The sequence below is a fragment of the Pseudarthrobacter sp. LMD1-1-1.1 genome (assembly GCF_040676255.1).
Lineage (GTDB): Bacteria > Actinomycetota > Actinomycetes > Actinomycetales > Micrococcaceae > Arthrobacter.
On sequence record NZ_JBEGHP010000022.1, the window covers coordinates 112002 to 169440 of the forward strand.

51 protein-coding genes (2 of these 51 only partly in view) are annotated in these 57439 nt (G+C 67.2%); 11 read left to right on the forward strand and 40 right to left on the reverse strand.

The window, feature by feature from the left end; translation table 11 throughout:
* Together MRBLMD1_RS11120 and pgl are read left to right on the forward strand one after the other, a co-directional pair.
* A protein-coding gene (locus tag MRBLMD1_RS11120; protein ID WP_159632055.1) for a glucose-6-phosphate dehydrogenase assembly protein OpcA crosses the window boundary here: on the forward strand, positions 1-412 show its 3' portion. It extends 530 nt beyond the left edge of the window; the window shows 412 of its 942 coding nt (coding positions 531-942); the start codon falls outside the window, past its left edge; the stop codon is at positions 410-412.
* Positions 402-1220 carry a 6-phosphogluconolactonase gene (pgl, locus tag MRBLMD1_RS11125; protein ID WP_307490148.1) on the forward strand — a complete coding sequence of 273 codons (819 nt, stop codon included), beginning with the start codon at positions 402-404 and terminating at the stop codon, positions 1218-1220. Before MRBLMD1_RS11120 ends, pgl begins: the two co-directional genes overlap by 11 nt.
* Here the strand turns inward: pgl and MRBLMD1_RS11130 are convergent.
* From MRBLMD1_RS11130 to MRBLMD1_RS11210, 17 genes are all read right to left on the reverse strand, one after another.
* On the reverse strand, positions 1173-1568 hold the full coding sequence (locus tag MRBLMD1_RS11130) for an RNA polymerase-binding protein RbpA (RefSeq protein WP_364399482.1): 396 nt from the start codon (positions 1566-1568) through the stop codon (positions 1173-1175). The two genes, pgl and MRBLMD1_RS11130, sit on opposite strands and share 48 nt — an antisense overlap.
* 138 nt (positions 1569-1706) lie before the next feature.
* Positions 1707-1964, reverse strand: a complete 258-nt coding sequence (secG, locus tag MRBLMD1_RS11135) for a preprotein translocase subunit SecG (RefSeq protein WP_159632058.1) — start codon at positions 1962-1964, stop codon at positions 1707-1709.
* A 48-nt stretch (positions 1965-2012) separates the two neighbouring features.
* On the reverse strand, positions 2013-2828 hold the full coding sequence (tpiA, locus tag MRBLMD1_RS11140) for a triose-phosphate isomerase (protein WP_275180079.1): 816 nt from the start codon (positions 2826-2828) through the stop codon (positions 2013-2015).
* Positions 2829-2962: 134 nt separating this feature from the next.
* On the reverse strand, positions 2963-4189 hold the full coding sequence (locus MRBLMD1_RS11145) for a phosphoglycerate kinase (protein WP_159632060.1): 1227 nt from the start codon (positions 4187-4189) through the stop codon (positions 2963-2965).
* A 10-nt stretch (positions 4190-4199) separates the two neighbouring features.
* Positions 4200-5210 (reverse strand): type I glyceraldehyde-3-phosphate dehydrogenase, encoded by a 1011-nt coding sequence (gap, locus tag MRBLMD1_RS11150; protein WP_159632061.1) that lies wholly within the window; start codon positions 5208-5210, stop codon positions 4200-4202.
* Positions 5211-5469: 259 nt separating this feature from the next.
* On the reverse strand, positions 5470-6096 hold the full coding sequence (locus MRBLMD1_RS11155; protein WP_159632062.1) for a superoxide dismutase: 627 nt from the start codon (positions 6094-6096) through the stop codon (positions 5470-5472).
* 102 nt (positions 6097-6198) lie between these two features.
* Positions 6199-7179, reverse strand: a complete 981-nt coding sequence (whiA, locus tag MRBLMD1_RS11160; RefSeq protein ID WP_015937022.1) for a DNA-binding protein WhiA — start codon at positions 7177-7179, stop codon at positions 6199-6201.
* Between the two features lie 9 nt (positions 7180-7188).
* Positions 7189-8208, reverse strand: a complete 1020-nt coding sequence (locus MRBLMD1_RS11165) for a gluconeogenesis factor YvcK family protein (protein ID WP_324645201.1) — start codon at positions 8206-8208, stop codon at positions 7189-7191.
* Positions 8208-9131: an RNase adapter RapZ gene (rapZ, locus tag MRBLMD1_RS11170; protein WP_159632064.1), complete on the reverse strand. Its 924-nt coding sequence runs from the start codon at positions 9129-9131 to the stop codon at positions 8208-8210. The genes MRBLMD1_RS11165 and rapZ overlap by 1 nt, the downstream gene beginning before the upstream one ends.
* 68 nt (positions 9132-9199) lie before the next feature.
* Entirely contained in the window at positions 9200-11200 is a 2001-nt protein-coding gene (uvrC, locus tag MRBLMD1_RS11175; protein ID WP_364399486.1) for an excinuclease ABC subunit UvrC, read from the reverse strand.
* An 85-nt stretch (positions 11201-11285) separates the two neighbouring features.
* The gene (locus tag MRBLMD1_RS11180; RefSeq protein WP_159632066.1) at positions 11286-11954 is read right to left on the reverse strand and encodes a lysophospholipid acyltransferase family protein; all 669 of its coding nucleotides are present in this window, start codon (positions 11952-11954) and stop codon (positions 11286-11288) included.
* The gene (locus MRBLMD1_RS11185; protein ID WP_364399488.1) at positions 11941-12657 is read right to left on the reverse strand and encodes an HAD hydrolase-like protein; all 717 of its coding nucleotides are present in this window, start codon (positions 12655-12657) and stop codon (positions 11941-11943) included. Before MRBLMD1_RS11185 ends, MRBLMD1_RS11180 begins: the two co-directional genes overlap by 14 nt.
* 79 nt (positions 12658-12736) lie before the next feature.
* Positions 12737-15661, reverse strand: a complete 2925-nt coding sequence (uvrA, locus tag MRBLMD1_RS11190) for an excinuclease ABC subunit UvrA (RefSeq protein ID WP_364399490.1) — start codon at positions 15659-15661, stop codon at positions 12737-12739.
* 47 nt (positions 15662-15708) lie between these two features.
* Positions 15709-16089 (reverse strand): GntR family transcriptional regulator, encoded by a 381-nt coding sequence (locus MRBLMD1_RS11195; RefSeq protein ID WP_159632068.1) that lies wholly within the window; start codon positions 16087-16089, stop codon positions 15709-15711.
* A complete protein-coding gene (locus MRBLMD1_RS11200; protein ID WP_364399493.1) occupies positions 16086-17897 on the reverse strand; it encodes an ABC transporter ATP-binding protein in 1812 nt (603 codons plus the stop codon). The genes MRBLMD1_RS11195 and MRBLMD1_RS11200 overlap by 4 nt, the downstream gene beginning before the upstream one ends.
* Positions 17894-19636 carry an ABC transporter ATP-binding protein gene (locus MRBLMD1_RS11205; RefSeq protein WP_275180073.1) on the reverse strand — a complete coding sequence of 581 codons (1743 nt, stop codon included), beginning with the start codon at positions 19634-19636 and terminating at the stop codon, positions 17894-17896. Before MRBLMD1_RS11205 ends, MRBLMD1_RS11200 begins: the two co-directional genes overlap by 4 nt.
* A 137-nt stretch (positions 19637-19773) precedes the next feature.
* The gene (locus tag MRBLMD1_RS11210) at positions 19774-20553 is read right to left on the reverse strand and encodes a trans-aconitate 2-methyltransferase (protein ID WP_364399495.1); all 780 of its coding nucleotides are present in this window, start codon (positions 20551-20553) and stop codon (positions 19774-19776) included.
* Between the two features lie 97 nt (positions 20554-20650).
* Between MRBLMD1_RS11210 and MRBLMD1_RS11215 the strand changes: the two genes are divergently transcribed.
* From MRBLMD1_RS11215 to MRBLMD1_RS11225, 3 genes are all read left to right on the forward strand, one after another.
* Positions 20651-23191, forward strand: coding sequence for a DEAD/DEAH box helicase (locus MRBLMD1_RS11215; RefSeq protein ID WP_364399497.1), 2541 nt, complete (start codon positions 20651-20653; stop codon positions 23189-23191).
* Positions 23192-23254: 63 nt separating this feature from the next.
* Positions 23255-23770 carry a GNAT family N-acetyltransferase gene (locus MRBLMD1_RS11220; protein WP_364399499.1) on the forward strand — a complete coding sequence of 172 codons (516 nt, stop codon included), beginning with the start codon at positions 23255-23257 and terminating at the stop codon, positions 23768-23770.
* A complete protein-coding gene (locus MRBLMD1_RS11225) occupies positions 23757-25109 on the forward strand; it encodes an alpha/beta fold hydrolase (protein WP_364399501.1) in 1353 nt (450 codons plus the stop codon). Before MRBLMD1_RS11220 ends, MRBLMD1_RS11225 begins: the two co-directional genes overlap by 14 nt.
* On the opposite strand, the gene MRBLMD1_RS11230 is transcribed toward MRBLMD1_RS11225, so the two are convergent.
* From MRBLMD1_RS11230 to coaE, 4 genes are all read right to left on the reverse strand, one after another.
* Positions 25095-26492 carry an MFS transporter gene (locus MRBLMD1_RS11230; protein ID WP_364399503.1) on the reverse strand — a complete coding sequence of 466 codons (1398 nt, stop codon included), beginning with the start codon at positions 26490-26492 and terminating at the stop codon, positions 25095-25097. The genes MRBLMD1_RS11225 and MRBLMD1_RS11230 overlap by 15 nt on opposite strands.
* A gap of 131 nt (positions 26493-26623) precedes the next feature.
* On the reverse strand, positions 26624-27652 hold the full coding sequence (locus MRBLMD1_RS11235) for a TerC family protein (RefSeq protein WP_364399505.1): 1029 nt from the start codon (positions 27650-27652) through the stop codon (positions 26624-26626).
* Between the two features lie 187 nt (positions 27653-27839).
* Positions 27840-29954, reverse strand: a complete 2115-nt coding sequence (gene uvrB, locus MRBLMD1_RS11240) for an excinuclease ABC subunit UvrB (protein ID WP_275180067.1) — start codon at positions 29952-29954, stop codon at positions 27840-27842.
* Between the two features lie 80 nt (positions 29955-30034).
* Entirely contained in the window at positions 30035-31249 is a 1215-nt protein-coding gene (coaE, locus tag MRBLMD1_RS11245; protein ID WP_364399507.1) for a dephospho-CoA kinase, read from the reverse strand.
* Positions 31250-31326: 77 nt separating this feature from the next.
* On the opposite strand from coaE, the gene MRBLMD1_RS11250 reads away from it, so the two are divergent.
* Both MRBLMD1_RS11250 and MRBLMD1_RS11255 read left to right on the forward strand, forming a co-directional pair.
* The gene (locus MRBLMD1_RS11250) at positions 31327-32016 is read left to right on the forward strand and encodes an IMPACT family protein (protein WP_364399509.1); all 690 of its coding nucleotides are present in this window, start codon (positions 31327-31329) and stop codon (positions 32014-32016) included.
* Positions 32000-32500: a GNAT family N-acetyltransferase gene (locus MRBLMD1_RS11255; RefSeq protein WP_364399511.1), complete on the forward strand. Its 501-nt coding sequence runs from the start codon at positions 32000-32002 to the stop codon at positions 32498-32500. Before MRBLMD1_RS11250 ends, MRBLMD1_RS11255 begins: the two co-directional genes overlap by 17 nt.
* 143 nt (positions 32501-32643) lie before the next feature.
* Here the strand turns inward: MRBLMD1_RS11255 and rpsA are convergent, their stop codons facing one another.
* The 3 genes from rpsA to polA form a co-directional block, all read right to left on the reverse strand.
* Positions 32644-34119, reverse strand: coding sequence for a 30S ribosomal protein S1 (gene rpsA / locus MRBLMD1_RS11260; protein ID WP_159632080.1), 1476 nt, complete (start codon positions 34117-34119; stop codon positions 32644-32646).
* A 250-nt stretch (positions 34120-34369) separates the two neighbouring features.
* The gene (locus MRBLMD1_RS11265) at positions 34370-35668 is read right to left on the reverse strand and encodes a GNAT family N-acetyltransferase (protein ID WP_364399514.1); all 1299 of its coding nucleotides are present in this window, start codon (positions 35666-35668) and stop codon (positions 34370-34372) included.
* 72 nt (positions 35669-35740) lie between these two features.
* The gene (gene polA / locus MRBLMD1_RS11270) at positions 35741-38383 is read right to left on the reverse strand and encodes a DNA polymerase I (protein ID WP_414703691.1); all 2643 of its coding nucleotides are present in this window, start codon (positions 38381-38383) and stop codon (positions 35741-35743) included.
* Between the two features lie 217 nt (positions 38384-38600).
* On the opposite strand from polA, the gene MRBLMD1_RS11275 reads away from it, so the two are divergent.
* On the forward strand, positions 38601-39065 hold the full coding sequence (locus MRBLMD1_RS11275) for a hotdog fold thioesterase (RefSeq protein WP_159632082.1): 465 nt from the start codon (positions 38601-38603) through the stop codon (positions 39063-39065).
* A gap of 10 nt (positions 39066-39075) precedes the next feature.
* Here MRBLMD1_RS11275 and MRBLMD1_RS11280 read toward each other — a convergent pair whose 3' ends face one another.
* The 8 genes from MRBLMD1_RS11280 to MRBLMD1_RS11315 all read right to left on the reverse strand — a co-directional run bounded on the left by MRBLMD1_RS11280 (position 39076) and on the right by MRBLMD1_RS11315 (position 45393).
* On the reverse strand, positions 39076-39636 hold the full coding sequence (locus tag MRBLMD1_RS11280; protein WP_159632083.1) for a dihydrofolate reductase family protein: 561 nt from the start codon (positions 39634-39636) through the stop codon (positions 39076-39078).
* A gap of 26 nt (positions 39637-39662) precedes the next feature.
* Positions 39663-39884 carry a hypothetical protein gene (locus MRBLMD1_RS11285; RefSeq protein ID WP_159632084.1) on the reverse strand — a complete coding sequence of 74 codons (222 nt, stop codon included), beginning with the start codon at positions 39882-39884 and terminating at the stop codon, positions 39663-39665.
* Positions 39881-41128: an inorganic phosphate transporter gene (locus MRBLMD1_RS11290; RefSeq protein WP_159632085.1), complete on the reverse strand. Its 1248-nt coding sequence runs from the start codon at positions 41126-41128 to the stop codon at positions 39881-39883. The genes MRBLMD1_RS11285 and MRBLMD1_RS11290 overlap by 4 nt, the downstream gene beginning before the upstream one ends.
* Before the next feature lie 152 nt (positions 41129-41280).
* Complete coding sequence (locus MRBLMD1_RS11295; RefSeq protein WP_159632086.1) at positions 41281-41787, reverse strand: HAD domain-containing protein; 507 nt, start codon at positions 41785-41787, stop codon at positions 41281-41283.
* 20 nt (positions 41788-41807) lie between these two features.
* Positions 41808-42044 (reverse strand): hypothetical protein, encoded by a 237-nt coding sequence (locus tag MRBLMD1_RS11300; RefSeq protein ID WP_224026020.1) that lies wholly within the window; start codon positions 42042-42044, stop codon positions 41808-41810.
* Positions 42045-42144: 100 nt separating this feature from the next.
* Positions 42145-42576 (reverse strand): VOC family protein, encoded by a 432-nt coding sequence (locus MRBLMD1_RS11305; protein ID WP_159632087.1) that lies wholly within the window; start codon positions 42574-42576, stop codon positions 42145-42147.
* Positions 42577-42691: 115 nt separating this feature from the next.
* Positions 42692-43411 carry a response regulator gene (locus MRBLMD1_RS11310; protein WP_159632088.1) on the reverse strand — a complete coding sequence of 240 codons (720 nt, stop codon included), beginning with the start codon at positions 43409-43411 and terminating at the stop codon, positions 42692-42694.
* On the reverse strand, positions 43408-45393 hold the full coding sequence (locus tag MRBLMD1_RS11315) for a DUF4118 domain-containing protein (RefSeq protein ID WP_236560793.1): 1986 nt from the start codon (positions 45391-45393) through the stop codon (positions 43408-43410). Before MRBLMD1_RS11315 ends, MRBLMD1_RS11310 begins: the two co-directional genes overlap by 4 nt.
* A 91-nt stretch (positions 45394-45484) precedes the next feature.
* Here MRBLMD1_RS11315 and MRBLMD1_RS11320 point away from each other — a divergent pair, with 91 nt between their 5' ends.
* Complete coding sequence (locus MRBLMD1_RS11320) at positions 45485-46105, forward strand: L-threonylcarbamoyladenylate synthase (protein WP_141160539.1); 621 nt, start codon at positions 45485-45487, stop codon at positions 46103-46105.
* Positions 46106-46129: 24 nt separating this feature from the next.
* Here MRBLMD1_RS11320 and ligD read toward each other — a convergent pair whose 3' ends face one another.
* Positions 46130-47152: a non-homologous end-joining DNA ligase gene (gene ligD, locus MRBLMD1_RS11325; protein WP_364399521.1), complete on the reverse strand. Its 1023-nt coding sequence runs from the start codon at positions 47150-47152 to the stop codon at positions 46130-46132.
* A gap of 67 nt (positions 47153-47219) precedes the next feature.
* Here ligD and MRBLMD1_RS11330 point away from each other — a divergent pair, with 67 nt between their 5' ends.
* On the forward strand, positions 47220-47897 hold the full coding sequence (locus tag MRBLMD1_RS11330; RefSeq protein WP_159632090.1) for an alpha/beta family hydrolase: 678 nt from the start codon (positions 47220-47222) through the stop codon (positions 47895-47897).
* Positions 47898-47955: 58 nt separating this feature from the next.
* Here the strand turns inward: MRBLMD1_RS11330 and hrpB are convergent, their stop codons facing one another.
* From hrpB to MRBLMD1_RS11360, 6 genes are all read right to left on the reverse strand, one after another.
* A complete protein-coding gene (gene hrpB / locus MRBLMD1_RS11335; RefSeq protein ID WP_364399523.1) occupies positions 47956-50565 on the reverse strand; it encodes an ATP-dependent helicase HrpB in 2610 nt (869 codons plus the stop codon).
* 42 nt (positions 50566-50607) lie between these two features.
* The gene (locus tag MRBLMD1_RS11340) at positions 50608-51189 is read right to left on the reverse strand and encodes a hypothetical protein (RefSeq protein WP_364399525.1); all 582 of its coding nucleotides are present in this window, start codon (positions 51187-51189) and stop codon (positions 50608-50610) included.
* Positions 51179-51481, reverse strand: coding sequence for a hypothetical protein (locus tag MRBLMD1_RS11345; RefSeq protein WP_364399527.1), 303 nt, complete (start codon positions 51479-51481; stop codon positions 51179-51181). Before MRBLMD1_RS11345 ends, MRBLMD1_RS11340 begins: the two co-directional genes overlap by 11 nt.
* 112 nt (positions 51482-51593) lie before the next feature.
* Positions 51594-52109 carry a flavin reductase family protein gene (locus MRBLMD1_RS11350; RefSeq protein ID WP_364399529.1) on the reverse strand — a complete coding sequence of 172 codons (516 nt, stop codon included), beginning with the start codon at positions 52107-52109 and terminating at the stop codon, positions 51594-51596.
* 136 nt (positions 52110-52245) lie between these two features.
* Positions 52246-53193 carry a 5'-3' exonuclease gene (locus MRBLMD1_RS11355; protein WP_364399531.1) on the reverse strand — a complete coding sequence of 316 codons (948 nt, stop codon included), beginning with the start codon at positions 53191-53193 and terminating at the stop codon, positions 52246-52248.
* Positions 53194-53362: 169 nt separating this feature from the next.
* A complete protein-coding gene (locus MRBLMD1_RS11360; protein ID WP_364399533.1) occupies positions 53363-53998 on the reverse strand; it encodes a dihydrofolate reductase family protein in 636 nt (211 codons plus the stop codon).
* A 148-nt stretch (positions 53999-54146) separates the two neighbouring features.
* Here MRBLMD1_RS11360 and MRBLMD1_RS11365 point away from each other — a divergent pair, with 148 nt between their 5' ends.
* Positions 54147-56288 carry a glycogen debranching N-terminal domain-containing protein gene (locus MRBLMD1_RS11365; protein ID WP_364399535.1) on the forward strand — a complete coding sequence of 714 codons (2142 nt, stop codon included), beginning with the start codon at positions 54147-54149 and terminating at the stop codon, positions 56286-56288.
* Here MRBLMD1_RS11365 and MRBLMD1_RS11370 read toward each other — a convergent pair.
* Positions 56285-57439, reverse strand: the 3' portion of a protein-coding gene (locus MRBLMD1_RS11370; RefSeq protein ID WP_364399537.1) for a vWA domain-containing protein. 849 nt of this gene lie beyond the right edge of the window; only the last 1155 of its 2004 coding nucleotides appear in the window; its start codon lies beyond the right edge, outside the window; its stop codon occupies positions 56285-56287. The two genes, MRBLMD1_RS11365 and MRBLMD1_RS11370, sit on opposite strands and share 4 nt — an antisense overlap.

A 57439-nucleotide genomic window follows, 5' to 3' on the forward strand; every position in this document is an offset into this window, starting at 1 on the left:
CTGGCGCATCCAGCTCGCGGCCGCCCTGGACGAGGTGGACTCCTCGCCCGTGACGGCGGTAGCGGTCGAAGGTGCCTCGGACTCCCCCTCCACCATCCTGCTCGCAGCCTGGCTGACCCTGACCCTGGACGCCCCGGTGACCATCGTCGCGGACCCCGCCGGGACCGGCATCCGCCGCGTGCGGCTGACCCGCCCAGGCGGGGACGTCCAACTCTTCCGGCCCGGACTGTCCATCGCCGAGCTCACCCAGCCGGGCCAGCCCGCCCAGCGGATCTCCCTCCCGCGCCGCAGCCTCCGCGACTGCCTCGCCGAAGAACTGCGCCGCCTGGACCCCGACGAAGTATTTGGCGAAGTGATTACTATTGGACTGCCACGTACCAATCTAAGGAGCGTCCGACCCAGTGAGCGTTGACCCACGAGTAAGCATCCATCCTGATTCGTCCGTCCTCATGGCCGCCATAGCGGCACGCCTGATCACCAAGCTCGTTGATGTCCAGGACAAGTACGGCGAAGCCACGGTGGTGCTCACCGGGGGAACCGTCGGGATCGGCACGCTGAAGGCTGTTGCGGACTCCCCGGCGGCGCCCGCCGTCGACTGGTCCAAGGTCAACTTCTGGTGGGGTGACGAACGCTTCGTCGGTGCTGCAGATCCGGACCGGAATACCAAGCAGGCGTTTGACGCGCTGCTGTCCCACATTCCGGTGGACCCGGAACGGATCCACTCTCCGGGTTCTGCCGATGAGTTCGGCACACCCGAAGAAGCGGCTGAGGACTATGCACGCCAGTTGCGGGATGCCGCGGCAGCCGAGCACGCGGCGGACATGTCCGACGACAGGCCCGAGGAACCGTCCGCACTCCCCCGCCTGGACGTGGTGCTGCTGGGGGTTGGTCCTGACGCCCACATTGCTTCGCTGTTCCCGGAGCAGGCCGGAGTCCGCGAGAAGGAGCGCACAGTGGTTGGCGTGCGGAACTCCCCCAAGCCGCCACCGCTGCGGATTTCCCTGACCCTGCCGGCCATCAATACGGCGGCGGAGGTCTGGATGGTTGTGGCAGGCGAGGACAAGGCCGGAGCCGTCGGACTCGCCCTGGCCGGGGCAAACCCGGTGCAGGTGCCTGCGTCGGGCCCCCGGGGAACATCCCGGACCCTGTGGCTTATCGACGAGAACGCAGCGTCACGTGTCCCCGAGCAGCTGGTCCGGAAGGACGCCGCGGGCGCGTAGCTTTTCCAGTGCTCCGGCCAGGACGTCCTCGGCGTCCTGGCCGGAGCGCCGTTCTTTAACGTATTCCAGGTGGCTCTTGTAGCCGTCGTCGAACGGGTCATCCGGCGCCGCCGCCTGGCCGTCCCGGGAAGCGGTCGCGCCGCACCGCCGGCAGTCCCACGTCTGCGGAATCTGGTCGTCAGGCATTTTCAGGAACACCGGCTGGGTCTCATGGCCCTTCGCGCACCAGTAGGACACCCGGATGCGCGGGAGGGGCCGGGAGGACGAGTCATTGTTCTGCAGGCTCGATCCGGAGCCTGCGACAACACCGGCACGGGTGCCTCGGAAGCCTGATGCTGGATGGACCATGGAAACTCCTGCCTCGAAGCGGACGCCGGAGCCCTGCAGCTTAAACAAAAACTGTGGCTGCCGGGTAAACCGACAGCCACAGTTTAGATGCCAGGGCGGGGCGGCGGGAGTGCCGCAGGACCCTATCCAGCGGACCCTTTAGGAGTCGCCGGCGCCGCTGAAGCGCATGATCAGGCCAAGCCCGATGATCACCACACCCCAGGTGACGCCCAGGATGATGGTGAAGCGGTTGAGGTTGCGTTCTGCCACGCCCGAGGAGCTGAGGCCTGAGCTCATGCCGCCGCCGAACATATCTGACAGTCCGCCGCCGCGTCCCTTGTGCAGGAGGATCAGCAGCGTCAGCAGGAGGCTGGTGATACCCAGGAGGATCTGCAGAATGACATGAAGAACGTCCACGACGGCCTTTCGGAAGTTGGAATTGCGGGAGTATGCGCTGGCTACGGACTAGTCCGTGACCAGGTGGCTCTCGAACCTGACAATATTAGCAAACTCAGCCGGGTCAAGGCTGGCGCCACCCACCAGGAGGCCGTCCACATCGCGCTCCTGCAGGATGGCGGCAGCGTTGTTGGCCTTGACTGAGCCGCCGTACAGCAGCCGGGTCTTGGCTGCCACGTCGGCACCGAAAAGGCTCTCGAGTTCTGCACGGATGGCGGCACACATTTCCTGTGCGTCCTCCGGTCCGGCCACTTCACCGGTGCCGATGGCCCAGACGGGCTCATACGCAACCACCAGTTCGGCTGCCTGCTCGTTGGTCAGGCCCGCCACTCCGGCACGGAGCTGCTGGAGCGTGTGCTCGACGTGGGTCCCGGCCTGGCGGATTTCCAGTCCTTCCCCCACGCAAAGGACGGGGGTGACGCCGTGCTTGAACGCTGCCTTGACCTTGGCGTTGAGGACGTCGTCGGACTCGTTGTGGATGGTCCGGCGTTCGCTGTGGCCCACCAGCACGTACTTGCAGCCGAGCTTGTTCAGGAACTGCCCGGAGATGTCGCCGGTGTAGGCGCCTGAGTCGAACTGCGACAGGTCCTGGCCACCATACGCGACCTGCAGGTCGTCGCCCTGCACCAGGGTCTGGACCCCGCGGAGGTCGGTGAACGGCGGGAAGACGGCAACCTCGACGCGGCTGTAGTCATGCTTTGCGTCGGACAGCGTCCAGGCGAGTTTCTGCAGGAGGGTGATGCCCTGCACGTGGTCCATGTTCATTTTCCAGTTGCCCGCGATGAAGGGCTTGCGGTCGAAAGCGCCGTTCGTTGACGTAGTCACGTAATCTCCAAAAAGTTCTTGATATGTAATCGGCCGGCAGGCTGCCATGGGCAACCTGCCGGCCGGAGGACTGCGAGGTCCATTACTGGCGGACAGCAGCGGTGATTCTGCCGTCCCGCTTTACCGGTCCGGTTCTAGCGGTCCAGGACGCTGAGGCCGGGGAGTTCCTTGCCTTCGAGGTACTCCAGGCTGGCGCCGCCGCCGGTGGAAATGTGGCCGAACTGGTCATCGCTGAATCCCAGGGTGCGTACTGCCGCGGCCGAATCTCCGCCGCCCACCACTGTGAACCCATCGGTGCCGGTCAGGGCCTGGGCGATGGCGCGGGTGCCTGCAGAGAAGGCTTCGAATTCGAAGACGCCCATGGGGCCGTTCCAGAAGACCGTACGGGCTCCCTTGATCCGCTCAGCGAAGGCGGCAGCGGTATCAGGACCAATGTCCAGGCCGATGCCCTGGGCACCAAAGCTGCTGCCCTCAATCGCGTCGGCTGCAACCGTTTCGTGCGCAGCGTCGGCAGCGAACTTCTCTGCCACCACCACGTCCGTGGGAACCACGAACTCAGTGCCGGCGTCCGCGGCGCGCTTCAGGTAGTCCTGGACCACCGGGATCTGGTCCTCTTCAAGGAGGCTTGAGGCAACCTTGTGGCCCTGTGCCGCCAGGAAGGTGAAGAGCATGCCTCCGCCCACCAGGATGGTGTCAGCCTTGCCGATCAGGTTGTTGATCACCGCGAGCTTGTCCGAGACCTTGGAACCGCCCAGAACCACCACGTAGGGGCGCTGGGTGTCGGCGGTCAGCTTCCGCAGGACCTCAACCTCGGTGTGCACCAGGTCGCCCTGGTACGACGGCAGCCGGGTGGCGACGTCGTAGACGCTGGCGTGCTTGCGGTGGACGGCACCGAAGGCATCGTCCACGTAGGCGCCGTTGCTGCCGGTGAGTGCCACCAGCTCGTCGGCGAAGGCGCCGCGTTCGGCGTCGTCCTTGCTGGTCTCCCGGGCGTCGAAGCGGACGTTCTCCAGAACGAGTGCTTCACCGTCCTGCAGGGATGCGGCGGCAGCCTTGGCGGCGTCGCCGACGGTATCGGCCGCCAGGGTTACCTTGAAGCCCGCCAGCTCGGCGAGGCGGTCCACTGCGGGGCGAAGGGAGTATTTGTCCTCCGGGGCGCCCTTGGGGCGTCCGAGGTGGGCTGTTACCAGCACGCGGGCACCGGCGTCCGTGAGCTTTGCCAGCACTGGGAGTGAGGCCTTGATGCGGCCGTCGTCAGTGACTGTAGAGCCGTCGAGCGGCACATTCAGGTCACTTCGAACCAGAATGTACCGCCCGCGGACACCTTCAGCGATCAGTTCGTTGAGGGTGTGTGATGTCATGTGTCTAACCCTAGCCCAGCTTGGCTGCTACAAGCTCCGTGAGGTCGACGAGGCGGTTGGAGTAGCCCCATTCGTTGTCATACCAGGAAACAACCTTGACCTGGTTGCCAATGACCTTCGTCAGGCCGGCGTCGAAGATCGACGACGCGGGGTCACCAACGATGTCGGAGGACACGATCGGCTCTTCCGTATAGGTCAGGAAGCCCTGCAGCTCGTCGGACTCGGAAGCACGCTTGAGGGCTGCGTTGACTTCCTCGACGGTGGTTTCGCGGGAGACGGTGACGGTGAGGTCGGTGGCGGAGCCGGTGGGCACGGGAACGCGGATGGCGTAGCCGTCCAGCTTGCCCTTGAGCTCAGGCAGGACCAGGCCAATGGCCTTGGCGGCACCGGTGGAGGTGGGAACCATGTTGATGGCTGCGGCACGTGCACGGCGCAGGTCCTTGTGCGGGCCGTCCTGGAGGTTCTGGTCGGCGGTGTAGGCGTGCACGGTGGTCATGAGCCCGCGCTCGATGCCGAACTCGTCGTTGACGACCTTTGCCAGCGGGCCGAGGCAGTTGGTGGTGCAGGACGCGTTGGAAATGATGTTGTGCTTGGCGTTGTCGTAGAGGTTGTGGTTAACACCCATGACGATGGTGATGTCCTCGTCCGAAGCCGGAGCGGAGATCAGGACCTTCTTGGCGCCGGCATCGATGTGCTTCCTGGCGTCGGCAGCCTTGGTGAAGAACCCGGTGGATTCGATCACGATGTCAACGCCCAGCTCACCCCAGGGGAGGTTGGCGGGATCGCGCTCGGCCAGGACCTTGACCACGTTGCCGTTGACGACGATGTTGCCGTCCTTGACCTCGATGGTTTCCTTCAGCCGGCCGCCGACAGAGTCGTACTTGAACAGGTGGGCCAGGGCTTCGGGGCTGGTGAGGTCGTTGACGGCAACGATCTCGAGGTCTGCGCCTTGGGCAAGCGCTGCGCGGAAGTAGTTGCGGCCAATGCGGCCAAAGCCGTTGATACCAATACGGGTCGTCACTTTTACAGTCTCCTTGGTGCTTTGAAAAGCACTACTAGTTGAGCGGGCGTTGAAGCCAACTAACAGATCCCGCACGCCATTGGGCAGAGATGATTTACACGGAGGGCGACCAGCCTCATTGCTGAAGGCTAACCGCCTTCCGTGACCTATCTTACGTTTAACTGGGTCCGCCCCCGCAAGTGCGGGGGCGGACGGTCCACATCCCGGCCTGTTTAAGTCAGAATGTGAAGTTTGTTACAGCGATGTATATCGCACGTCACTACGGAAGGGTGATGAGTCCCGTGGCGTTGGTGCGTGCTGCCTCGAAGCGCTGGGCGACGTCGGCCCAGTTGACGATGTTCCAGAACGCCTTAACGTAGTCGGCCTTGACGTTGACGTAGTCCAGGTAGAAGGCGTGCTCCCACATGTCCAGCATCAGCAGCGGGGTGGTGCCCAGCGCAACGTTGCCCTGCTGGTCGTAGAGCTGCTCGATGACCAGGTTCCCGCCGATGGGCTCGTAGGCCAGGAAGCCCCAGCCCGAACCCTGCAGGCCCAGGGCCGCGGCGGAGAACTGGGCACGGAACGCGTCGAAGGAGCCGAAGGCGTCATCGATCGCTGCAGCCAGTTCGCCCTCGGGCTTGTCGCCGCCGTCCGGGGAGAGGTTCTTCCAGAACACGGAGTGGTTGATGTGGCCGCCGGTGTGGAACGCGAGGTCCTTGGAGAGCCGGTTGATGTTGGCGAAGTCGCCCTTTTCGCGGGCCTCGGCCAGCTGGGCCAGGGCGTTGTTGGCGCCTGCCACGTAGGTGGCGTGGTGCTTGCTGTGGTGCAGCTCCATGATCCGCGCAGAGATGTGCGGTTCGAGGGCGGCGTAATCGTAGCTGAGTTCCGGCAATACGTACTCGGTCACAAAATCCTCCAATATCGTGGACCAGGAAGGCCCGGTTGGTAACTCTTGGATTGTGCATCCGGGCATCTGGTGCCCGGAATTATTTCTGATTCTATGGGGCGCCTACTCGTCCAGCATTTCAGGCGTCACATTGGCGTCCGTTCCGGGAATGCCCAGGTCAAGCGCACGCTTGTCCGCCATGGCCAGCAGGCGGCGGATGCGGCCGGCGATCGCGTCCTTGGTCATCACGGGGTCGGCCAGCCGGCCCAGCTCGTCAAGGCTGGCCTGTTTGTGCGCCACCCGCAGCTCGCCGGCGTACTTCAGGTGGTCCGGGACGTCGTCGCCCAGGATTTCCAGGGCCCGGTCCACGCGTGCGCCGGCAGCCACGGCTGCCTGGGCGGAGCGGCGCAGGTTGGCGTCATCGAAGTTCGCGAGCCGGTTGGCTGTGGCCCTGACTTCCTTGCGCATCCGGCGTTCCTCCCACACCATCAGTGCGTCGTGGGCGCCCATGCGGGTCAGGAGCGCGGCGATGGTGTCGCCGTCGCGGATGACGACGCGGTCCACTCCCCTGACCTCACGGGCCTTGGCCTGGATGTCCAGGCGGCGGGCGGCGCCCACCAGGGCCAGGGCCGATTCCGGACCCGGGCAGGTGACTTCCAGCGATGACGACCGGCCGGGTTCGGTGAGCGAACCATGCGCCAGGAACGCCCCGCGCCACACGGCTTCGGCGTCTGCGGCCGAGCCGTTGACGACGGCGGACGGCAGGCCGCGCACGGGGCGGCCGCGGCCATCCAGCAGGCCCGTCTGGCGGGCCAGCGCCTCGCCGTCGCGGACCACGCGGACCACGTAGCGGCTGGCGCGGCGGAGTCCGCCGGCGGAGACCACGATGATTTCGCTCTGGTGTCCGTAGACCTCGGCGATGGCGGCGCGGAGCCGGCGTGCAGTGGACGCGAGGTCAACTTCCGCCTCGATGACGATCCTGCCCGAAATGATGTGCAGTCCCCCGGCGAACCGGAGCATTGCGGAGACTTCAGCCTTGCGCACTGATGACTTCTTGATGTCCAGACGGGACAGTTCTTCCTTGACCGATGCTGTCAGTGCCATGGCACCTTCCTAACTGTTCCCAAAAATGTCCTGGTACGCCGTGGCCAGCCGGAGCGGCTCATGGACGGGGCGGCGTCCCGACGCCCCTACTTTACCCAAGACCACCTCCGCGCCGATCATGCCGGCGGCCTTCTCGAACTCCTGCCGGTCCGGTACCGACGCGGGATCCGCCAGGACCACGTCCACACTGAACTCGGGGGCGTAGCGCCGGAGGACGTGGAGGTGGTCGGCCGCCGTCATGCCGCTGGTTTCCTTGGTGTCCGTGGCGAGGTTCATGGTGAGGCAGCGTTTGGCAGGGGTGCTGCACAGTGCCTGCCGCATCTCCGGCAGGAGCAGGTGCGGAAGGACTGACGTGTACCAGGAGCCGGGACCCAGGACCACCCAGTCTGCCAGTTCGATGGCCGTCAGTGCGTCGGTGCAGGCAGGCGCGGCCTCGGGCAGGAGCCGGACCTCCTCCAGCGAGCCGGCCACGGCACAGCGTGCCTGTCCGTGGATGGTGTGGAGGGCAGTTCCGCCGTCGGGTGCGGTGACGCGGACGTCGCCTTCGATGGTGAGCGGGACCGTGGACATGGGCAGCACCTGGCCGCGGGCGCCCAGCAGCGCACCGGCCCATTTGAGTCCTGCGACGGCGTCGCCCAGCAACTCCCACAGGGTGACGATCAGGAGGTTGCCCATGGCGTGCTCATCCAGCGAACCCCCGGGGCCTTTCCCGGCCCGGAACCGGTGCTGCATGACGTCACGCCAGGTGCGTCCCCAGTCGGTGTCGTCGCACAGCGCGGACAGCGCCATGCGGAGGTCTCCCGGCGGGAGGACGCCGTACTCTTCGCGCAGGCGCCCGGACGAGCCGCCGTCGTCCGCCACCGTCACCACTGCGGTGAGCTCGGAGGTGAGCAGGCGCAAAGCCGACAGCGAGGCCGCCAGGCCGTGCCCGCCACCCAGGGCCACGACGTTGGGGCCCTTGTCCTGCTGGCCCGAGCCCTTACCAGCGGCCGGCGGCACCAGGGGCAGGGCTCCGGTGAACAGCGCCATTACTCGCGGCCCAGATCCCGGTGCGCGGTGGTCACCGTGACCCGCGGATACTGGGCGAGTTTCTTGGAGAGTTCAACCGCGACTGCGACGGAGCGGTGCTTGCCGCCCGTGCAGCCGACGGCGATGGTGGCGTAGTGCTTGTTCTCCCTGCGGTATCCCTCCAGGACCGGTTCCAGGGCCAGGACGTAGCGGTCCACGAAGTTCTTCACGCCCTCGGCCTCCAGGACGTAGTCGCTGACGTCCTTGTCCAGGCCGGTCTGCGGGCGCAGCTGGGGCACCCAGTGGGGATTGGGGATGAACCGGACGTCGGCCACATAGTTGGCATCGACCGGGAGGCCGTACTTGAAGCCGAAGCTCATGACGTTGAGCCGCAGGGCCACCGGGCCGGTTTCACTGAACAGTTCGGTGATGGCCGTGGCCAGCCCGTGGACGTTGTAGTTGGAGGTGTCGAGGACGACGTCGGAGCTGTCGCGCAGTTCCTGCAGCAGCTCACGTTCGGCGGCGATGCCGTCAAGGATGCGTCCGCCTCCCTGCAGCGGGTGCGGGCGCCGGCCCTGTTCGAACCTCCGGACCAGGACGTTGTCGCTGGCGTCGAGGAACAGGACGCGGAAGGTCACACCGCTGGCCGCCAGGGCCCCCAGGGCTGCACGGATATCCGCAAAGAGTCCCTTGCTGCGGACATCGATCACCACGGCCAGCCGTGGAATCGACTGCGGGGCGTGGGAGACCAGCTCCGCGAGCGTGCCCAGCATCTGCGGCGGCAGGTTCTCCACGACGTACCAGCCGTGGTCCTCCAGCGCGTCCGCGGCGGTGCTCCGTCCGGCGCCGGACATCCCGGTGACCACCAGCAGTTCCGCTTCGAGCGGCTTGACGGGCTCCAGCCCGTCGTGGCCCGCTCCGGATCCCGCGGTCGTGTCTGCCATGAAGCCTGCCCCGTTTCCTCGTTGTTCCCGGGGCCGCCGCTGTGGCACTGCCCCGTCCTTTACCCTAGCTAAGTTTCAATGATTTCGCCGGTGGTCATGTTGATCGCGGGCACGGTCACGGCCTCGGCCCCCTCCGCCGCGAAGTGGTTGACGATGGCCCCGGCCAGGGCAGGGCCAATGCCCTTCGCCTCTGCGAGCTCCTCCACCGTGGCGGCCTTCACGCCCTTGACGGATCCAAAGTGCGCCAGCAGGGCTTTCCGCTTGGAGGCGCCCAGGCCCGGGACGGCGTCCAGTGCCGACACCGTCATGGCCTTGCCGCGCTTCTGCCGGTGGAAGGTGATGGCAAAGCGGTGGGCCTCGTCGCGGATCCGCTGGAGCAGGTAGAGTCCCTGCGAGGTCCGGGGAAGGATCACCGGGAAGTCGCTGTCCGGAAGCCAGACTTCCTCCAGGCGTTTGGCGAGCCCCACGACGTAGACGTCGTCGATCCCGAGGTCCTTGAGTGCACGGGCGGCCGCGTTCACCTGCGGCTGGCCGCCGTCCACCACCACCAGGTTGGGCGGGTAGGCGAACTTGGCCTTTGGCGCCGGCGTGGTGCTGTCCAGCACCTCCGCGCCCGGTGCCGCCTCCGGGCCGTCAGCTTCCAGCACGGATTCGTCCACCTGCGCCGACTTGTCCTGGAGGTAGTGGCGGAACCTGCGCGTCAGGACGTCGTGCATCGCGGCGGTGTCATCAGCGGCCGCGGGGCCGGTGATGGAGAACTTGCGGTAGTCGGACTTCTTGGGCAGCCCGTCCTCCACCACCACCATGGAAGCCACGACGTTGGTGCCCTGGACGTGGGAGACGTCGAAGCATTCGATCCGGAGCAGGGGAACCGGAAGGTCCAGGGCTTCCTGCAGCTCCTGGAGGGCCTGCGACCTGACAGTGATGTCACCTGCCCGCCGTGTCTTGTGAAGCTTCAGAGCGTGTTCGGCATTCTCGCGCACAGTGGACATCAGTGCCGCCTTGTCACCGCGCTGCGGCACCCGGATGTCCACTTTGGCGCCGCGGATCCCGCCCAGCCAATTGGCCAGGTCTTCCTGGTTGCTGGGGGCCACCGGCACCAGGACTTCACGGGGCAGCCGGCCGTGCGTGTCGCCGTCCTCCCCGTAGACCTGCTGCAGCAGGTGCTCCACCAGGTCCGGGGTGGTGAAGTCCTCCACTTTTTCGACTACCCAGCCGCGCTGGCCTCGGATCCTGCCGCCGCGGACGTGGAACACCTGGACGGCGGCTTCGAGCTCGTCTTCGTGCAGGGCGAAGACGTCGGCATCGGTGTCCTCGGAGAGCACCACGGCGTTGCGTTCGAATACCTTCCGCAGCGCGGTGATGTCGTCACGCAGCCGGGCTGCGTGCTCGTAGTCGAGCTTCGCCACGGCGTCGCCCATCTGCTTTTCCAGCTTGTTGATGAAGCGTTTGGCTTCGCCGCCCATGAAGGCACAGAAATCGTCGGCCAGTGCCCGGTGGTCCTCCGGCGAAATCCGTCCGACGCACGGCGCGGAGCACTTGTCGATGTAGCCCAGCAGGCAGGGCCGGCCGCTTGCCTCGGCCCGCTTGAAGACGCCGGCGCTGCAGCTCCGGACGGGGAAGACCCGGAGCAGGGTGTCCATGGTCTCCCGGATGGCGCCGGCGGTGTAGGGGCCGAAATAGCGGGTCCCTTTCCGTTTGTCGCCCCGCATGACCTGCACCCGCGGGTACTTTTCGCCCATGGTCACGGCCAGGTAGGGATACGTCTTGTCATCCCGGAACACCACGTTGAAGCGCGGCTTGAATTCCTTGATCCAGGTGTATTCCAACTGCAGCGATTCGAGTTCGCTGCCCACCACGGTCCACTCGACGCTGCTGGCCGCGTGGACCATCGCATAGGTCTTGGGCAGCAGCCCCGCCGGGTTGGCGAAGTAGGAGTTCAGCCGGGACCGGAGGCTTTTGGCTTTGCCCACGTAGATGACCCGGCCGTGCGGATCACGGAACCGGTAGACGCCCGGGTTGGTGGGGATTTCACCGGTTTTGGGCCGGTAACTTGCTGGATTTGCCACCTATCAAGTCTACTGAGTCGCGCCGGCTCTCCATGCCAACCGGAGCATCCAGACCCGGTCCGGGCCTGCGTGCGGCGGTTTCCGGTTACTCGGCGGACTTGCTCTGGTTGTAACTGGCGGAGCGCTCCTGGCCGCTGAGGCCGGCGATTGCGTCCATGATCCTGTCCGTGACCTCGCGGCGGGCCGGCAGTGAGTGGTCCGGTCCCGTCTTGTCGAAGTACAGCGGCTCCCCCACCTTCATGGTGAAGTGCTGCGGCTTGACCCCTTTTTCGCCGGCACGCTGAAGCTTTTCGGTCCCGATCAGCCCGACGGGGATCACGGGCGCCCCGGTGGTGAGGGCCAGCCAGCCGACGCCGGTGCGTCCCCGGTAGAGGATGCCGTCGCGGGAGCGCGTGCCCTCGGGGTAGATGCCGATGCCGCGGCCGGACTCCAGGATGTCCAGCAGCGTTTTCAGTGCCTGGACACTGGCTGCCTGCTCACCCCGCTCCACCGGGATGGAGCCAACGGATTCGAAAAAGGCTTTCATGACCTTGCCCTTGACGCCGCCCGTGGTGAAGTACTCGGCCTTGGCAAAGAAGGCAACCGGCCGCGGCATCAGGGCCTGGACGATCACGCTGTCGAAGAAGGACAGGTGGTTGGGTGCCACGATAAAGGGGCCATCGGAAGGGACGTTTTCGAGTCCGACGACGGTGGGCCGGCAGGTGCCGGCGATCAGGTTGCGCGTGGTCCAGCGGACGGCATCAAACATTTCCATCGTTGACCACCCCGCTCATGGCCGCGGTGTGGACCGCCTGCAGCCGCTCGATGACCGCTACCAGTTCCTCGCCCGTGCTGACGACCGCCACGGATCCGGCTTCCTCCAGCTCCCCGTCGGGCGCGAATCCCCAGACAACTCCAATGCAGTCCAGCCCGTTGGCGATGGCACCGGACACGTCCTGGGCGCGGTCGCCCACCATGATGGCGTGCCGGGTGTCCAGGTCCCTCAGGGCGGCGGCGATGATCTGGGTCTTGCCCAGGGGGACGCCTTCCACCAGCGTTTCGTCGTCGGCAGAGCCGTGGATGCCGTGGAAGAGGCCGTCGATGCCGTGGTGTGCCAGGACTTTATGCGCCAGCCGCTGGGGTTTTTGCGTTGCCACAGCAACGGGGCGTCCCGCCGCCGCGAACGATTCCAGGATTTCCCGGATACCGGGGTAGAGCCGGCTCTGGGCAATTCCCCTGGCGACGTAGTGTTCGCGGTACCGGTGGACCACCTCTTCCAGGCGTTCCGCGGGCACATTTGCCACGTTGAGCAGGGAATCGCTCAGCTTGGGGCCAATCATCGAATCGAGCAGGTCCTGGCCGGGAACCGGGAGCCCCAGCCCGCGGAGGGCTGAGGCAATCCCTTCAGTTATTCCACCGGCCGGATCGACAAGAGTGCCGTCCAGGTCAAAGATCACGGGCACTGTTGTTGAAGTCACCGGGTTAGTTTCTCACGACAGCAGGAATGCCTGAAACTCGCATTCCCGTCCAGGAATACTTCCGTGCGGTTTCCGTCGGTCAGCCGAGTATTTCGGCCAGGAACTTTCCGGTGTGGCTGGTGGAGGACTTGGCCACCTGCTCCGGCGTTCCCGCCGCGACGATCTGGCCGCCGCCGGAGCCGCCGTCCGGCCCGAGGTCCACCAGCCAGTCGGCGCTCTTGATGACGTCCAGGTTGTGTTCGATGGTGATCACCGTGTTGCCCTTGTCCACCAGGCCCTGCAGGACCATGAGCAGCTTCCGGATGTCCTCGAAGTGCAGGCCTGTGGTGGGCTCGTCCAGGACGTAGATGCTGCGGCCGTTGGACCGCTTCTGCAGTTCTGCCGCAAGCTTGACCCGTTGCGCCTCACCGCCGGAGAGGGTGGTGGCCGGCTGGCCCAGGCGGACGTAGCCCAGTCCCACGTCCACCAGGGTGTTCAGGTGGCGTGCGATGGGTGAGAACGCCGCAAAGAACTCCGCGCCCTCCTCGATGGGCATGTTGAGGACGTCGGCGATGGTCTTGCCCTTGTAATGCACCTCCAGGGTTTCCCGGTTGTAGCGGGCACCGTGGCACACCTCGCACGGCACGTAGACGTCCGGCAGGAAGTTCATCTCGATCTTCAGCGTGCCGTCACCGGAGCATGCCTCGCAGCGGCCGCCCTTGACGTTGAAGGAGAACCGCCCGGGAAGGTAGCCGCGCACCTTGGCCTCGGTGGTCTCGGCGAAGAGCTTGCGGATGTTGTCGAACACGCCCGTGTACGTGGCCGGGTTGGACCGCGGGGTACGGCCGATGGGGCTTTGGTCCACGTGGACCACCTTGTCCAGGTGCTCCAGGCCCTGGACGGTCTTGTGCCGGCCCGCCACCTGCTTGGCCCCGTTGAGTTTGTTCGCCAGCACCTTGTAGAGGATCTCGTTGACGAGCGTGGACTTGCCCGAACCACTGACGCCGGTGACCGCGGTGAAGAGTCCCAGCGGGAAAGCGGCGTCGACGTTCACGAGGTTGTTCTCCCGCGCGCCCACCACTTTGATCTCACGCTTTTTGTCGTATTTACGGCGCTTCTTCGGTACCTCGATGGTCTTGCGGCCGGACAGGTAGTCGCCGGTCAGCGATTCCTTGTTGTCCAGCAGCTCCTTGTAGGTCCCGGAGTGGACAACCTGGCCGCCGTGCTCGCCGGCGCCCGGTCCGATGTCAACGATCCAGTCGGCAACGTGGATGGTGTCTTCGTCATGCTCAACGACGATGAGGGTGTTCCCCATGTCGCGGAGCCGGGTGAGGGTTTCGATCAGCCGGCGGTTGTCCCGCTGGTGCAGGCCGATGGAGGGTTCGTCCAGGACGTAGAGGACACCCACCAGGCCGGAGCCGATCTGGGTGGCGAGCCTGATGCGCTGCGCTTCGCCGCCGGAGAGGGTGGCGGACGGACGCTCGAGGTTGAGGTACTCCAGGCCAACGTCCAGGAGGAACGTCAGCCGGGCCTGGATCTCCTTGAGGACCTGGTGGGCGATCTGGGCTTCGCGCCCGGTCAACACCAGGTTGTTCAGGAACTCCGCGCAGTCCCGCATGGGCAACGCGGCTACCTCGGCGATGGACTTGCCGTTGATCAGCACCGACAAGGATGCGGGGTTGAGGCGTGCGCCGTTGCAGGCGGGGCAGGGAACCTGCCGCATGTATTCCTCGTAGCGGTCGCGGGCCCAGTCCGAATCGGTTTCGCCATGCTTGCGGTGGACGTACTGGATGGCGCCTTCGAACCCGGTGCTGTACTTGCGTTCGCGGCCAAAGCGGTTGCGGTACTGCACCACCACCTTGTGGTCCTTGCCGTGCAGGATGGTCTGGCGTACATCCTTGCCCAGCTTCTCCCACGGCGTGGCCATGGAGAAGCCCACTTCCTTGGCCAGGCCTTCCAGGAGCCGGTTCCAGTACTCGGTGGTGGCGGTGCCCAGCGACCATGGTGCGATGGCGCCCTCCGACAGGGACAGCTCCGGGTTGGGCACGATGAGTTCCTCATCAACCTCAAGCCGGGTGCCGATTCCGCTGCAGGCGGCGCAGGCGCCGAACGGGTTGTTGAACGAGAACGAGCGGGGCTCGATCTCATCGATGGCAAGCGGGTGCTCGTTGGGGCATGCAAGGTTTTCGGAGAACGCCCGGATCCGTCCGGGCGCATCGGCTTCGAGGTCCACGAATTCAGCCAGGACCCGGCCCTCGGACAGCCCAAGGGCCGTTTCGATGGAGTCCGTGAGCCGCTGGCTGATGCCTTCCTTGACCACCAGGCGGTCCACCACTACTTCGATGGTGTGCTTGAACTGCTTGCCCAGCTTGGGGGGATCGCTCAGCTGGACCAGGTTGCCGTCCACCCGTGCCCGCGAGTATCCCTTGGCCGTCAGTTCCTTGAAGAGGTCCACGAACTCGCCCTTGCGTCCGCGCACCACCGGTGCCAGGACCTGGAAGCGTGTGCCCTCGTCGAGTTCAAGGAGCTGGTCCACGATCTGCTGCGGGGTCTGCTTGGACACCGGCTCGCCGCACACCGGGCAATGCGGCCTGCCGACACGGGCCCACAACAGGCGCATGTAGTCGTAGATTTCGGTGATGGTGCCCACCGTTGACCGCGGGTTCTTGCTGGTGGATTTCTGGTCGATGGAGACCGCCGGAGAGAGGCCTTCGATGAAATCGACGTCGGGCTTATCCACCTGGCCCAGGAACTGGCGTGCGTAAGCGGAGAGCGATTCAACGTAGCGCCGCTGGCCTTCGGCGAAGATGGTGTCGAATGCCAGCGAGGACTTCCCGGAGCCCGAGAGGCCGGTGAAGACGATCATGGCATCACGCGGCAGGTCGAGGTCCACGTTGCGCAGGTTGTGCTCCCGCGCGCCCTTCACCACGAGGCGGGAGAGGTCCGGACGCTGCGGGGAAGCAGCAGGGGGGACTGCGAGGGAAGTGGCGGGGGCAGGGGTTTCTTCAGCTAAGGCTTTAGGCACCCCATAATGCTAATCGAAAACTTTTTCGAACACCGACGGTTCCGCCCTCAGGGAACATCGTAGGCGGCAGCGAGGATCTTCACGGCCTCGGCGAAGCTGGCGCCCTGGGATTTGGCGACCGCGGCATAGGCGGCAGCGGCCTCGGACAGGCCTCCCAGCCTTTCGTCGCGTGCCGAGACCACGGTCCCGTTGCGTCCCCGGGTGGCAACGATACCCGCCGCCTCCAGTTCCTTGTACGCCCTTGCCACGGTGTGCGGGGCGACGTCGAGTTTCTCTGCAAGTGCCCGCACCGCAGGGAGCCGGGTGCCTGGCGCCAGTGCGCCGTTGTCCGCCAGATGGATGACCTGGAGCCGCAGCTGTTCGAACAGCGCCACACTGCTGGCAGGATTGGGCCGCCAGGAACCGGGAAACTCTCCTGCGGCGCTCACAGGCCGCCCTCCAGGACCTCTGCCCTGCCGTCCCGTTCGGCGAACTGGGCGTTGTACAGCTTGGCGTAGTAACTGTTGGCGGCCAGCAGGCTTGCGTGCGTACCCTGCTCGACGATGCGTCCGTGGTCCATGACGAGAATTAGATCAGCGTTGCGGATAGTGGACAAACGGTGGGCGATCATGAAGCTCGTCCGTCCGTGGCGGAGCCTCTGCATCGCCTGGCGGATGAGCAGTTCTGTCCTGGAGTCCACGGAACTGGTTGCTTCATCCAGGACCAGGACGGCCCGCCCGGCAAGCTGCGCCCTGGCGATGGTGAGCAGTTGCCGCTGGCCCTGGCTGAGCGGCTCCCCGCCGTTTTCCAGCACCGTGCCGTATCCGTGCGGCAGCGACCTGATGAAGCGGTCCGCGTGGGTGGCCTCCGCGGCGGCGACGATGGCAGCATCCGACGCGCCCGGCAGGCCGTAGGCGATGTTTTCGCGGATGCTGCCGTCGAAGAGCCAGGAATCCTGGAGGACCACACCGAACTGCGCCCGCAACTGGTCCCGGGGAATTGCCGCAATGTCCTGCCCGCCCATGGTGATCAGGCCGGATGAGGGTTCCAGGAACCGCATGAGGAGATTCACCACGGTGCTCTTGCCTGCGCCCGTGTGTCCCACGATGGCGACAGCCTGTCCCGGCTCCACGGTGAAGGTGAGGTTGCGGACGGCGGGCACGGATCCTGGGTAGCCGAAGGTGACGTCATGGAAGGTGATGCGGCCGTCTGCCGGCGCGGCGGCATCCTGCCCGCCCGGCTCCGGCGGGTCTTCGCCGGCGTCCAGGAGGGCGAAGACCCTGGCGGCCGACGCCGCGCAGGACTGCATGACGTTCAACAGGCCGCCGATCTGGCCCACCGGCTGGGTGAACAGCCGGCTGAACTGGATGAAGGCCTGGACTCCCCCGATGGTCATGGCGCCCGCGATGACCTGCAGGGCCCCCACCACGGCAACCGCGATGTAGTTGAGGTTGGACATCAGCACCATCAGTGGCTGGACCACCCCGGCTGAGTACTGGGCCTTGGCTGCCGCCCGCGCCAGGCGTCCGTTGCTGCGGGTAAAGACGTCCGCCGCCTGTTCCTGCCGGCCAAAAGCCTTGATGACTTCGTGGCCACTGATGAATTCCTCCACGTGGCTGTTCAGTTCCCCGGTCTCTTTCCACTGCCGGGCGAAATGCTCCTGGGACCGCCTGGCCACCAGGACGGTGATTAATGTGGAGACGGGGACGGTGGCAATGGCGATGGCCGCGAGCAGCGGTGAGATCCACAGCATCATGGCCAGCGAGCCGCACAGCATCAGGACCGACACGATGAGCTGGGTCAGGACCTGGTTCAGGGCCTGGGCGATGTTGTCGATGTCGTTGGTGGCACGGCTCAGCACGTCACCGCGGGAGCGTTCGCGGAAGTAGGTGGAGGGCAGCCGGTGCAGCTTGTCCTCCACGGATGCGCGCAGGCCGTACATGAGTCCCTGCACGGCCCGGGCGGTCAATGCGCCCTGGACCCAGTTGAACAGGGAAGCGAAGACGTACATCATGGCCACCGCTGCCAGGAGGACTCCGAGGCGTTGGTCCAGGCTGCCCTGGACGACGCCCTCCACCACCTCGTCGGTGGCATCACCGAGGTACTTGGGTGCCGCGACGTTGAGGACGGCAAAGGCACAGGTGGATCCCACGGCTCCGAGCATCTGGAGCCGGAAGGGGCGCAGGAGGCCCAGGAGCCTGCCGGCCGTCGGCCAGAACCTGTACGCCGTTTCCCCGGCTTCTTTCCCTGCGGTCACAGCGTGCCGTCCAGCGCCAGCTGGGATTCGGCAATCTCGCGGTAGGTGGCGGACGTTTCCAGCAACTCCCGGTGCGTTCCCTGCGCAACGAGGCGGCCGTCGTCGAGCACCAGGATCAGGTCCGCGTCCTCCACGGCTGAAATGCGCTCGGCCACGATGACCACCGTCGCGGCGGCGAGCGCCTGCCCCAGGGCCTGCCGCAGCCTGGTGTCCGTGTCGTAGTCGAGGGCGGAGAAGCTGTCGTCAAAAAGGTAGAGGGGTGCCTTGCGCAACAGCGCCCTGGCGATGCACAGCCTTTGCCGCTGCCCGCCTGAAAGGCTGGCGCCTCCCTGGCCTACGGGGGTGGCAAGCCCCAGCGGGAGGTCACCCATGAACCGCATGGTCTGCGCCGTTTCCAGGGCCGCCCAAAGTTCCCCGTCCGTGGCCCCGGGCGCGGCCATCCGCAGGTTGTCGGCGATGGTGCCGGTGAACAGGTGGGAATGCTGGGGCACGATGGCCATCGCTGCACGCAGCTGGTCCAGGGGCACGTCCCTGATGTCATGGCCGGCCAGGGAGATGCGGCCTTTTGTGGGGTCGAGGAACCGTGGAATCAGGTTCAGCAGCGTGGTCTTGCCGCTCCCGGTCGCGCCCACGATTGCGGTGGTGGTACCGGGAGCGGCGGTAAAGCTGATGTCCGCAAGCACGGGAGCCTCTGCTCCCGGGTAGGAGAAGCCAACGCCGTGGAAGGCCAGGGTTGCCGGCTGCGAAAGGTCCGGCTGGAACTGCTGCGGGCCGGCCGGGCTGCTGACGGAGGGCTCGGTGTCCAGCACGGCCTGGATACGTTCGGCGCAGACGGCGGCCCGCGGCGCCGTCATCAGCACATACATGGACATCATGATTGCCAACAGGATCTGCATGATGTAGGCGATGAAGGCCGTGAGCGCTCCAAGGTTCATGAGTCCCGACTGGATGCGGTGGCCGCCGAACCACACCACGGCAACCGAACTGGTGTTGACCACCAGCATGATCATTGGCAGCATCCCGGCGACCAGGAGCGCCGACCGGAGATTGTTGGCGGTCAGCCGGGCGTTGACCGCCGCGAAACGCCGCCCTTCATGGCCCTGGCGGACAAAGGCACGGATCACATCCACACCGATGATCTGTTCGCGCAGGATTCCCCCGGACCGGTCCAGCAGTTCCTGGCCCTCCCGGTAGAGCGGAATGAGCCGGCGGACGATCAGGTACATGATCAGCAGCAGCAGGGGCACGATGACGATGACGACGACGGACAGCACCACGTCCTGCTGGACAGCCAGCACTATCCCGCCGATGCCCATGGCCGGGCCTGCGAAGAGCATGGTGAAAACCAGCAGGGCGAACGCCTGGATCTGCTGGACATCGTTCGTGGCGCGGGTGGTCAGGCTTTGGGTTCCGAACAGGGCCACGTCCTGGGAGGACAGCGTCTGGATCCGGCTGAACACCTCCGCCCGCAGGCGGTGCCCGATACTCATGGCAACGACGGCGCCGAGGTAGCCCGCCGCGATGGCGGACGCTGCCTGGACCACGGCAATGGCGGCCATGAGCATGCCGAGCCGTGAGATCACGCCGGGCTCGCCCGCCACGATCCCGTCATCGATAATGGCCGCGTTCACGGTGGGCAGCAACAGGTTCGCCCCCGCCTGGACCAGCTGGAGCACAACGATCGCCCACAACTGCGCGTGCTTGCCGGCAAGCTGCCGCTTTAAGAGTCCGACCAGCAAAATACCCCCTGCAGATGCCTACGGCCGAAGAGGGGGCCAGCGGCTTGACCCCTGAAGCACAGTGGCCATTGTAAGCCAGATCACTTTCGGGCGCTGTCACGCCGTGTGACGCGCTGGAAAACATGGCGTCCCGGCCCCTATTCCTCCTTGCGGCCGACGGCAAAGATCCGCCGGAACGGATAAACGGTGCCGTGCGCCCCCTGGGGGTAGGCCGCCCGCAGGGCGGCTGCGTACTCCTCCTCGAAATGCCTGGCGTCGTCCTCGCCGAGGACCGCCATAACCGGACGCAGTGCCGTGCCGCGGACCCACTCGAGCACGGGGTCCGGCCCCTGCAGGACCTGCAGGTAGCTCGTTTCCCACGCATCCGCCGCGCAGCCGGCGTCGAGCAGGATGCCCAGGTAGTCCGCGGGCTCCCCCACCGACTCCCCGCCGCGGAGCACGCCGCCAAGCCTGGCCGCCCAACGGCCGGACGCCGCGAGTTCCCGCATCAGGGAATGCGAGGGGGCGTTGAAGTTGCCCGGCACCTGCATGGCGAACCAGGATCCCGGGCGGAGGGCCTTCAGCCACCTGCGCATCAGGTCCTGGTGGCCGGGGACCCACTGCAGGGCCGCGTTGCTCACCACGACGTCCGTCTCCCCAGTGGGCATCCATTCGGCGATGTCGGCATGTTCGAACCTCAGGATGGGGACGGCCTGCGCCAGCGGCGCGGCCTTTGCCAACATCTCCGCGGAGGAATCAAGGCCAACCACCTGGGCGCCGGGCCAGCGTTCGGCCAGGGCAGCTGTCAGGTTCCCCGGCCCGCAGCCAAGGTCGACCACCCGCGCGGGGCGGTCAGCATGGATCCGGCCAGTCAGGTCGAAGAACGGCCTGTTCCGGTGGTCATCGAATTTGACGTACTTTGCGGGGTCCCATTTCATGATCTTCTCCAGGTTCTGGCATGCACGGCGGCCAGGCGTAGCCTAACCCGGCCCGACCGCCTGATCCGCACGCAACGTGGCACTAAGGTTTAAGTCAATGAAACTCGTTGACCAGCTGAACAATCTGTCCGTCCCCAACGCCGCCGCCGTCGACCCCGACGCCCTTTACACCCGGTTCGTGGAGTGGACGGAAACCCGTGGCCTGTCGCTGTACCCGGCCCAGGACGAGGCCATCATGGAGCTGGCGACGGGCGCGAACGTCATCCTGGCCACGCCAACGGGGTCCGGAAAGTCGCTGGTGGCTATCGCCGCGCACTTCCAGGCCATGGCCCAGGGACGGCGGAGCTACTACACCGCCCCGATCAAGGCGCTGGTGTCCGAAAAGTTCTTTGCGCTCTGCGACATCTTCGGCGCCGAGAACGTGGGCATGATCACCGGTGACTCCGGGGTCAACCAGGATGCACCCATCATCTGCTGCACCGCGGAGATCCTGGCCAACATCGCATTGCGGGAGGGCGCTGCAGCCGAACTCGGCGCAGTGATCATGGACGAGTTCCATTTCTACTCCGACCCGCAGCGCGGCTGGGCATGGCAGGTCCCGCTCCTGGAGCTTCCGCAGGCACAGTTCCTGCTGATGTCCGCCACCCTGGGCGACGTCACCCGGTTCGAGGAGGGGCTGACGGCGCTGACGGGCCGGCCCACCACCACGGTGAGTTCTGCCGAGCGGCCCATTCCGCTGCACTACTACTACCACCAGACCCCGGTCCACGAGACGCTGGAGGAACTGCTCTCCACCAGGCAGGTGCCGGTCTACGTAGTGCATTTCAGCCAGCTTGAGGCGATCGACCGAGCCCAGAACCTGATGAGCATCAACATATGCACCCGGGAGGAAAAGGACAGGGTCGCAGAGCTCATTGCCAATTTCCGGTTCGCCGCCGGGTTCGGCAAGACGCTGAACCGGCTGGTGCGCCACGGCATCGGGGTACACCACGCCGGCATGCTGCCCAAGTACCGCCGGCTGGTGGAGCAGCTGGCCCAGGCGGGACTTTTGAAGGTGATCTGCGGGACGGACACGTTGGGCGTGGGTATCAACGTCCCCATCCGCACCGTGCTGCTCACCGCCCTGAGCAAGTACGACGGCGTCCGCACCCGCCTGCTTAACCCACGTGAGTTCCACCAGATTGCGGGCCGGGCCGGCAGGGCGGGCTATGACACCGCCGGGACGGTGGTGGTGCAGGCGCCCGAGCACGTGGTCGAGAACGTCAAGGCCATGGCGAAGGCCACGGCCAAGTTCGGCGACGACCAGAAGAAACTCCGCCAGGTGGTCAAGAAGAAGCCGCCCGAGGGTTTTGTTTCCTGGGGTGAGCCCACGTTCAAGCGGCTGGTGGAATCTGTCCCCGACCCCCTGACGTCAAGCTTCACGGTGACGCACGCCATGCTGATGAACCTGATGGAACGGCCCGGCGACCCTTTCGCCGCGGCCAGGCGGCTGCTCACCGAAAACCACGAGCCGCGCTCCTCCCAGCTGCGGCTCATGAAGAAGGCGCTGGGCATCTACCGCGAACTCCTCGCCGCCGAAGTCATCGAGCGGATCCCGCCGGAGGAGCAGGGGCCGGATGGCCGCACGGTCCGCCTGACCGTGCACCTGCAGGCCAACTTCGCGCTGAACCAGCCGCTCTCCCCCTTCGCACTTGCCGCACTGGACCTCCTTGACCCGGAGTCGCCGTCGTACGCCCTGGACGTGGTGTCCGTCATCGAGGCGACCCTGGAGAAACCGCGGCAGATCCTGTCGGCGCAGCAAAAGAAGGCCCGCGGCGAGGCAGTGGCGGCCATGAAGGCCGACGGCATCGAGTATGACCAGCGGATGGCCCTGCTGGACGAGGTCACCTACCCCCAGCCGCTCGGCGACATCCTGGGCGAAGCGTTCGAGGTGTACCGCAAGGCCGCACCGTGGGTGGGCGACTTTGAGCTCGCGCCCAAGTCCGTGGTCCGCGACATGTACGAGCGCGCCATGAACTTTGGCGAATTCGTACAGTTCTACGGCCTGGCCAGGTCCGAAGGCATTGTGCTGCGGTACCTCGCGGATGCCTTCAAAGCGCTGCGCCAAACCGTTCCCCAGGACATGCTCCGTGAGGACCTCGAAGACCTTGTTGCATGGCTGGGTGAGCTGGTCCGGCAGGTGGACTCCAGCCTGCTGGACGAGTGGGAGGAGCTGACGTCCGGTGCGGCGCCGACCCCCCACGACGCGCCGCCGCCCCCGCCGCCGTCGCTCACCTCGAACATCCGCGCGTTCCGGGTGATGGTGCGCAACGAGATGTTCCGCCGCGTGGAACTTTTCGCCGACGAGGACGCCACCGCGCTGGGAGAGCTCGACGCCGGCTCCGGCTGGGGTGCCGAGCGCTGGGAAGATGCGCTGGACGACTACTTCGACGAACACGACGACATCGGGACGGGACCGGATGCGCGGGGTCCGGGCCTGCTCATCATCACCGAAGAACCGGGGACCTGGAAGGTCCGCCAGATCTTCGACGACCCGGCGGGCAACCACGACTGGGGCATCTCGGCGGAGGTCGACCTGGCGGACTCCGACGCGACCGGAACGGCCGTGGTGAGGGTGACGGATGTGAACCGGCTCTAGCCCCGGACCGGCCCTTCGCTTGCCCTGCGGCGGTACCGCCGGACCCGGCGGTAAGCTCGAACAATGAGTGTAATCCGCCCCGCAACCCGGCACGACGTTCCCGCCATCCTCCGCATGATCCACGAGCTGGCGCATTACGAGAAGGAACCCGACGCCGTCCGGAACACACCGGAATTGCTGGAGCAGGCCCTCTTCGGCGACAACCCGCGGATCTTCGCTGCCATGGCTGAGGACGCGGCGGGCAGCGTGCAGGGCTTTGCGCTGTGGTTCCTGAACTACTCCACTTGGGAAGGCGTCCACGGGATCTACCTGGAAGACCTTTACGTCAGCCCGGAAGCACGGGGCGAGGGGCATGGCAAGGCCCTGCTGCAGCACCTTGCCACCATCGCCGTGGAGAACGGCTACGCGCGCGTGGAATGGAGCGTGCTGGACTGGAACGAGCCCTCCATCAATTTCTACCGCCGCCTTGGTGCCCGCCCCATGGACGGGTGGTCCACCTTCCGGCTCACCGGCGAGGCGCTGGACCAGTTTGGAAGTGCAGCCTCCCGCGGCTCCCTTTCCGCCCATGCCCAGGGCTGACGCGCGCCGGGCAGCAGTCCCCGCTGCCGGCCATGAGGTCAGGGCGACGCACGAATTCCGTGGCATGCGCACCGTGGAGCACTACTTCACCGTCCCCCTGGACCATTCCGCACCGTCCGACGGCTCCGCAGAGACCATCACGGTATTCGCCCGCGAGTATGTCTCGGCGGCGCACAGCGCGGAAGCGGCCGCACAGCTGCCCTGGCTCCTCTTCCTGCAGGGCGGCCCGGGCGGCCGCGGCAACAGGTGGGGCTCCCTGGGCGGCTGGAGCAAAGCCGCCGCCCAGGACTTCCGCATCCTGATGCTGGACCAGCGCGGCACGGGGCTCTCAACGCCCATCGACCGCAGGACCTTGCCCGCCCGCGGGTCCGCTGCCGAACAGGCGGCCTACCTGGAGCACTTCAGGGCCGACTCGATCGTGGCGGACGCGGAGCTGATCCGCCGTGCCCTGGAATCACCTGCCTGGACCATCTACGGCCAAAGCTATGGCGGCTTCTGCGCCCTGACGTACCTGTCCTTCGCCCCCGAAGGACTGCGCGAAGCCCTCATCACCGGCGGCCTGGCACCTCTCACGGGCAGCGCGGACGACGTCTACCGGGCCACCTTCCAGCGCTTAGCGGCACGGAACGACGAATACTTCGGCTGGTATCCGGAGGACCGGGACGCGGTGGAGCGGATAGCGCGTCACCTGCGCTGCACACCGGAACTCCTGCCCGACGGCAGTCCCCTCACCGTGGAGCGGTTCCAGATGGCCGGCGCATTCCTGGGCGGCAACACCCGGGTGGACAGCCTGCATTACCTGCTGGAGGACGCGTTCGTGGACACCCCCGGTGGTCCCAGGCTGTCCGACACTTTCCTGGAGCAGTTTACCGGTGTGGTGTCCCGCCGCTCCAACCCGCTGTACGCCCTGATGCATGAATCCATTTACGGCAAGGAGCAGGCCACCAACTGGTCAGCCTGGCGGATGCTCGGCGAGAATCCCTGGTTCAGGCCCGACGCCGAACCACTGCTGCTGACCGGCGAAATGGTGTACCCGTGGTACTTCGAGCAGGACCCCGCACTCCAGCCGCTCCGGGAGGTGGCTGACCTGCTGGCCGCAAAGCAGGATTGGAAGCCGCTGTACGACCCGGAGGTGCTGGCCGCCAACACCGTTCCCGTGGCAGCGGCGGTCTACTCGGACGACATCTACGTTGACCGGGACCTTTCCCTGCGCACGGCAGCTGCGGTGCGCGGGCTGCAGGTCTGGGAGACGGCCGACTTCCACCATGACGGGATCGCCGACGACGGCGAGAGGATCTTCGCCCGCCTCCTGGGCATGACCCGCTCAGGCGGCCGCTGACCGCCGGTGTGACGTGCGGGTGACGACGGCGGCGGCGAGGACGGCCGCCCCGATGGTACCGCCCAGCAGGTTGAGGCCGAGGTAGCCGGCAAAGCCCAGGACCAGTCCGGACACGGCGCCTCCCAGGGCACCTGCGGCGCCCATCAGCATGTCGGAGACGCCTTGGACAGCCACCCGGGCGTCCTGGCCAACGCTCTCGGCGAGCAGGGTGGAGCCGGAGATCGTGGCCGCGGACCAGCCCATGCCCAGCAGGACCAGTCCTGCGGCCACTGCGCCGGTCGAGGCCTGGCCGAACCCGGCAACGGCGACGGCGGCGATCAGCAGCGCGAAGCCGATCATGATGGTCTCTATCCGGCCCGCCCTGTCGGTCAGCCACCCCATGACCGGGGAGAGCGCGAACATGCCTGCGATGTGCAGCGAGATGGTGAAGCCGATGATGACCAGCACGTCCCCCTCGGCGATGTGGCCGGCATGCGGGCCCGGTCCTTCCACCAGGTGCTGCAGGTGCAGTGGGGTCATGGACATGACACCCACCATGACTGCGTGCGCTGCCACAACGCCGGCGACGGCCAGCAGTGCCATCCGGGAGCTGCGGATAGCCCGCAGTCCACGGTCCAGCGAGCCCCGCGCGGCCGCTGCGGCGGGCTGGGTCCTTGCCGGTGGGGCGCCTTCCGGGGTGGTGCCGGCGGCAGGGGTGGTGGAAGGCGCGCCACTTCCCCGTTCCGCGGTGGCGGCGTTGTTGGCCGCGGCAAGGCGGCGTGCCAGCAGCAGCGGGTCCGGGCGAAGGCCGGCGAACAGCAGCACGGAGGCGATGAGGAGCCCGGCCCCGGAGATCACGAACGGTCCTGCGATGGGCGGCAGCCCCAGCGCAGTTCCCACCGCCGTTCCGGGCTGGATCAGGTTGGGGCCTGCCACGGCACCGACTGTTACCGCCCAGACCACGGTGGACAAGGCCCGCCCGCGGTGCTCGGGGGCAGCGAGATCCACCGCGGCAAACCGTGCCTGCAGCGTCGCTGCCGTGCCGATGCCGATGCCTGCCGAGCCCACGACCAGCAGGACGAAGAGCCCGGTGACGACGGCCAGGACCATGAGGACCGCCCCTGCCAGCGCCGCCGAAAGGCCGGCCACCTGGCCCGCCCGGCGCCCACGCCGTTCCGCCAGCGATGCCAACGGCAGGGCTGCGGCCGCCGCCCCGAGGGTCATCACCGTGGCCACGGAGCCCGCCCAGGCACTGGAGCCGGACAGCTCGACGGCCAGGATGGAACCAATGGACACGGTCGATCCCGTCCCGAGTCCACCGAACACCTGGGCCACGCTCAAGAGCAAAACGGTACGTCGCTGCACCTGGCGCGCGCCCTGATCCATCACAAGCGTGCGGGCCATGATCTGAGCATAGTCCTGCGCCGGCTAGACCCACAGGGGTGCGGAACCCGTCCGTGCTGCGGAGGCTTAAAGGGGTAATCCCGGCCGCTCAGGCGGCCGGGATTACCGGAGGGGAATGCGCCGGGGCGCGCCTACTCGGCGTCGCTGTGGCTCTTCCGGGCGTCCTCTTCAAGCCGCGGATCCACCTTGGCAGCCTGGGCCTTGGAGCTGAGCAGGCTGGCGACGACGGCCACGATGATGGTGCCCACAATCACGGCGAGGGAGACGAAGGTGGGGATCTCAGGTGCCCACTCGATGTGCTCTCCGCCGTTGATGAAGGGAAGCTCGTTGACGTGCATGGCGTGCAGGACAAGCTTGACGCCGATGAACGCAAGGATGAAGGACAGGGCGTGCTTGAGGTAGATGAGCCGGTTCATCAGGCCACCCAGCAGGAAGTACAGCTGCCGCAGGCCCATCAGGGCGAACAGGTTGGCGGTGAAGACAATGAAGGGGCTTTGGGTCAGGCCGAAGATCGCGGGGATGGAGTCAACTGCGAACAGCAGGTCCGTGAGGCCGATGGTGACGAAGACGATCACCATGGGGGTGAAGACCTTCTTGCCGTTGACCACGGTACGGAGCTTGCCGCCGTCGAACTTCTCCGACATCGGGATGACCTTGCGGATCTTCGCAATCAGCGGGTTCTCGCGGTCCTCTTCCTCTTCACCCTCGTCCTGGGCCTGCTTCCAGGCCGTCCACAGCAGGAACGCGCCGAAGATGTAGAACACCCAGCTGAACTGTTCGATGACGATGGCGCCCAGCAGGATGAAGATGCCGCGCAGGATGAGCGCGATGATGATGCCCACCATCAACACTTCCTGCTGGTACTTCCGGGGCACGGAGAACCTGGCCATGATGATGATGAAGACGAACAGGTTGTCGATGCTGAGGCTGTACTCGGTCACCCAGCCGGCGACGAACTGGCTGCCGAATTCGGGCCCGGTAAAAGCGAACATGGCACCGGCGAAGGCCAGGGCAAGGGTGACGTAGAAGGCCACCCACAGACCGGCCTCCTTCATGGACGGCTCATGCGGGCGCCGCACCACCAGAAGGAGATCGATCAGGAGAATTAGGCCGAGGACGGCAAATGAGCCAACCTCGAACCATACGGGCAAGTCGAGCACAGGGCAGCCTTTCGCAGGGTACACAAAATGGTGTAAGTCTCTCCGGCCTGCCTGTGCACTTGGTGCTGATGTGGCGGCCCGCTACGCCCGGCGGGGCAGCTGTGCCCTGCGTGTTGACGATCGTAGCGCTTGGGATACTCCCCTACGTGCTTTAACTGTACCCCAGCCGGATGCCCGGCCGCGGACGTCAGGCGTGGCCTGCCGCCTGCATCTGCCTCAGCTCCTTCTTCAGCTCGCTGACCTCGTCCCGGATCCGCGCCGCCACCTCGAACTGGAGGTCTGCCGCCGCGCCATGCATCTGTTCCGTGAGCTGTGCGATCAGGCCCACCAGGTCCTCGGCCGGAGCCGCCGCCAGGCCGTCCGCACGGACCTGGGCCGCGCCCTTCTTGGCGCCGGCCTTATTGGATCCGGTGATGCCGCGCTTGCCCTTGCCGTAATCGAAGCTGCCCAGCAGCGCATCGGTATCGGCATCTTCCTTGGCCAACTGGTCCGTGATGTCGGCGATCTTCTTCCGCAGCGGCTGCGGATCGACGCCGTGTTCCTTGTTGTACGCCACCTGGATGGCGCGGCGACGGTTGGTTTCGTCAATGGCGTTGGCCATGGAGTCGGTGATCCGGTCCGCGTACATGTGCACCTGGCCGGAGACGTTGCGGGCGGCACGTCCGATGGTCTGGATCAGCGAGGTGGACGAGCGCAGGAACCCCTCCTTGTCCGCGTCCAGGATGCTGACCAGGGACACCTCGGGGAGGTCCAGGCCCTCACGGAGAAGGTTGATGCCCACCAAGACGTCGAAGGATCCCAACCGCAGTTCACGCAGGAGCTCCACCCGGCGCAGCGTGTCCACGTCCGAGTGCAGGTATTCCACCTTGACGCCGTGGCCCAGCAGGTAGTCGGTGAGGTCCTCTGCCATCCGCTTGGTCAGCGTGGTCACCAGGACGCGCTCGTTCTTTTCCACCCGGGTCTTGATCTCGCCGAGGAGGTCGTCGATCTGTCCCTTGGTGGGCTTGACCACCACCTCGGGATCCACCAGGCCGGTGGGACGGATGATCTGCTGGACGTAGCCGTCTGCCTTGCCCAGCTCATACTTGCCGGGGGTAGCCGAGAGGTAGACGGTCTGGCCCACGCGTTCGAGGAACTCGTCCCACTTCAGCGGCCGGTTGTCCATGGCGGACGGCAGCCGGAAGCCGAAGTCCACCAGGTTCCGTTTGCGGGACATGTCACCTTCGTACATGGCCCCGATCTGGGGAATGGTCACGTGGGACTCGTCCACCACCAGCAGGAAGTCGTCCGGGAAGTAGTCCAGGAGGCAGTGGGGTGCAGTACCCGGCTCCCGCCCGTCAATGTGCGCCGAGTAGTTCTCGATGCCGTTGCAGAAACCCATCTGCTGCATCATCTCGAGGTCGTAGGTGGTGCGCATCCGCAGCCGTTGGGCTTCGACGAGCTTGTTCTGGCCCTCCAGCACCTTCAGCCTGTCCGCCAGCTCATCCTCGATCCGTTTGATGGCCCGCGCCATCCGTTCCGGACCGGCCACGTAGTGCGAGGCCGGGAAGACGTACATCTCTTCCTCGTCGCGGATGACTTCGCCGGTAAGCGGGTGAAGGGTTTGGATGCTCTCAATCTCATCACCGAAGAACTCGATCCTGATGGCCAGTTCCTCGTACATGGGAATGATTTCCACGGTGTCGCCGCGCACCCGGAAGGTGCCGCGGTGAAAGTCCATGTCGTTGCGGGCGTACTGCATGAAGACGAACTTGCGGAGGAGGTCGTCCCGGTTCATCTCGGCGCCGCGGCGGAGGGTCACCATGCCGGAAATGTATTCCTCAGGGGTTCCCAGGCCGTAGATGCAGGACACCGTGGCCACCACAATCACATCGCGGCGGGTCAGCAGCGCGTTGGTGGCGGAGTGGCGGAGCCGTTCCACTTCCTCGTTGATGGAGGAATCCTTCTCGATGAAGGTGTCCGTCTGGGCCACGTACGCTTCGGGCTGGTAGTAGTCGTAGTAGGAAACGAAGTATTCCACCGCGTTGTTGGGCAGCAGTTCGCGGAACTCGTTGGCCAGCTGGGCGGCAAGGGTCTTGTTCTGCACCATCACCAGGGTGGGGCGCTGCACCTGTTCAATAAGCCAGGCGGTGGTGGCACTTTTACCGGTACCTGTGGCGCCAAGCAGCACCACATCCTTCTCGCCGTTGTTGATGCGCTCCGTCAGCTCAGCGATGGCGGCCGGCTGGTCTCCGGCAGGTTTGAACTCGCTGATGACTTCGAAGGGCGCTACAACACGGTTGATTTCCTGCGCAAGGCTCATGAATCTAATTTACAGCCGGGCACCGACACTGGACGGCCCCGTCCGTTACCGGCGAACATCCAGCACGGCACGGGCCGGTGTCAGGAAGCGCACGACGGCGGTTCCCACCCGGTTGCGTCCGCCCACGCGGCCATGAGGGGCCACGCGACGTCCGTGAACCACGGTTCCTTCGCCTCCGCGTAGGAGCCGGTGGTGCCCGAATCGGCGTGCCGGGCGGCGAGGTCAGCCTTGTGCGCCGCGTACAGCCGGAGCGCGGAGGGATCGTTCCGCAGCCAGTCGCGGAACATCAACGCGAAGCGCCATCCGGCCGAACCGGCCGGCCGGACATGGACGTTGACGGCACGGCACGGGTCCGCGTTGGCGTGGAACCGCTTCAACCATGCTGCCGGGTCCGGAGCATTGGGCTTTGGAGTGTCGGATTCGACGTCCCGTACCGCCGGAAAGCCTGCTGCGGCCAGGAGAGGTGCGATGGTGGCCGCAACCGCGAGGTCAGGCACCGCCACCTGCAGGTCGATCACGTCCTTCGCGGGCAGGCCGGGAACAGCTGTGGAGCCAATGTGGTCCACGGCCAGGATGAGGTCGGGTGCTGCCGCCACCAGCCGGGCCGCTATCCTGGCCGCCTCCTGCGCCCACTCCGTCCGGTGCGGTTCCAGGACCGGACCGCCGTTCCGCGGTGCGCGTTTCCCCGCCACCAGGTTGCGGGCGAAGGGAACCAGGCGCTCATCCCACAGCCGGTCCACCTGGCCCAGCAGGTGCTGCACGGTACCGGAGTTGTCCAGGACTGCGTCGGCCGCGGCCAGCCGGTCCTGTCGCGAGGCCTGGGCGTCCATCCGGGCACGCGCCGCTTCCGCGGTCATTCCCCGGTGCTCGAGCATGCGCTGCAGCCGCACGTCGTCCGGCGCATCCACCACCACCACCAAGTGGAAAGCGGACCCCTGGCCGCTCTCCACCAGGAGGGGAATGTCCTGGACCACCACGGCGTCAGCCGGGGCTGCTGCCGTGATGGCGGCGGCGCGGGCGCGCACCAGGGGATGGACGATGGCGTTCAAAGCGGCGAGGCGCTCAGGATTGCCGAACACGGCCGCCCCGAGACGCGCGCGGTCAAGCCGTCCGCCGTCGTCGAGCATTCCTTCGCCAAACTCCCCCACGATGCGTTCCAGGCCTTCGGTCCCGGGCTCCACCACCTCCCTGGCCAGCGCATCCGCATCCACCAGCACGGCGCCGCGTTCCTGCAGCCGCGCGGCAACCACCGACTTCCCTGAGGCGATCCCGCCCGTCAACCCGATCTTCAGCACACCCCCACCCTACTGAACCGGCCTGGCCAGCTGAACCAGCCGGGCCACGCCCCCATGGCGGCACTAGACTGGGCCGGATGCAAGAGCATGAAAGCCGGGCCACCACCTACACCACGCTGGCAGCGGGCGGGGACTTCCGGCATGAACTTGAGGTCAAGCGCTCCAGGTTCATCACGGTTCTCCGGAGGGCGGGCACGGAAGACGCTGCCCGCGACCTGGTGGCCGGCCTCCGCCGCGAATTCCACGACGCCCGCCACCACTGCTCCGCGTTCGTCATCGGGCCGGACCGGACCGTCCAGCGCTCCAGCGACGACGGCGAACCCGCCGGGACCGCCGGCATCCCCATGCTCGAAGCCCTGCTGAAAAGGGAAACCGCGCCGGGGGTGACCGACCTCAGCGACGTCAGCGCCGTCGTCGTCCGCTATTTCGGCGGCGTCCTGCTCGGCGCGGGTGGCCTGGTCCGTGCCTATTCCGAATCAGTCTCGGCCGCCCTTGACCGGGCACCCCTTGCCCGGCGCAGCAGGCGGCGGATCTGTTCCACGGCGGTGCCGCACGCGGCAGCTGGACGGCTGGAGAACGATCTGCGCGCCGCAGGCATGGTCATGGCGGACACCAGCTACCAGGACCGGCACACGGTGCTCCGGATTGCGGTGGCTGACAACGCTGCCGCCATCGCCGCTGCGTCCGATCGCCTGCTGCAGCTGACGGCAGGGTCCGCCGAGCTCAATCCCGACGGAACGGAATGGATTGATGAGCGGCTCGACTGATGTGACCCTGGCGGACGTGGACGAGGCCGTGGCGGACCGGCTGCTCCAATTGGCCAAGCGCGACGCCTCCCCCGATGAAGTGGCGCCCCCGCTGGGTGGACCGGGCTGGAACCTCGAGCGCACCGCCTGGTTCTACGGCTACCACCGCGCTGCGGCCGCAGGGCTGGACGGCCCTGCGGCGGAAAAGTCCTGGGCTGTCTTCAAGGGCTCCCACATTGCCGGCTCCGTGCGGCTTAAGCGCGACCCCGCGGCTGGAGTCCCCTCTGCGGAAACCGGCATCTGGCTTGGCCGGAGCTTCCGATCCCGGGGAATCGGCGGTGCCGCCCTGGACCTCGTCCTGGCGGAGGCCCGCCGGGCGGGCCTGAAACGCGTCACCGCGCGGACCCTGTCCGGGAACCTCAGCGCCCAGCGGCTGCTCACGGCGGCAGGCGCGGCACTGACGCACGACGACGACGGGACGGTCCTCGCCGTCGTCGACCTTTAGTGCGGCGGCGGGACCCGTCCAGACGGGGGCCAGGGCGTTAGGCGCCTGTTGCTTCTAAAGTACAGCGGGCGCTTTAAAGCACAGTGGGCCCCCGCTTTCGCGGGGGCCCACTGTGTCAGCCCGGAAGTCCGGGCCGGCGGCAATTAGTTGCCGGTCAGCTTCTCGCGCAGGGCAGCAAGTGCCTCGTCCGAAGCCAGGGTGCCAGCACCGGAATCGGTGGCAGCAGGCTCGGAGGAGTAGCTGGTGGTGCCGGAGTCGCTGTCGCCGGACGTTGCAGCTGCAGCGTCGTCGGCAGCGTGCTGGGCAACCTGCTTCTTGTGGGCTTCCCAACGGGTCTGGGCGTCAGCGTACTGCTGCTCCCAGGCTGCGCGCTGGTTCTCGTAGCCCTCGAGCCATTCGTTGGACTCGGGGTCGAAGCCCTCGGGGTACTTGTAGTTGCCCTCTTCGTCGTACTCTGCGGCCATGCCGTACAGAGCGGGATCGAATTCGGTGCTGTCGGCGTCGACGCCCTCGTTGGCCTGCTTGAGGGACAGCGAGATGCGGCGGCGCTCGAGGTCGATGTCGATGACCTTGACGAACAGTTCGTCGCCAACGGAGACAACCTGCTCGGCCAGCTCCACGTGGCGGACAGCCAGCTCGGAGATGTGGACCAGGCCTTCGATGCCGTCTTCGACGCGGACGAACGCACCGAACGGAACCAGCTTGGTGACCTTACCCGGAACAACCTGGCCCAGGGCGTGGGTGCGGGCGAAGGTCTGCCACGGATCTTCCTGCGTAGCCTTGAGCGACAGGGAAACGCGCTCGCGGTCCAGGTCGACCTCGAGAACCTCGACGGTGACTTCCTGGCCAACTTCGACAACCTCGGACGGGTGGTCGATGTGCTTCCAGGAGAGCTCGGAAACGTGGACGAGGCCGTCTACGCCGCCCAGGTCCACGAATGCACCGAAGTTGACGATGGAGGAAACGACGCCGGGACGGACCTGGCCCTTTTCCAGCTTGTTGAGGAACGTGGAGCGGACCTCGGACTGGGTCTGCTCGAGCCATGCACGGCGGGACAGCACAACGTTGTTGCGGTTCTTGTCCAGCTCGATGATCTTGGCTTCGATCTGCTGGCCGATGTACGGAGCAAGGTCGCGCACACGGCGCATCTCGACGAGGGATGCGGGCAGGAAGCCGCGCAGGCCGATGTCGAGGATAAGACCACCCTTGACAACCTCGATGACGGTACCGGTGACGACACCGTCTTCTTCCTTGACCTTCTCGATGTCGCCCCAGGCACGCTCGTACTGAGCACGCTTCTTGGAGAGGATCAGACGGCCTTCTTTGTCTTCCTTGGTGAGCACCAGGGCTTCGACCTGATCGCCAACGGAGACAACGTCCCCGGGGTCAACGTCGTGCTTGATGGACAGCTCGCGGGAGGGGATGACACCTTCGGTCTTGTAACCGATGTCGAGCAGGACTTCATCGCGGTCGACCTTGACGACGGTACCTTCGACGAGATCTCCGTCGTTGAAGTACTTGATGGTGGCGTCGACAGCTGCGAGGAAGTCCTCAGCGGTACCGATGTCGTTAATCGCGACTACGGGGGTACCGGGCTTCTCGGTGGAGGTGATGGTCATGTAGTAGGGGCTCCGTTGTGGATAGTTAGTCGGTCAGGCAAACCGGCGCGCCCGCCTTATGGAACGCAGGCGCGATTCTCGGTGAATCCGTTGGATTCCCCGGGTCATCCTGATTTGTGGATTGCTTTTCAATGCAGTCCTCAGAGGACCGCAAGCGCGTGCACGTGGTACACGCCCGTTTATTCTAGTCGCTGCCGGCAATTGGGGTCAAAGCGGCAGCGGAGAGGGAACGTGCAGCCGGGACGCGGTATCAGAAGTGGGTCAGGCAGTGCGTGGCCCGTTCCACAGCGAACATCTGCCGTGCCCTGAAGGCGGCGCCTTTGGCGTGTTCGGAAATCTTCCCCGCAGCCGCCAGCGTCACCGGGCAGACGCCGCCGAGGTAGATCGAGGACAGCGCGGAGACATCCATGGCCAGGTCCGGCTGCTCCCCTGCATCGACACGTTCGACGGCGGCCTGGCCGCCGTCGACTTCGAGCGCGAACGTTCCTGCCGTGAAGCCCAACGGGTCCCCCACCTCCAGGACGAGCCTTCCATCCGAGGGGTAGTGCCGGGCCGCCAGGGCCCCGCGGACGTCCAGGATCCGGAGCCAGAGCATGTCCCGGGGCTCGGACGCTTCAACGCAGCGGGAGTCCTCGAGCGCCCATGGCAGCGGATCATCGACCATTGCTTCTTCCCACGTGACGTTCTCGACCAGGTCGATGGCGCCAAGGTACTGCCAGAGCTCCAGGTAGGCGTGGTCGGTTGCTGCCACCAGGTCCACCACTTCCATGGTGTACGGCCGGGCGTCCCACCCGGCGAACTTGTAGGAGACGTAGCCGTCGACCGCGCCGTCGGGTCCGTAGTGCAGCGCAACTTTGACCTTGGGGTCCTCGTCCTCGGCCCGGCTGATGGATCCGGACGCGAGCTGGCGGTAGAACTCGTGCCGCCCGATCGAACCGGGAGTGAGGTTGTGCAGCTGCTCGAAGACCTTCGGCGCCAGGTCGAGGAGGACCTTGGGATCGGCCACCTCCACCCGGCCCGTGGCATGGTGGTTGAGGACAAAGCGGCGGCTGGTGTCGACCTTGATGGACTGTTCCCGGGTGGCCACCCCGAACCCGAACCTGCTGTAAATCGAGGCCTCCGACGCGGTTAATGCCGCCATCGCCAGCCCCTCCCGGCGGGCCAGGTCCAGCTCCTCTGCCATCATCCGGCGCAGCAGTCCCCTCCGCCGGTGTGACGTCCGGACCGTCACGGCGGTGACCAGGCGGGTGTCGAGCATCCGGCCGAAGCCGATGTTCAGTGTCTTCGTGAAAGTACCGAAGGTTGCCACCGGGACGTTGGCTCCCAGGGCGTGGTCGGCCACCGGCCCTGCCTGGTAGGCGCCGGTCATCACCCGCCCGTCGGCGCGCTGCATCCCGATGCCCCGGTCCACCCGTTCGTCGCTGCGGCGTGCGTCATGGAACCCGAAGGCAACGGCCCGCATCCAGTCGACGGTCTGCGGGTAGGCAGGATCTTCCTTGGCAGCCGGCTTGAAGCGCCGGATTTCATAGTTTCCGCTCAGATCACCCATTTACCCGAGCCTAATTATGAATCCGGCGCCTGACCAGCACAAACATTACTGCTGGTGACGTGGCCCGGACGCCTAGTGTCCGGCGTCGTACCAGCTGGGCCCGACGCCGATCTGGACTTCCAGCGGCACGCTGAGGTCTGCGGCGGCACCCATCTGCTCGGTGACCAGCTTCTCAACGGCGGCGCGTTCGCCCGCGGCGACCTCGAGGACCAGTTCGTCATGGACCTGGAGCAGCATCCGGGATTTCAGGCCCTGGGCCTGGAGTTCAGCGTGGACACCCAGCATGGCGCGCTTGATGATGTCCGCTGCGGAGCCCTGGATGGGGCTGTTGAGCGCGATGCGCTCGGCATTCTCGCGCAACTGGCGGTCCGTGCTGGTGAGGTCCGGCAGGTAGCGGCGGCGGCCCTCGATGGTGGCCGTGTAGCCATCCACCCGGGCCTGGTCCACCACGCCCCGGAGGTAGTCGCGGACAGCGCCGAAGCGGTCGAAGTAGTCCTTCATGAGGGTGCGGGCTTCATCGACGGAAATCTCGAGCTGCTTGGACAGGCCGAAGGACGTCAGGCCGTAGGCAAGGCCGTAGGACATGGCCTTGACCTTGGAGCGCATGGCGCTGGTGACCTGGTCCGTGGGGACGTGGAAGATGTTGGAGCCGACGAACCGGTGCAGGTCCTCGCCGTCCCTGTACGCCTGGATCAGGCCTTCGTCGCCGGAGAGGTGCGCCATGATGCGCATCTCGATTTGCGAGTAGTCCGCGGAGAGCAAGCACTCGTAACCGTCGCTGACCACGAAGATGCCGCGCACGCGCCGGCCCTCCTCGCTGCGGATGGGGATGTTCTGCAGGTTGGGGTTGTTGGACGAGATCCGGCCGGTTGCCGCGACGTTCTGGGCGTAGGTGGTGTGGATCCGGCCGTCTTCCGCCACGGACTTCTTCAGCGACTCGATCATCTGCCGCAGCTTGGCGGCCTCCCGGTGCGCCATGAGCTGCACCAGGAACTCGTGCCCGGTCTTCTCCAGCAGGTTCTTCAGGGACGCGGCGTCGGTGGTGTAGCCGGACTTGATCTTCTTGGTTTTGGGGAGCTGCAGTTCCTCGAACAGGACAGTCTGCAGCTGCTTGGGCGAGCCCAGGTTGACCTCGTGGCCGATCGCGGCGAACGCCTGTTCCTGGGCCTGGTCGATGACCCGCGCAAGGTCGGCAAGCTGGTCGTCCATCTTGTCCATGTCAATCGCAATGCCGGCGAGTTCCATGTCCGCCAGCACGCGGCTGACAGGCAGCTCGAGGGTGGACAGCAGTTCCTCGGCCCGGCGGTCCCTGAGTTCGTCCTCGAAGTAGCGGCTCAGGGCCAGCACCACGGCGCCGGCCTGGACCAGGGCGTCGGCGGCGGCGGTGTCATCGCCGTCGAAGGACAGCTCCAGCTGCCCCGCCTTGGCCGTGGCTGCGGGGATGCCCACGTTGAGGTGGTGCTGGGCGAGTTCGGCGAGTTCGTAGGTGCGCCGGTCCGGCTGGATGAGGTAACCGGAGATGGAGGTGTCATCCACCACGCCCTCCAGTTCAAGGCCACGGGCCGTGAGCGCCTTGAGCGCGGCCTTGAAGCCGTGCATCACCTTGGGTGCTTCAGGATCGCGCAGCCACGCGGCCAGCACGTTCTCGGTCTCCGCGTCCTGGCCGGCGAGCTCCACATAGACTGCGGCGTCGCCGCGGACGATGGCCAGTGCGTCGGCGTCCTCACCGATCCGGCCGGGGACGAGGTCGACGGCGAGGGCGGACCGCTGCCCGGCGCCGGCAGCCAGGAAGGCGGCCAGCCCGGCGGCGTTGGCGGGGGTGCTGTACTCCGGGGTTTCGATGCTTTCCCGTTCAGCGGCCGGGGTGTCGGCGTCACCATACAGGGCGAACAGCCGGCCCCGGATGGCCTTGAACTCAAGCTCGTCGAAGAGGTCCTCGATGGCAGCCTGGTCCGGGCGCGGCTGGTAGAGGTCATCCAGCGTGACGGGGAGCTCGAGGTCGGTGTGGAGCTGGTTCAGCCGGCGGTTGCGCTTGACGGCGTCCACGTTCTCCCGCAGGGCGTCGCCCACCTTGCCGCCGATGGAATCCAGGTGATCCAGGACGCCCTCGAGGCCGCCGTAAAGGTTGATCCATTTGGCCGCCGTCTTGGGTCCGACGCCGGGTACGCCGGGAAGGTTGTCCGCCGTCTCCCCCACCAGTGCGGCGAGGTCGGAGTAGCGGGACGGGCTGACGAAGTACTTTGCCTCGATGGCGGCGGCATCCATCCGCGGGATGTCGCTGACACCCTTGCGCGGATACAGCACGAAGACGTTGTCCGTGATCAGCTGGAAGGCGTCCCGGTCTCCGGAGACAAGCAAAACCTCGAAGCCGGCCTTCTCGCCCATCGCGGCGAGGGTGGCAAGGATGTCATCGGCCTCGTAGCCGGGCATCTTGATGGTCTTGATGCCCCAGGCCTCCATAACCTTGCCGATAAGGTCGATCTGGCCGCTCATTTCGCGGGGGGTTTCGTTCCGGCCGCCCTTGTACTCGCTGTACTCGGTCTTGCGGTGGGTGGATTCGTCAGAGACGTCGAACGCCACAGCGATGTGGGTGGGCTGCTGTTCCTTGATGAGGTTGATCAGCATGGAGGTGAAGCCATGGATGGCGTTGGTGTGCTGGCCGTTGGAGGTGGAGAACTTGTCCGCCGGCAGGGCGAAGAACGCCCGGAAGGCCATCGAGTGGCCGTCCAGGACCAGCAGCCGGGGCTGGTCGGTGATGGGAATGACCGGTGCTTCAGTAGCTGAAACAGACCCACCGGCGGCGGGGGCGGCGGCCTTTGCGGCAGGCCTGCGGGCGGGGGACGAAGGCTGCGCGGCAGCACCCTCGTCGATGGCCTGGGACGGGAAAGGGGCCGGTTTGGTTGTTTCACTCACAGGTGCCAGCCTAGTTGCCATGACAGACAATTTCACGCCGGGCGCTTTCGCCGAAGAGCTGGCAGCCGCCGGGATTCCCGGCCATATGCATGACTGGCTGGGCGCGTTCGGTGTCGGCGCACTGGTGGTCAAGATGGGAATCCATTTCCTGGAAATGAGCCCGGAACGCACCGTCGCCACCATGCCGGTTGAGGGCAATACGCAGGTGGCGGGGATCCTCCATGGCGGCGCGCACGTGGTGCTGGCGGAAACCCTTGGCTCGTTCGCCGCAGGCATGCATGCAGGACCGGGACGCCACGCCGTCGGCATTGAGGTCAACGCCACACATCACCGGTCCATCGCCGAGGGCCTGGTGACGGGGACCTGCACGGCGATCCACCTGGGCAGGACCCTGGCCACCCACGAGATCGTCATGACGGATGCCCTGGGGCGGCGCCTTTCGACCGCCCGGATCACCAACATGCTCCGCGACAACGCCGGCTGAGGCGGGCGCGTCAGGACTGCGGATCCGCCCCGGGTCGCAGCAGGTAGCGCAGTTCGACGATGCCCCGGCCCAGCGTGCGGGAAGCAGCCAGCTCCAGTGGCGGGGTGGGGCCCTTCATCGGCAGCAGCCGTTTCCCCTCACCCAGCACCACGGGGATGACCGAGAGGATGATCTCGTCCAAAAGGCCTGCATCGGCGAACTGGGCCGCAAGGTTGCCGCCGCCCACCACCCAGATGTTCAGGTCTCCCGCGGCCTGGCGGAAGTCTGCGATGAACTCCCGCACGTCGCCGCGGACAAAAGTGATGTCAGCGCCGTCCGGCGCACGGTGCTCGTGGTGCGTGAAGACGTAACAGGCCGTGCCGGAATACGGCCACGCGCCGGTCTCGTGCTCCATCAGCCAGGCGTAGGTTTCCCCGCCCATGACGATGCAGCCCACCGCGGCCATGAAGTCGTTGTAGCTGTCAGCTCCGCCCTCGAAGCCGTCGAACTGCAGCAGCCAGCCGAGGTCGTCCGTGGGCGTGGCGATGAAGCCGTCAAGGGATGCGGCCACAAAGTACTGGATGCGCTGCATGGCCCCAGCCTAGCCGGTGGGCGCGGCTACTTGGAGAAGTACGGGATGATCAGGTACAGCCCGACGAGGACGGCCACGCCGCACAGCCCAAAGCATACGTACGCAACAGAGCGCTTTACTCCGGGGGACGCCTGCTGGGCGTCAGCGGCGATGGCGGTGAACCGGACCCCCAGCGAATAGAGCGTCACCACAATCGCCGCGGATACGAGGGTGGCGCCTGCAACGGTCAGGAGTTCCAACCACTTCATCGCTGATTCTCCTTGGGGTTGTTGGCCTTGGCGTCGGCCTGCGCTTTGGCTTTTGCTTCAGCCCGGGCGCGCGCCAAGGCCTTCTTCTTGGCGAACCGGACAGCCTGGCCGGCCTCCTCGACCTCCACGGCGTTCTGGTGGCTGACGGAGGACTTGCGTGAGTAGAAGAACATGAACAGCACCGCCCCGGTGCCGGCGATGGCGGCGATAAGGACACCCACGACGCCGGTCTGCACCACCAGGGCGGTCAGGGCGCCGACGATGCCGGCGGCCGGAAGGGTGAACAGCCATCCCAGCGCGATCTTCCCCACCATGTTCCAGCGGACGGTGGTGCCGCGGCGTCCCATGCCGGAGCCAATGACGGAGCCGGAAGCCACCTGCGTGGTGGAGAGCGCAAAGCCAAGGTGGGAGGAGGCGAGGATGGCGGACGCGGTGCTGGTCTCCGCGGCGAAGCCCTGGGCCGGCTTAACTTCGGTCAGGCCGGAACCCATGGTGCGGATGATGCGCCAGCCGCCGGCGTAGGTTCCGATGGCGATGGCCAGGGCGCAGGCGGTAATCACCCAAAGCTGGGGACCGGAGCCGGGCGCCTGGCTGCCGGCAGCGATCAGGACCAGGGTAATGATGCCCATGGTCTTTTGGGCGTCGTTGGTTCCGTGGGCCAGGGCCACCAGGCTGGAGGTGAAGATCTGGCCGGTGCGGAAGCCACCGCGCTTCTGCGTGAGCTTGGTACCCGTCTCGGGATCGTGGCGTGCCGTGAGGGCGTAGGCCAGGCGGGTGCAGACATAGGCGGCGAGGCCTGCAATCAGGGGGGCGAAGACCGCCGGAAGGATGACCTTCTGCAGCAGGCTCTCGAAATTGACCGAGCTGAATCCTGCCCCGACAACCGCCGCGCCGATCAAGCCGCCGAAGAGGGCGTGCGATGAACTGGACGGCAGGCCCTTCAACCAGGTGATCATGTTCCACAGAACAGCGCCCATCAAGCCGGCAAAGATGATCTGCGGCGTGATCTGCACTCCCCCGGAGCCCTCGCGGATGATGCCGCCGGACACTGTCTTGGCCACTTCGGTGGACAGGAAGGCACCCACCAGGTTCAGGACGGCGGCCAGGGCCACCGCTGTGCGGGGCTTGATGGCACCCGTTGCAATGGGCGTTGCCATGGCGTTCGCGGTGTCGTGGAAGCCGTTCGTGAAGTCGAAAAATAGTGCCAGTCCGATGACCAGCGCCACCATGAAGGTGATATCCACCTGTTGCCCAATCTGCAGAGTCGACGTTCAGCAGTTTCTCGTACCAGGCTGCCTTGGACAGCATAGTTCACCAGCTGTTTGCGTGGAATGACTTGCGGTGTTGGCACAACCGGCGGGAAACCTTATCGATCGTACGCGTCCCCGGCATGAGGTCAAAACACGGGCTGCGCCAGGAAAGAACGGATCCTCTCCAGTTCGGCGGGCGTGATTCCGCGCCGGGGATGGGGCGAGACGGTAAGGATCCGCCGGCCCAGGAACCGTGCCCAGCGCTGCGCTTCCGCCTCGAACGCCAACTGGTCATCCACCCAGGCGACGGCTTCGGGCCCGGTGCTTTCGACGTCGTCCTGGATGGCCCGGAGTTTCCACCAGCCGGTCCCTCCGGCTGCCCCGTCCGCGCTCAGGTACGGCCAGCGGCTGCCCTTCAGTCCGACGGCGGGACACAGATATTGGGGCGCCAGTTCCTCCCAGCTGGTCAGCCAGACACAACGCAGCCCGGGCGTCCGGGCCAAGGTGTTCAGCCCCGCCACGAGTTCGGCGGCGAACGTGACGGGCAACAGCCCGGCGTCGGCCTGCTGCCAGGGGGAACCCCAGTCGGTGGTTCCCTGGGGGCCGAAGGGGCAGACCACGCCGTCGACGTCCAGGTAAAGCGTGCAGCCCACGCCGCAACCCTGCGGCAGCTTCAGCCCTGGTGGAACTGTGCCGGGCGGGGGCCCGCATCCAGTTCCGGGGCGATCTTCCCCTCAAGGGCCGCCGGGGTGACGTCAGGGAGGACGATGAGGCCGTCCAGCTCACGCCGGGCCCGTTTGTAGGCTGTTCGTTCTCCCGCGCGCCGCCAGCCGCCTGCCCACTGGCCGGCGAACGCCATCAGCGGAAACATCCACCATTTGTCGGACAGGAACTCCATGAAGGACCTCACCCGTTAATCCTCGCAGTCGCGGGCCCCTCCCTCAAGGAGTGGGCCCGGCCTTGACGGACGGGGACCGGCGCGGGAAAGCAAGTGACGGCCCGGCGGGCGGTCAGGGTGCCGCCGTCGGCTGCGCTGCGTTGACGTTGACCAGCCAGGCGACGCCGAACCGGTCCGTGCACATGCCAAAAACGTCACCCCACGGCGCCTTCTCCATGGGGACGGTCACCGCTCCCCCGTCGCCGCTCAGCTTCTCGTAGTAGCCGCGGAGCTCCACCTCGTTATCGCCGCTGAGCGAGATGGAAATGGAGGACCCCGGGTGGTACTCCATGCTGTTCGGGGTGTCAGCGCCCATGAGCACCAGGCCCTGGGTGGTGGTCAGCATGCCGTGCATGATCTTTTGCGCTTCCGTGGGGTCCTCGCTGGCCTGGAAGTCGGCGAACGTGCTGAGCGTGAGTTCGCCGCCGAAGACGGACTGGTAGAAGTTCATGGCATCGCGGGCGTTGTCACGGAAGCTGATGTAGGGATTGAGGATTGTGGGCATGGCAGGATCTCCTTCACAGGGGCCGGGACTGCTTCGGCCGGGACTCGGCCACTCAACATCCTGCCCCATCCGGAGGCGGGCGGGTAGGGGAAGACTACCCTGTTCACTCCTCGTTTCAGGGTACGAAACGGTAGCCTGCCCCGGCTTCGGTCAGCAGGTGCCGCGGGTTGCCGGGGTCCTCTTCCAGCTTCCTTCTCAACTGGGCCATGTAGACGCGGAGGTAGTTGACCTCCTTCCGGTAGGACGGCCCCCAGACCTCGGACAGCAACTGCTGCTGCGAAATCAGACGCGACGGGTTCCGGACCAGGATTTCGAGGATGTTCCACTCCGTGGGGGTGAGCCTTACCGGCTGCCCGGCACGCAGGACCTGCCGGGCCACAAGGTCAACGGTGAAACCGGCAGAGCTGACCACGGGGCGGGATTCGGGCTCTGGCACCCTGCGCAGCAGGGCACGCAGCCGTGCCAGCAGTTCATCAAGCCCGAACGGTTTGGTGATGTAGTCGTCGGCGCCGGCGTCCAGCGCGCCCACCTTGTCCGGGGACCCGTGGCGGGCGGACAGGACCAGCACCGGCGCCGCGCTCCAGCGGCGGAGGTTCCGCAGGACTTCGGTCCCGTCCATGTCCGGCAACCCGAGGTCGAGGACCAGCAGATCCGGTGCCTGGCGCGAGGCCGCGGCGAGGGCGGAGGCGCCGTCCACGGCCGTGTCCACGGCGTAGCCGTGCGCTGCGAGCGTGATCCGAAGGGCCTTGAGGAGGTGCGGATCGTCGTCGATGACCAGTACCCGCGCTGCCGGGGGCAGGTTTCCGGTTTTGGTGCCGGCGTGGTTGGCGGTCATGGCTGGCCCGCCGCGGTGGTGGGCTCGCCGCCGCCGGGGTACCCGGCCGCCGGGATACCGGCCGGGATGCCGGTGGAGAGGGGCAGCCGGATCACCATGGTCAGGCCGCCACCTGGGGTTTCGGCAGCTGTAAGCGTGCCCCGCATGGACTGGATGAAGCCCTGTGCCACTGACAGGCCCAGCCCTATCCCGCTGGACTGCGACCGGTCGTCGAGCCGCTGGAAAGGCCGGAACATGTCCACCACCTTGCGGGCAGGGACCCCGGGGCCGTGGTCGATGATCTGCAGTTCGCCGCAGGGATGGCCGTCAAGGACGCTGCCGTCCGGCCCGCCCGCCACCACCACACGGCTTCCGGCCGCGTATTTCAGCGCATTCTCCAGGATGTTGGCGACCACCCGCTCCAGCAGGCCGGGATCGGCGTCCACGGGCGGCATGTTCGCAGGCAGCGCCACCGTCACCGCCCCTGCCGGCAGCCCGCGCAGGGCCGCATCCACCACCTCGGTCCAGCGGACCGGACCCAGCAATGGTTCCACCGACTGGGCGGTGATGCGTGACATGTCCAGGAGGTTGCCCACCAGCAGGTCCAGCCGGTCGGTGCAGGCGTCAATGGTTTCCAGCAGGTCCTGCTGCTCTGCGCGGGTGTAGGAGACGCCGTTCTGCAGCAGTCCCCCGGCGGCCAGCTTGATGCCGGCCAGGGGTGTCCGAAGGTCGTGGGAGACGGCCCGGAGAATCGCGGTCCGCATGATATTGCCCTCGGCGAGTCGGAGGATCTCATTCCTGGTTGCGGCCAGCTGCCGGCGTTCGAGCTGCGCTTTGACGTGCACGGCGAAGGCTGCCAGGAGCCGCCGCCCGGACGGCGGAACCGCACGGCCCGCCAGCACCAGGAACGTTTCCCCGTCCACCGGTTCAACCGTGGTTCCTGGCCCACCCGGCATCACCGGCCGGCCGGTCGCATCCCCCGCGGCGGCGATCACCTGCCATGCACCGCGCCCAGGGCCCGCCCCGCCACCGTCGCCCAACCCGCCATCAGCCAACCCGCCGTCGTCGACCATCACACCGTCCACCATCACGCCCTCCGCGTCTGCCCCGGACGGGGCCCGGGTGACGACGGCGGCACCGTCGGCACCGAAGACGCTGACTGCTTCCGCGAGCAGCCCTTTGAGGTTGTCCTCCTCGCGGGATGCGGCCAGGGCCAGGTCGGCCAGCGTGGCTGCCTCGGCCCGCGCCGTTGACGCCTCCTTGGACCGCCGGGCGGAGCGGTCCACCACCCCTGCCACCGCTACGGCCACGCCGGCGAATACAGCCAGGGACAGGACATCCTGCGGGTCACGGATGGCAAGGTCATACAGCGGCGGGGTGGAGAAATAGTTCACCAGCAGGCTGCTCCACAGCGCACCGGCAACCGCCGGCCACAAGCCGCCAACCAGGGCTACGGCCACCGCGCCGGCCAGTTGGAGCAGTGCCGCCGTGGCAACGCTGTGGTCAAAGACTGCGAGCAGCAACTGCAGGCCTGCGGGCAGGACGGCGGCGAGCGCGAAACCGGCAATGACCCTGCGCCGTCCCAGCCCGGTGCGGCGCTTGCGGCTCCTGGCCGCCACGGGCCGGGGCACCACCTGGACGTCGATGTCCCCTGCCCCGCGCACAACCTTGGCTTCCACGCTTCCACCGGACAGGACGGTGAACCTGCGACGGCTCTGCCCGACAAGGATGTGCGTGGCGCGCGAAGCCCGGGCGTAGTCCAGGAGGGCCGCGGACACGTCGCCGGCGGTCAGCGCGTGGTAGCTCCCGCCCAGCTCCGCCACCTGCCGCCGCTGGGACTCGAGTGCGTGGGGCGATTCGCTCCCGGCACCGGAGGGGGTCCGGACATGGATGGCCAGGATCTCGCCCCCGCCGGCCCGCTCAAGGAGCTTGGCGGCCCGGTGCACCAGGAGGTCTCCGTCGTCGCTGCCGTTGAGGCCGATGACGATGCGTTCCCTAGCCATGACGCATATTCTCCCACCAACGCCCATCCCCGCACGCCAGGGGGCGCCGGAACATGGTGCGGTGGGGCCCCCGGGAACGTAGGCTCGGGGGATGGCCAGATTCTTTGACGTTCATCCCCACGACCCCCAGCCCCGCGCCATCGCGCAGGCAGTGAAGATTATCCGCGACGGCGGCCTGATCGCGTACCCCACGGACTCCTGCTACGCGCTGGGGGCACAGATGGGAAACCGGGAGGCCCTGGACCGGATCAGGAGCATCCGGCACCTGGATGACAAGCACCACTTCACACTGGTGTGCCGGGATTTCGCGCAGCTGGGACAGTTCGTGAACATCGGCAACGACGTCTTCCGGAGCATCAAGGCCGTCACCCCCGGCAGCTACACGTTCATCCTGCCCGCCACCAAGGAGGTTCCCAAGCGGCTGCTCCACCCCAAGAAGAAGACGGTGGGGGTGCGCATCCCGGACAACCGTGTGGTCCAGGCGCTGCTCGCCGAACTGGGCGAGCCGCTGCTGTCCAGCACCCTGCTGCTGCCGGACGAGGAGGAACCGCTGACCGTGGGCTGGGAGATCAAGGAACGCCTGGACCACCAGGTGGATGCCGTGATTGACGCCGGCGACTGCGGCGCCGAGCCCACCACCGTTGTCGACTTCTCCAGCGGTGTGGCCGAGGTTGTGCGCCGAGGCATGGGCGATCCGTCCCGCTTCGAGTGACCACCGGCCGGCCGCGGCGGTGGGTCAGTCCTGCTTGCGCGCCCTGCTGGGCTGCACCCGCGGCGGTTCGCCCGGCATCTTGGGGTAATCGGGCGGGAAGGGCAGTTCTCCCAGGCCGGCCTTGCAGTCACGGTCCCACCACTGCAGCAGGGTGTCGATGGTGCCGGGAGCGGCACTGAAGTCCGCCCACGGGTCACCCACCGTCTTCAGCCGCTCCGGCACGGTAAGGATGGTGAAGTTCTTCGGATCCGCCTGCTCCAGTTCGTCCCAGGTAATGGGGCAGGACACCGGGGCGTGCGGGAGGGCACGCGGGCTGTAGGCGCCGGCGATGGTGCGGTCCCGGTTGGCCTGGTTGAAGTCCAGGAAGACGCGCCGGCCCCGTTCTTCCTTCCACCAGGCGGTGGTCACTTTGTCCGGGATGCGCCGCTCCACTTCCCGGGCAGCGGCGATGACCGCGTGCCGGACGTCCAGGAACTCGCGGGTGGGTTCGATGGGCGCGTAGACATGGAGTCCGCGGTTCCCGGAGGTCTTGATGAAGCAGGTAAGCCCCGCCTCGGCAAGGACTTCCTTCAGCACCAGGGCCGCGGGGACTGCGTCATCGAAGTCGGTGCCGGGCTGCGGGTCGAGGTCGATGCGCAGCTGGTCGGGGTTGTCAGTGTTTTCGGCGCGCGAAGGCCAGGGGTGGAACACCACCGTGTTCATCTGGACGGCCCAGACGGCGGCCGCAGGCTCGTCGAACACCAGCTGAGGGTGGGACCGGGCACTGGGGTAGACCACTTTGACGGAGCGGATGAAGTCCGGCGTGCCCTTGGGCGGGTTCTTGGAGAAGAACATCTCGCCGTCGATGTTGCCCGAATACCGCTGAAGTGAGACGGGCCGGTCCCCGTTGGCGGCGATGAACGCCTCCCCCACATCGCAGATGTAGTTCACCAGATCCAGTTTGGTGAGGCCCAGGTCCGGCCAGAGAACGCGGCTGGGACTGGAAATGCGCATGTCGCGCGGTCCGTTGGGGCCTTGCACGGTGATGGTGGTCTGTTCACTCGCCATGGGGACAACGTACACCCCGCCACCGGCAGGGATGGGTACATCCGCCACCCTCCGGCATGATGGACCCATGCCAGCATCCGATGAGCAGCTCACCGTCGCCGTGGGGGACGCCTCGTTTTCCGCCGTTTACGCCCGCCCTGAAGAGCCCACTGCCACCGTGGTGGTGGCACACGGCGCCGGCGCCGGCATGGAGCACCCTTTCCTTCACGGCTTCACCGATGCCCTGAACAGCCTGGGCCTGGCCACCCTGCGCTTCAATTTCCCCTACCGCGAGGCGGGGCGGAAGTTCCCTGACCGTCCTCCCATGGCCATCGCCGCCTGGCGGGCCGCCATGGCCGCCGCGCGGGCGCAGGCAGACGCCCACGGTGACCGCGGCCCCGTGTGGGCGGCGGGCAAGTCGTTCGGGGGGAGGATGGCGTCCATGGCTGCAGCCGAAGGCATGGACGTGGCGGGGCTGGTCTACTTGGGCTATCCCCTGCACGCTCCCGGGAAGCCGGAGAAGCTCCGGGATGAACACCTGTACGGGCTGGGCGTCCCGATGCTGTTCCTGCAGGGAACCCGGGACACGTTTGCCACCCCGGGGATCCTCGAGGATGTAGTCTCCCGGATCGGGCCCAACGCCGTGCTCCAGTGGGCGGAGGGCGGTGACCACTCCTTCGCGGTGGCGGGAAAGAAGCGGCCGGCCGGGGAAGTGGGCGCATCCCTGGCAGCCCCTGTGGCCGCATTCATCGCAGCGCACAGCTGAAGAGCCGGCCCTCCCTGCCCATGCCTGTAGGCCTCATGACAGGGGCGCCGGGGCGCGGCTACCGGCGTTGCTTGGTGCGTGCGGTGGCGGGGGCCGTCCAGGGGTCCTCGGGCCAGGGGTGTTTGGGGTAGCGGCCGCGCATTTCGCCCCGGACTTGGGTGTACGGGCCGGACCAGAAAGAGGTCAGGTCATCCGTCACGGCGAGGGGCCGCCGGGCCGGGGAGAGCAGGTGGAACAGGACCGGTACGCGCCCGTCCACAAGCCGCGGGGACTCGGCGAGTCCGAAACACTCCTGCAGTTTCACAGCGACGACAGGCGCCGCACCATCATCGCCCGGTTCCGGATAATCGATCCGGATGCGGGAGCCGCTGGGGACCTCAAGGCTTTCGGGGGCCAGCTCACTTAGCCGGGCCGCTTCCGGCCAGGGCAGGAGGCGGCGCAGGGGGTCCGCCAGGTCCAGGGAGGCCAACGGTTTCCCGGCCGCAAGGTCCTCCAGTTCGGGCCCCAGCCACTCTTCCAGCCGCTCCAGCAGCGCGGTGTCCGACATATCCGGCCAGGGCCCTCCCAGCTGGCGGTGCAGGAACGCGAGCCTGCGCCGGAAGGAAGCCGCCGCCGTCGACCAGGGCAGGGCCGCCAGCCCCTGGGACTGCAATGCGACCGCCACGGCCCTCCGTCCCTGTTCGGCGCTGGGGCGTACCGGCGTGGCCGAGAGCATGATGGCACCCAGCCGCCGTGTCCTGCGCGCGCTCAGCCGGCCTCCGCTGAAGTCCGCTTCCACCGTGTCTGCCAGCAGGTGCGACGCCGCCGTTTCGGCCATGGTGGCGGCCAGGGGTGCGGCGGCCCGGATTACGGCGCCGGTGCCCCCCGCGTCCCGGCCCGAGGCCCGGGACACTTCGGCCACGGCCAGCCACTCGTGGCCTGACAACGTGCTGCCCGCGGGCAGGCCTGCCCGGGTGCCGGATGTCAGCAGGTACTGTCCTGCCCCCTCGCTGCCCGGCACGCGGCGGCCTATGCGGTCGGGAAACGCGAGGGCGACGACGGCGCCCACCGCGTCGGAGCCTCCCGCGGCGCCGGGGGAATCCGGCAGGGCGACCTCGCCTTTCCGCTGCGCCACGGCAGCCAGCCGCCTGGACTCCTCCGCCCAGCGCTTCCCCGCCGGGCCTTTGTCCGCGCGGAGCTGCGCCAGCAGCCTGGGCAGGTCGCCGCCAGGTGCGCGGTGGTCTCCGGAGACCGCGGCCACCACTTCGGCGGCGAGCCGGCGGCCGGTGGAGGCGCCGCCGTCGAGCAGTGCCCGGGCCAGCCGGGGATCGGCGGGGATGGCAGCGAGGGCCCTGCCCGCGGCCGTCACCTGCCCGTCGTCCGATACCGCGCCCAGTTCGCGGAGTACCTCGACGGCGTCGTCCATGGCCAGGCGGGGCGGCGCGTCCGGGAGCGCGAGGCCCTTCCCGCCGGGCGCTCCCCAGCATGCCAGGGTGAGGGCGGCGCCGGTCAGGTCTGCCACGTTGATTTCCGGGGTGACGTGGGCCGGAGCCGCACCGTAGGCCTGCTGGGTGTAGCAGCGGACCACCTGCCCCGGACCCTGCCGTGCGGCGCGGCCGGCGCGCTGGTCTGCCGACGCCCGGGAGCAGGAGACCGTGACCAGCCCGCTCATGCCGCGGCCTGAGTCGCGCCGCGGTTCCCGGGTCAGGCCGGAGTCGACCACCAGCCGGACGCCGGGCACCGTCAGGGAGGACTCGGCAAGATCGGTGGAGGCTATGATCCTCGGGGGATCTCCGGGGTTCCGCCCGGACACGGCCCGGTCCTGCTCCGATGCCCCCACCTGGCCGTGAAGTTCCAGCACTTCTACGCTGCGGCCCAGCCGGCCGCGGAGCGCCGCGGCCACGTGCGAGACTTCCCTGGCGCCCGGAAGGAACACGAGGGCATCCACGGCGTTGTCCGCGGTGAGTGCACGGGCATGGGCGTCCGCCGCTGCCGCTGCAACGTGGTCCAGGAAGGCAGGCGCCACTCCCCTGGCGTCCAGCCGCGGCGCCGGTGCCGGGAGCCACTGCACTTCCAGCGGATAATTCTCTGAAGCGCAGCCGACCACGGGTGCCGGGCCGCCGCCGTCGGAATCGGCCAGCAGCGCCGCGAAGCGGGTTGCGTCCAGCGTTGCGGACATGGCGACGACGGCGAGGTCACCGCGCAGCGCCCGGACCTCCGCGACCATGCCGACAAGGAGGTCCGTTTCCAGGCCGCGCTCGTGCACTTCGTCCAGGACGACGGCGGCCGTCCCCTCGAGCGCGGGATCTGCCAGCAGCCGGCGCAACAGGATGCCCGGGGTGACAAACTCAACCCGGGTGGCCGGGCCCGCCTGGCGTTCCCCGCGCACCGTGTAGCCCACGCGGCCGCCAAGGCCACTGCCGTCCAGGGCGGAGAGGCGGCGGGCGGCGGCCCGGGCGGCAACCCTTCGGGGCTGGGTGACGATGACGCGGCCGGACCGGCCATACAGATTGGCGAGCAGCGGCGGAACGAGCGTGGTTTTGCCGGTGCCCGGCGGAGCCTGGACAACGGCGGCGCCGCTTGTCATTGCCTGCTGCAGTGCGGGCAGGGAGCCTTGGAAGGCCAGACCGGCACCGATGGCAGCAAGGTCGAAGGCACCGGCAGCGGGGTTGCCGTCAGGAGGGATCACCCGTCCATTCTGCCTTGACGGGCAAGCGCTCCTCCGCCCGGGTCAGGGTTTGCCTTGGCTCCGGCCCTTGCCTTTGGCTTCCTTTGCGGTGTCCGACCGTCGTGAACCGTGCGCGTCCGGGGCGGGGGCAGGGGCCGGGGCGACGGCCTCAACAACCGGGGCCACCGGGCTGGGCCCGGTCCCGGTGGTGTCTGCCAGGGCAGGTGCCGGGGCGCCGGCGGCCGGCTCCGCGGCCGGCGATGCCGTGGGAGCCGCAGCTGCCACCTGCGTGGCGATATCCGCCCGGACGGCCGACAGCGCGTCCTCGATGCCGCGGTAGCGGGCAGCCGAAACACGGCCTGCTGCCGCTGCTTCGCCAAGGTCCTTTTCGAGCGCCTGCAGGGCGGCCAGCGCCCCGTCCATCCTGTTCTCGGAGGCAGCTTGGCTGATGCTCAGCACGCGGATCTGAAAACCTCGCAGTACGTCGTCGTCCGTGCCGCCCGGGCGGACGGCTGCCGCGCCAGCGACGAGGCATGCAACCACGGCGCAGCACAGGATGATCAGGGCGCGGACCCGGCGGCGGGGTGCGGGAGTGGACGCCCCCGCCGGAGCGGGTCCCGCCGGTTTCTCCGGCTCAGGCCGCATGCCTGCCCCGCATCGGAAGGGTGGACGCGGAACGCACGGGCAGGACCGTCACAGTGGCGGTATCAACTGTGGGCGCCGGCACCGCAGCCACGCGCACCGGAGAGGCCGGCCGCGCCATGAGGACGCGGGCTGCGGTTCGGAGGGCAGTGGCGATCAACAGGCCAATGCCAAGTCCGAGGAGGACGTGGCCGGCCAGGTAGTGCTGGGCCGCTCCGGGGCCACCTGCCGCCGCCACCGCAGCACCGCCCAAGGTCAGCGCCAGTGACAGGGCCGTACCGAATATTGCGCCCATGGCTCCTGCTCCCATCCCATTTAATCAGCAAGCTTACTAGTAATGCTCAGTAAGCTTACTACCACGTGGGCCGGAAGCAAGAGTGGGGAGGGCTGCGGAGGCGGGGCGGCAGTCAGCCTGCCGCTTCGAGCAGGTGCCCGGCCGGCGCGAGTCCGGCGTACCGGCCCTTGAAGAACAGCAGGGGCTCGGCGTCGCCCCGCGCGTGGAGGTGCCGCACGGCAGCCACCACAATGGTGTGGTCACCGCCGTCGTACTCTGCATGGAGGTCGCAGTCGATCCAGGCGAGCGCGTTCTCCAGGACCGGATTCCCCAGCGGCGAGGGGGTGTGGGCGACTTCCGCGAACCTGTCCGTTCCCGGGCGGGCAAACTGTCCGGCGAGGTGCTGGTGTTCCGCGGGGAGGATGTTGACGGTGAAGGAACCGGCCCTCCGCAGCACCGGCCACGTGCTCGATGTGCGTGCCGGGCTGAAGGTCACGAGCGCCGGTTCCAGCGACAGGGAGGCAAAGGACTGGCAGGTGAAACCCACGGGCCCTCCGGGGGTGGAACCGGTGACCACGGTCAGGCCGCTGGCGAATGTTCCGAAGATATCCCGAAGCCGGCGGGGAGCGAGATCTGAAGTGACTGTCATGGAGTGGCCCTCTCGTCTGGATCGTTACCTCACCAAACCACCAGCCGGCCGGGCCGCTCAAGCCGCCGGAAACACGCGGACGCGTACCGCAACGAAAGGTCACGGCCGTACATCCGGCGTCATCGGTTCCCGGCCGTTATGCCGGCTGCGCCCGCTGGTCCAGCGCGGCGAGCAGCCGGCGGACGGAGCCGCCGAGGTTCCAGTCGATGGCCAGCCGCTCAAGTTCGGCGCGCCGGTCACCCGTCACCGGCTGCAGCAGGGCGCCCGCCTGCTCAAGGGTGGGCAGCTCGAGGTCGCGCACCAGGCGGACGACGGCGGGAGCTGCTTCGAGGTACGCGGCAGCGGCGGAGAGTTTGGCCCGGACGGGACCGGACACGCCGCCGTCGTCGTCTTCCGCGGCAGCCAGCAGCCGTTCCAGGGTGCCGTACTTGAGCAGCAGGGATGCCGCCGTCTTCTCGCCGATCCCGGCCACGCCGGGCAAGCCGTCGGAGGCGTCGCCGCGCAGCGTGGCGTAATCGGCGTACTGCTGCGGGAGGACCTTGTACTTGGCCACGACGGTTTCTTCGGTGATGACTTCGAGGTTCTTCATGCCGCGGGCTGTGTAGATCACCCGGACCTTCCGGTCGTCGTCGCAGACCTGGAAAAGATCCCGGTCGCCCGTGACGACGTCCACGGGAAGGCCTGCCTGGCTGGCGTAGGTGCCCACGACGTCGTCGGCCTCGTGTTCCGCTCTTCCCACAATGGCGATGCCGGCCAGCTCCAGCACGCGGCGGATCATGGGCAGCTGCGCCTCCAGGCCCTCAGGCACCACTTCGACGTCGGTGCCGCCGGGTACCGACTGGGCCACCCGGTGGGCTTTGTAGGTGGGGATCAGGTCCACCCGCCACTGCGGGCGCCAATCATCGTCCCAGCAGGCCACAAGGTGGGTGGCCCCGTAGTCGGTACTGAGCCGGGCAATCATGTCCAGCAGTCCGCGGACGGCATTGACCGGCGTGCCGTCCGGGCGGCGGATAGTGTCCGGCAGGCCGTAGAAGGCGCGGAAGTACAAGGAGGCAGTGTCGAGCAGCATGAGGCGCTGGGGCATACCTCGATCCTCACACGGAAATGGCCACCCGGGCAGTAGCCGCGATCTCCGCCGTGGCGGCTGAAAGGACTGCGCGGGGATTCCCAGTCCCAGGAGGCCCCGGCCTGCCTGCTCGAACCGGACATGCTGCGTGCGGTTCAGCCGGACGTCGGGGCGCCAAGGGCCCCGGTCACGGTTGCCCGGTGCCGGGCGGGCCGGTGAGTACCGTGGGAACGTACTCCAGCAGCTGGAGCCTGCCGTCGAACGTCCTGCTCTGCACCATGTCCAGCCGGACGTCGGGATATCCATCGAAGATCCGCTCCCGCCCGGTGGCGCCGGTAATGACGGGGAAGACCACCAGCCGGAACCGGTCCACGAGGCCCGCCACCAGCAACGACCGTGCCAGGCTGATGCTGCCCAAGGTACTCAGGGGCCCCGTTCCCCTACGCTTCAGCTCGCGGACCGCATCAACCGCGTCCCCGGTTACCAGGGTCGAGTTCGGCCAGTCCAGGGGAGACTGCAGCGAGGAAGAGAACACGATTTTCGGTACTGCGGACAGCCCCGTGAGGCTGGCGCCCTCCTCCTCGGAAAAACCGGACCGGTTCGCCGCGGCCTGCGCAGACATGCCGTACATCAGCCGGTACGTATTCGCGCCCAGGAGGAAGGTGTAGTTGTTCGCCGATTCCTGGTCCAGCCAGGCAAGGTATTCGGGCCCCTCCAGTCCCCACCACCCGGGCCAGCCCTCTGCGGAGGCGTAACCGTCCAGCGAAATGATCAGGTCCACCATCAGGAGTGCCTGGGACGGTTCGGCAGGTGTGGCGCCCATGGCCGGCTCCTTGGACTGATCGGCGTTGATTTGGCGGCAATGCTATGCCCGCCAGGTCGGAGGTACAAGGGTCCGGCCCTTTCATCAGCCCTGCCGCAGGCGTAGCGTCTATTGCGCCGGAACCGTCGTAGCCGTCTAAGGAGCGGACATGGCTGGATGGAATGCAGACACAGCGGCGGGGCCTGTGGGCGCAGGGACCGTGACCCTGGTCGAGGGCTCATGTTTTTGTATCTCCGCAGCCAATGGTGATATCCACCCGGACCTGCCCCACGGCGTCTTCCATGAGGACACCCGCATCCTGTCGGGGTGGAGCATGACGGTGAACGGCCAGCCCCTTGAGCCGTTGGCGGCGGAGACGAAGGAACCCTACCGGGCACTGTTCATCGGCCGCGTTCCCCGGGCCGACGGGTATGCGGACAGCCCCTTGATCGTGGAGCGGCTGCGGGAAGTGGCGGCCGGAGTGGTTGAGGAGATTACGATCCGCAACTATTCCGGCAACCCCGTTGAATGCAGCATCTCCGTCGGCGTCGATTCGGACTTCGCCGATCTGTTCGAGGTGAAGGAGGCGAGGGTCCAGCGGCGGTGGGACGTCACCCGCGGAGCCGACGGCGATTCCCTGATTATCAGCGCGACCTGGCAGGACCTGCGGAAAGCTGTCCTGGTCAGGGGACGCGGCGCCGTCGCCTCCGCCGGCGCACTCACATACCGCGCCGTGGTTCCCGGATACGGCCAGTGGAGCACGCGGTTGAGCGTGGCACCGGCAGGGCAGCACAACGTTACGCGCCCCGCCGGGCACGGGGTGTCACCGAGTGACCGGAGGCACCAGGAATGGGTGGCCAAAATCCCCAGGCTGCAGATGGCGAACCGGTCCATTGAACGCGCGCTGCGGCGCAGCTATGACGACCTCGGCGCGCTCCGGATCGAGGACCCTGAGCATCCGGAACGGATAGTGGTGGCGGCCGGTGCCCCATGGTTCATGACCCTGTTCGGGCGTGATTCGCTGTGGGCTTCGGAGATGGCCCTGCCCGTGGACCCGTCCCTGGCCTTGGGCACCCTGCAGACGCTGGCGGACCGGCAGGGCAAGGTAGTGGACCCGATGAGCGAGGAGGAACCCGGGAAGATCCTGCACGAAGTCCGGTTGGGCGTGTCCTCCGGGCTGGCGCTTGGCGGCAAATCCATCTACTACGGCAGCGTGGACGCCACCCCGCAGTTTGTGATGACCCTGGCATCGGTCAGCCGCTGGGGGTTCGGAAAGGACGCCATAGCCGCCCTCCTGCCCAACGCCGACCGGGCCCTGGACTGGGTCAGGACCTACGGCGACAAGGACGGCGACGGGTTCGTTGAGTACCAGCGCCTCAACGACCAGGGCCTTATCAACCAGGGGTGGAAGGACTCCTGGGACGGGATCAATTTCGCGGACGGAACCATTGCCGAGCCGCCCATCGCGCTTTGCGAGGTGCAGGCTCTGGTCTACTCAGCGTTGCTGTCCCGGGCATGGATGGCGTACGACGCCGGGGACGCGCCGTTGGCTGCCCGGCTCACCGCCGAGGCGGCGCAGTTGAAGAAAAGGTTCAATGAGGAATTCTGGCTGCCGGAACGTGGCTACTTCGCCGTTGCCCTGGACGGCCGCAAGCGGCCGGTTGATGCCTGCGCCTCGAATATGGGGCAGTGCCTCTGGCACGGCATCGTTGACGATGACAAGGTGCCGCTGGTGGCTGAACGGCTGATGTCGCCGGAGATGTTCAGTGGCTGGGGTGTCCGGACCCTGGCCTCAAATATGGGGGCCTACAACCCGGCCAGCTACCACAACGGTTCAGTCTGGCCGCATGACAATGCCATTATTGCGGCCGGACTGATGCGGTACGGATTCGTCGAGGAGGCGCAGAGAATCGCCACCGCCCTGCTCGAAGCCGCGGATTTTTCCGGCGGCCGGCTGCCGGAGTTGTTCTGTGGCTTCAGCCGCGAGCAGGTGGCCGAGCCGGTGCCCTACCCCACGGCCTGCTCCCCTCAGGCCTGGGCGGCCACCGCGCCGATCATGCTGATCACCTGCCTGATGCGGTACGACGCCCACGTCTCCCGTGGTGGTTTTTGGATGGATCCGGCGCTGCCCCAGTCCTACGGGAACCTGCACATCACCAACGCTCCACTGGCCGGCGGCCGGATCACCATCGACATCAGAGACGGCGAACCTGCGGTGCAGGGCTTGCCGGAGGGCCTGACGTTCCACCGCGAACACCGGCCCTGGCTGACCGAGCTCATCTCGCAGGCCGGACTGGACGCCAAAAGCTAAACATCCCAGTCGCCGTCGGCGTAGGCGCTGCGGACGTGGGCGCGCAGGTACTCCCCCACCACGGCAGCTCCAAGGCCGCCCACTTCGGGCGCCACAACCCGGCCGTCCACGCGCTGGGCCATCCGCTGGATAAACCGCTCCAGGCCGGGGTCGTTGCCCAGGCGGAAAAAGGTGGCCTGGACGCCGGCGCGGCCAAGGCGGTCCAGTTCGGCAACCGTGGCGCGGATGGTCTCCGCGTCCGGCGGCCAGTTGAACCAGGAGTCCCCGTCGGGCAGGAGGTGCGCCGTGGGTTCGCCGTCCGTGACCACCAGCAGGACGGGCTGCATGGACGGGTGCCGGCGGAAGAAGCGGCCGGCCAGCAGCAGGCCGTGGTGCAGGTTGGTTCCCTGTTCGCGGAGGGCGGGCAGCGCCGTGAGTTCTCCGATGTCCATGGCCTGCGCATAGCGGCCGAAGGTGATCAGCTCCAGCCGGTCACCGCGGAAGCGGGTGGACACCAGGTGGTGCAGTGCGAGCGCGGTCCGCTTCATGGGAACCCATCGTCCTTCTGCAGCCATGGAGAAGGACACGTCCACCAAAAGGGCCACGGCGGCCTGCGTGCGGGCCTCCGTTTCCGATACTTCGATGTCGCCGACGGCGAGGCGCAGTCCCCGGGCCGGGTCACCGCCGTCGGCCATGGTGCGCCGGATGGCGTTGGTCACGGTGCGGGTGACGTCCCACGGCTCGGCGTCCCCGAACTCCCACTGCCGGCTCGAGCCCGTCTGTTCTCCTGCGGCCCCGGCCATCCTGGTGTCCCTGCTTCCCTGCCGGCCGGACAACTGCCTGGCAGCATCACGGAGCAGGGACTTCCCAAGCCGCCGCATGGCCTGCGGGGACAGCCTGAGGTCGCCGTCGGCGCCACGCCGCAGGTAGCCGCCGTCCTGCATGGCCCGCTCGATCTCCGCGAGGGTACGCGCACTTACGGCCGCGTTTTCGCCAAGCTGGCGGGTGAGCGCGTCCAGGTCCAGGTCATCAAGGCGGGAGCCGTTGTAGGACTGGGAGAGCTGTTCGGACAGTTCGTCGAGTTCGGCGATGTCCTGCAACACCCCGGTGCCGTCCCCCAGTCCCAGGCCTTCCTGCCCTTCAAACCGTTCCGAGCCTGTCCAGTCCTCCCC

Bases quoted from the DNA above. Each gene is read 5' to 3' on its own strand.
- MRBLMD1_RS11130 (WP_364399482.1), bottom strand. From the start codon at position 1,568: ATGGTCCATCCAGCATCAGGCTTCCGAGGCACCCGTGCCGGTGTTGTC.
- MRBLMD1_RS11145 (WP_159632060.1), bottom strand. From the start codon at position 4,189: ATGACATCACACACCCTCAACGAACTGATCGCTGAAGGTGTCCGCGGG.
- whiA (WP_015937022.1), bottom strand. From the start codon at position 7,179: ATGGCACTGACAGCATCGGTCAAGGAAGAACTGTCCCGTCTGGACATC.
- MRBLMD1_RS11165 (WP_324645201.1), bottom strand. From the start codon at position 8,208: ATGGCGCTGTTCACCGGAGCCCTGCCCCTGGTGCCGCCGGCCGCTGGT.
- rapZ (WP_159632064.1), bottom strand. From the start codon at position 9,131: ATGGCAGACACGACCGCGGGATCCGGAGCGGGCCACGACGGGCTGGAG.
- MRBLMD1_RS11180 (WP_159632066.1), bottom strand. From the start codon at position 11,954: ATGGAAATGTTTGATGCCGTCCGCTGGACCACGCGCAACCTGATCGCC.
- MRBLMD1_RS11210 (WP_364399495.1), bottom strand. From the start codon at position 20,553: ATGAAATGGGACCCCGCAAAGTACGTCAAATTCGATGACCACCGGAAC.
- MRBLMD1_RS11215 (WP_364399497.1), top strand. From the start codon at position 20,651: ATGAAACTCGTTGACCAGCTGAACAATCTGTCCGTCCCCAACGCCGCC.
- MRBLMD1_RS11220 (WP_364399499.1), top strand. From the start codon at position 23,255: ATGAGTGTAATCCGCCCCGCAACCCGGCACGACGTTCCCGCCATCCTC.
- MRBLMD1_RS11225 (WP_364399501.1), top strand. From the start codon at position 23,757: ATGCCCAGGGCTGACGCGCGCCGGGCAGCAGTCCCCGCTGCCGGCCAT.
- MRBLMD1_RS11230 (WP_364399503.1), bottom strand. From the start codon at position 26,492: ATGGCCCGCACGCTTGTGATGGATCAGGGCGCGCGCCAGGTGCAGCGA.
- uvrB (WP_275180067.1), bottom strand. From the start codon at position 29,954: ATGAGCCTTGCGCAGGAAATCAACCGTGTTGTAGCGCCCTTCGAAGTC.
- MRBLMD1_RS11250 (WP_364399509.1), top strand. From the start codon at position 31,327: ATGCAAGAGCATGAAAGCCGGGCCACCACCTACACCACGCTGGCAGCG.
- MRBLMD1_RS11255 (WP_364399511.1), top strand. From the start codon at position 32,000: ATGAGCGGCTCGACTGATGTGACCCTGGCGGACGTGGACGAGGCCGTG.
- rpsA (WP_159632080.1), bottom strand. From the start codon at position 34,119: ATGACCATCACCTCCACCGAGAAGCCCGGTACCCCCGTAGTCGCGATT.
- MRBLMD1_RS11265 (WP_364399514.1), bottom strand. From the start codon at position 35,668: ATGGGTGATCTGAGCGGAAACTATGAAATCCGGCGCTTCAAGCCGGCT.
- polA (WP_414703691.1), bottom strand. From the start codon at position 38,383: ATGGCCTTCCGGGCGTTCTTCGCCCTGCCGGCGGACAAGTTCTCCACC.
- MRBLMD1_RS11275 (WP_159632082.1), top strand. From the start codon at position 38,601: ATGACAGACAATTTCACGCCGGGCGCTTTCGCCGAAGAGCTGGCAGCC.
- MRBLMD1_RS11280 (WP_159632083.1), bottom strand. From the start codon at position 39,636: ATGCAGCGCATCCAGTACTTTGTGGCCGCATCCCTTGACGGCTTCATC.
- MRBLMD1_RS11285 (WP_159632084.1), bottom strand. From the start codon at position 39,884: ATGAAGTGGTTGGAACTCCTGACCGTTGCAGGCGCCACCCTCGTATCC.
- MRBLMD1_RS11305 (WP_159632087.1), bottom strand. From the start codon at position 42,576: ATGCCCACAATCCTCAATCCCTACATCAGCTTCCGTGACAACGCCCGC.
- MRBLMD1_RS11310 (WP_159632088.1), bottom strand. From the start codon at position 43,411: ATGACCGCCAACCACGCCGGCACCAAAACCGGAAACCTGCCCCCGGCA.
- MRBLMD1_RS11315 (WP_236560793.1), bottom strand. From the start codon at position 45,393: ATGGCTAGGGAACGCATCGTCATCGGCCTCAACGGCAGCGACGACGGA.
- MRBLMD1_RS11320 (WP_141160539.1), top strand. From the start codon at position 45,485: ATGGCCAGATTCTTTGACGTTCATCCCCACGACCCCCAGCCCCGCGCC.
- ligD (WP_364399521.1), bottom strand. From the start codon at position 47,152: ATGGCGAGTGAACAGACCACCATCACCGTGCAAGGCCCCAACGGACCG.
- MRBLMD1_RS11330 (WP_159632090.1), top strand. From the start codon at position 47,220: ATGCCAGCATCCGATGAGCAGCTCACCGTCGCCGTGGGGGACGCCTCG.
- MRBLMD1_RS11340 (WP_364399525.1), bottom strand. From the start codon at position 51,189: ATGCGGCCTGAGCCGGAGAAACCGGCGGGACCCGCTCCGGCGGGGGCG.
- MRBLMD1_RS11345 (WP_364399527.1), bottom strand. From the start codon at position 51,481: ATGGGCGCAATATTCGGTACGGCCCTGTCACTGGCGCTGACCTTGGGC.
- MRBLMD1_RS11350 (WP_364399529.1), bottom strand. From the start codon at position 52,109: ATGACAGTCACTTCAGATCTCGCTCCCCGCCGGCTTCGGGATATCTTC.
- MRBLMD1_RS11355 (WP_364399531.1), bottom strand. From the start codon at position 53,193: ATGCCCCAGCGCCTCATGCTGCTCGACACTGCCTCCTTGTACTTCCGC.
- MRBLMD1_RS11360 (WP_364399533.1), bottom strand. From the start codon at position 53,998: ATGGGCGCCACACCTGCCGAACCGTCCCAGGCACTCCTGATGGTGGAC.
- MRBLMD1_RS11365 (WP_364399535.1), top strand. From the start codon at position 54,147: ATGGCTGGATGGAATGCAGACACAGCGGCGGGGCCTGTGGGCGCAGGG.